This is a genomic window from Methylobacillus gramineus (genome assembly GCF_020532675.1).
Lineage (GTDB): Bacteria > Pseudomonadota > Gammaproteobacteria > Burkholderiales > Methylophilaceae > Methylobacillus > Methylobacillus gramineus.
In genome coordinates, this window is the sequence record NZ_JAJAVE010000002.1 from 173,015 (window position 1) to 229,122 (window position 56,108).

General features: G+C 51.6%; 61 protein-coding genes (1 of these 61 cut by a window edge). 43 read left to right on the forward strand and 18 right to left on the reverse strand.

What is annotated here, in order from left to right; genetic code table 11:
• Window positions 1-67 precede the first annotated feature (67 nt).
• Entirely contained in the window at window positions 68-1,051 is a 984-nt protein-coding gene (locus LG201_RS10255) for a hypothetical protein (RefSeq protein ID WP_226772106.1), read from the reverse strand.
• Between the two features lie 13 nt (window positions 1,052-1,064).
• Window positions 1,065-1,685, reverse strand: a complete 621-nt coding sequence (locus tag LG201_RS10260) for an HdaA/DnaA family protein (RefSeq protein WP_226772176.1) — start codon at window positions 1,683-1,685, stop codon at window positions 1,065-1,067.
• 164 nt (window positions 1,686-1,849) lie between these two features.
• Here LG201_RS10260 and purM point away from each other — a divergent pair, with 164 nt between their 5' ends.
• The 6 genes from purM (at window position 1,850) to azu (ending at window position 8,018) form a co-directional block, all read left to right on the forward strand.
• Entirely contained in the window at window positions 1,850-2,890 is a 1,041-nt protein-coding gene (gene purM / locus LG201_RS10265) for a phosphoribosylformylglycinamidine cyclo-ligase (protein ID WP_226772107.1), read from the forward strand.
• A gap of 76 nt (window positions 2,891-2,966) precedes the next feature.
• A complete protein-coding gene (locus LG201_RS10270) occupies window positions 2,967-3,668 on the forward strand; it encodes a DUF3108 domain-containing protein (protein ID WP_226772108.1) in 702 nt (233 codons plus the stop codon).
• A gap of 5 nt (window positions 3,669-3,673) precedes the next feature.
• Window positions 3,674-4,768 carry a DUF3108 domain-containing protein gene (locus LG201_RS10275; protein ID WP_226772109.1) on the forward strand — a complete coding sequence of 365 codons (1,095 nt, stop codon included), beginning with the start codon at window positions 3,674-3,676 and terminating at the stop codon, window positions 4,766-4,768.
• A gap of 4 nt (window positions 4,769-4,772) precedes the next feature.
• Complete coding sequence (locus LG201_RS10280) at window positions 4,773-6,041, forward strand: RsmB/NOP family class I SAM-dependent RNA methyltransferase (RefSeq protein ID WP_226772110.1); 1,269 nt, start codon at window positions 4,773-4,775, stop codon at window positions 6,039-6,041.
• A 12-nt stretch (window positions 6,042-6,053) separates the two neighbouring features.
• On the forward strand, window positions 6,054-7,313 hold the full coding sequence (locus LG201_RS10285; protein WP_226772111.1) for a dicarboxylate/amino acid:cation symporter: 1,260 nt from the start codon (window positions 6,054-6,056) through the stop codon (window positions 7,311-7,313).
• A gap of 255 nt (window positions 7,314-7,568) precedes the next feature.
• Window positions 7,569-8,018, forward strand: coding sequence for an azurin (gene azu / locus LG201_RS10290; protein ID WP_226772112.1), 450 nt, complete (start codon window positions 7,569-7,571; stop codon window positions 8,016-8,018).
• 94 nt (window positions 8,019-8,112) lie between these two features.
• Here azu and LG201_RS10295 read toward each other — a convergent pair whose 3' ends face one another.
• The 7 genes from LG201_RS10295 to LG201_RS10325 all read right to left on the reverse strand — a co-directional run bounded on the left by LG201_RS10295 (window position 8,113) and on the right by LG201_RS10325 (window position 17,868).
• Window positions 8,113-9,537, reverse strand: coding sequence for an OprO/OprP family phosphate-selective porin (locus LG201_RS10295; RefSeq protein ID WP_226772113.1), 1,425 nt, complete (start codon window positions 9,535-9,537; stop codon window positions 8,113-8,115).
• 246 nt (window positions 9,538-9,783) lie between these two features.
• On the reverse strand, window positions 9,784-12,876 hold the full coding sequence (locus LG201_RS10300) for an efflux RND transporter permease subunit (protein ID WP_226772114.1): 3,093 nt from the start codon (window positions 12,874-12,876) through the stop codon (window positions 9,784-9,786).
• A complete protein-coding gene (locus tag LG201_RS10305) occupies window positions 12,873-13,970 on the reverse strand; it encodes an efflux RND transporter periplasmic adaptor subunit (protein ID WP_226772115.1) in 1,098 nt (365 codons plus the stop codon). Before LG201_RS10305 ends, LG201_RS10300 begins: the two co-directional genes overlap by 4 nt.
• Before the next feature lie 131 nt (window positions 13,971-14,101).
• Window positions 14,102-14,662: a 1,6-anhydro-N-acetylmuramyl-L-alanine amidase AmpD gene (gene ampD / locus LG201_RS10310; RefSeq protein ID WP_226772116.1), complete on the reverse strand. Its 561-nt coding sequence runs from the start codon at window positions 14,660-14,662 to the stop codon at window positions 14,102-14,104.
• A gap of 29 nt (window positions 14,663-14,691) precedes the next feature.
• On the reverse strand, window positions 14,692-16,053 hold the full coding sequence (locus tag LG201_RS10315) for a sigma-54-dependent transcriptional regulator (RefSeq protein WP_226772117.1): 1,362 nt from the start codon (window positions 16,051-16,053) through the stop codon (window positions 14,692-14,694).
• Window positions 16,050-17,660, reverse strand: a complete 1,611-nt coding sequence (locus LG201_RS10320; RefSeq protein WP_226772118.1) for a sensor histidine kinase — start codon at window positions 17,658-17,660, stop codon at window positions 16,050-16,052. Before LG201_RS10320 ends, LG201_RS10315 begins: the two co-directional genes overlap by 4 nt.
• Window positions 17,647-17,868, reverse strand: a complete 222-nt coding sequence (locus LG201_RS10325) for a PP0621 family protein (protein WP_226772119.1) — start codon at window positions 17,866-17,868, stop codon at window positions 17,647-17,649. Before LG201_RS10325 ends, LG201_RS10320 begins: the two co-directional genes overlap by 14 nt.
• Window positions 17,869-18,032: 164 nt before the next feature.
• Between LG201_RS10325 and LG201_RS10330 the strand changes: the two genes are divergently transcribed.
• The 3 genes from LG201_RS10330 to LG201_RS10340 are packed head-to-tail and all read left to right on the forward strand — an operon-like array spanning window position 18,033 to window position 19,410.
• On the forward strand, window positions 18,033-18,623 hold the full coding sequence (locus tag LG201_RS10330; RefSeq protein WP_226772120.1) for an RNA polymerase sigma factor: 591 nt from the start codon (window positions 18,033-18,035) through the stop codon (window positions 18,621-18,623).
• A complete protein-coding gene (locus tag LG201_RS10335) occupies window positions 18,620-18,994 on the forward strand; it encodes a DUF3619 family protein (protein WP_226772121.1) in 375 nt (124 codons plus the stop codon). The genes LG201_RS10330 and LG201_RS10335 overlap by 4 nt, the downstream gene beginning before the upstream one ends.
• On the forward strand, window positions 18,976-19,410 hold the full coding sequence (locus LG201_RS10340; protein WP_226772122.1) for a DUF3106 domain-containing protein: 435 nt from the start codon (window positions 18,976-18,978) through the stop codon (window positions 19,408-19,410). The genes LG201_RS10335 and LG201_RS10340 overlap by 19 nt, the downstream gene beginning before the upstream one ends.
• 77 nt (window positions 19,411-19,487) lie before the next feature.
• On the opposite strand, the gene lptG is transcribed toward LG201_RS10340, so the two are convergent.
• Window positions 19,488-20,558, reverse strand: a complete 1,071-nt coding sequence (lptG, locus tag LG201_RS10345) for an LPS export ABC transporter permease LptG (RefSeq protein ID WP_226772123.1) — start codon at window positions 20,556-20,558, stop codon at window positions 19,488-19,490.
• Entirely contained in the window at window positions 20,558-21,652 is a 1,095-nt protein-coding gene (gene lptF / locus LG201_RS10350; protein ID WP_226772124.1) for an LPS export ABC transporter permease LptF, read from the reverse strand. Before lptF ends, lptG begins: the two co-directional genes overlap by 1 nt.
• 106 nt (window positions 21,653-21,758) lie before the next feature.
• Between lptF and LG201_RS10355 the strand changes: the two genes are divergently transcribed.
• Genes LG201_RS10355 through LG201_RS10365 form a run of 3 tightly spaced genes read left to right on the forward strand, consistent with a single transcriptional unit; the run spans window position 21,759 to window position 24,279 of the window.
• Entirely contained in the window at window positions 21,759-23,249 is a 1,491-nt protein-coding gene (locus tag LG201_RS10355) for a leucyl aminopeptidase (RefSeq protein ID WP_226772125.1), read from the forward strand.
• Window positions 23,250-23,255: 6 nt separating this feature from the next.
• Window positions 23,256-23,687, forward strand: a complete 432-nt coding sequence (locus tag LG201_RS10360; RefSeq protein WP_226772126.1) for a DNA polymerase III subunit chi — start codon at window positions 23,256-23,258, stop codon at window positions 23,685-23,687.
• A 13-nt stretch (window positions 23,688-23,700) separates the two neighbouring features.
• Window positions 23,701-24,279, forward strand: a complete 579-nt coding sequence (locus LG201_RS10365; RefSeq protein WP_226772127.1) for a hypothetical protein — start codon at window positions 23,701-23,703, stop codon at window positions 24,277-24,279.
• Here the strand turns inward: LG201_RS10365 and gcvH are convergent.
• Complete coding sequence (gene gcvH, locus LG201_RS10370; protein WP_226772128.1) at window positions 24,276-24,647, reverse strand: glycine cleavage system protein GcvH; 372 nt, start codon at window positions 24,645-24,647, stop codon at window positions 24,276-24,278. The two genes, LG201_RS10365 and gcvH, sit on opposite strands and share 4 nt — an antisense overlap.
• Window positions 24,648-24,824: 177 nt before the next feature.
• Here gcvH and pbpG point away from each other — a divergent pair, with 177 nt between their 5' ends.
• Complete coding sequence (gene pbpG / locus LG201_RS10375) at window positions 24,825-25,847, forward strand: D-alanyl-D-alanine endopeptidase (RefSeq protein ID WP_226772129.1); 1,023 nt, start codon at window positions 24,825-24,827, stop codon at window positions 25,845-25,847.
• Between the two features lie 62 nt (window positions 25,848-25,909).
• On the opposite strand, the gene topA is transcribed toward pbpG, so the two are convergent.
• From topA to LG201_RS10390, 3 genes are all read right to left on the reverse strand, one after another.
• Window positions 25,910-28,495, reverse strand: a complete 2,586-nt coding sequence (topA, locus tag LG201_RS10380) for a type I DNA topoisomerase (protein ID WP_226772130.1) — start codon at window positions 28,493-28,495, stop codon at window positions 25,910-25,912.
• A gap of 162 nt (window positions 28,496-28,657) precedes the next feature.
• A complete protein-coding gene (gene ttcA, locus LG201_RS10385; protein WP_226772131.1) occupies window positions 28,658-29,599 on the reverse strand; it encodes a tRNA 2-thiocytidine(32) synthetase TtcA in 942 nt (313 codons plus the stop codon).
• A gap of 12 nt (window positions 29,600-29,611) precedes the next feature.
• Entirely contained in the window at window positions 29,612-30,406 is a 795-nt protein-coding gene (locus LG201_RS10390) for a pteridine reductase (protein ID WP_264193336.1), read from the reverse strand.
• A 13-nt stretch (window positions 30,407-30,419) separates the two neighbouring features.
• Between LG201_RS10390 and LG201_RS10395 the strand changes: the two genes are divergently transcribed.
• Complete coding sequence (locus LG201_RS10395; protein ID WP_226772133.1) at window positions 30,420-31,583, forward strand: class I SAM-dependent methyltransferase; 1,164 nt, start codon at window positions 30,420-30,422, stop codon at window positions 31,581-31,583.
• Window positions 31,584-31,639: 56 nt separating this feature from the next.
• A complete protein-coding gene (trmB, locus tag LG201_RS10400; protein ID WP_404809733.1) occupies window positions 31,640-32,353 on the forward strand; it encodes a tRNA (guanosine(46)-N7)-methyltransferase TrmB in 714 nt (237 codons plus the stop codon).
• On the opposite strand, the gene yihA is transcribed toward trmB, so the two are convergent.
• Window positions 32,312-32,935: a ribosome biogenesis GTP-binding protein YihA/YsxC gene (yihA, locus tag LG201_RS10405; protein ID WP_226772135.1), complete on the reverse strand. Its 624-nt coding sequence runs from the start codon at window positions 32,933-32,935 to the stop codon at window positions 32,312-32,314. The two genes, trmB and yihA, sit on opposite strands and share 42 nt — an antisense overlap.
• 110 nt (window positions 32,936-33,045) lie before the next feature.
• Here yihA and LG201_RS10410 point away from each other — a divergent pair, with 110 nt between their 5' ends.
• The 3 genes from LG201_RS10410 (at window position 33,046) to ccsB (ending at window position 36,989) form a co-directional block, all read left to right on the forward strand.
• Window positions 33,046-33,678, forward strand: coding sequence for a c-type cytochrome (locus tag LG201_RS10410; protein WP_226772136.1), 633 nt, complete (start codon window positions 33,046-33,048; stop codon window positions 33,676-33,678).
• A 195-nt stretch (window positions 33,679-33,873) separates the two neighbouring features.
• Window positions 33,874-35,805: a cytochrome c biogenesis protein ResB gene (locus LG201_RS10415; RefSeq protein WP_226772137.1), complete on the forward strand. Its 1,932-nt coding sequence runs from the start codon at window positions 33,874-33,876 to the stop codon at window positions 35,803-35,805.
• A gap of 38 nt (window positions 35,806-35,843) precedes the next feature.
• Complete coding sequence (gene ccsB / locus LG201_RS10420; protein ID WP_226772177.1) at window positions 35,844-36,989, forward strand: c-type cytochrome biogenesis protein CcsB; 1,146 nt, start codon at window positions 35,844-35,846, stop codon at window positions 36,987-36,989.
• Window positions 36,990-37,057: 68 nt separating this feature from the next.
• Here the strand turns inward: ccsB and LG201_RS10425 are convergent, their stop codons facing one another.
• A complete protein-coding gene (locus LG201_RS10425) occupies window positions 37,058-38,764 on the reverse strand; it encodes a sensor histidine kinase (protein WP_226772138.1) in 1,707 nt (568 codons plus the stop codon).
• Window positions 38,765-38,999: 235 nt separating this feature from the next.
• Here LG201_RS10425 and LG201_RS10430 point away from each other — a divergent pair, with 235 nt between their 5' ends.
• The 25 genes from LG201_RS10430 (at window position 39,000) to tatC (ending at window position 55,643) form a co-directional block, all read left to right on the forward strand.
• Entirely contained in the window at window positions 39,000-39,647 is a 648-nt protein-coding gene (locus tag LG201_RS10430) for a prepilin-type N-terminal cleavage/methylation domain-containing protein (RefSeq protein ID WP_226772139.1), read from the forward strand.
• Window positions 39,648-39,758: 111 nt separating this feature from the next.
• Window positions 39,759-40,565, forward strand: coding sequence for an ABC transporter ATP-binding protein (locus tag LG201_RS10435; RefSeq protein WP_226772140.1), 807 nt, complete (start codon window positions 39,759-39,761; stop codon window positions 40,563-40,565).
• On the forward strand, window positions 40,558-41,349 hold the full coding sequence (gene mlaE, locus LG201_RS10440) for a lipid asymmetry maintenance ABC transporter permease subunit MlaE (protein WP_226772141.1): 792 nt from the start codon (window positions 40,558-40,560) through the stop codon (window positions 41,347-41,349). The genes LG201_RS10435 and mlaE overlap by 8 nt, the downstream gene beginning before the upstream one ends.
• Window positions 41,350-41,370: 21 nt before the next feature.
• A complete protein-coding gene (gene mlaD, locus LG201_RS10445; RefSeq protein ID WP_226757534.1) occupies window positions 41,371-41,850 on the forward strand; it encodes an outer membrane lipid asymmetry maintenance protein MlaD in 480 nt (159 codons plus the stop codon).
• 2 nt (window positions 41,851-41,852) lie between these two features.
• A complete protein-coding gene (locus LG201_RS10450) occupies window positions 41,853-42,464 on the forward strand; it encodes an MlaC/ttg2D family ABC transporter substrate-binding protein (protein ID WP_226772142.1) in 612 nt (203 codons plus the stop codon).
• A 17-nt stretch (window positions 42,465-42,481) separates the two neighbouring features.
• Window positions 42,482-42,775 carry an STAS domain-containing protein gene (locus LG201_RS10455; protein ID WP_226772143.1) on the forward strand — a complete coding sequence of 98 codons (294 nt, stop codon included), beginning with the start codon at window positions 42,482-42,484 and terminating at the stop codon, window positions 42,773-42,775.
• Between the two features lie 33 nt (window positions 42,776-42,808).
• Complete coding sequence (locus tag LG201_RS10460; RefSeq protein WP_226772144.1) at window positions 42,809-43,705, forward strand: ABC transporter ATP-binding protein; 897 nt, start codon at window positions 42,809-42,811, stop codon at window positions 43,703-43,705.
• Complete coding sequence (locus tag LG201_RS10465; RefSeq protein ID WP_226772145.1) at window positions 43,705-44,484, forward strand: ABC transporter permease; 780 nt, start codon at window positions 43,705-43,707, stop codon at window positions 44,482-44,484. Before LG201_RS10460 ends, LG201_RS10465 begins: the two co-directional genes overlap by 1 nt.
• A 2-nt stretch (window positions 44,485-44,486) precedes the next feature.
• Window positions 44,487-44,738, forward strand: a complete 252-nt coding sequence (locus tag LG201_RS10470) for a BolA family protein (RefSeq protein WP_226772146.1) — start codon at window positions 44,487-44,489, stop codon at window positions 44,736-44,738.
• A 49-nt stretch (window positions 44,739-44,787) separates the two neighbouring features.
• A complete protein-coding gene (grxD, locus tag LG201_RS10475; RefSeq protein ID WP_226772147.1) occupies window positions 44,788-45,105 on the forward strand; it encodes a Grx4 family monothiol glutaredoxin in 318 nt (105 codons plus the stop codon).
• Between the two features lie 3 nt (window positions 45,106-45,108).
• On the forward strand, window positions 45,109-46,380 hold the full coding sequence (gene murA / locus LG201_RS10480) for a UDP-N-acetylglucosamine 1-carboxyvinyltransferase (protein ID WP_226772148.1): 1,272 nt from the start codon (window positions 45,109-45,111) through the stop codon (window positions 46,378-46,380).
• A 40-nt stretch (window positions 46,381-46,420) separates the two neighbouring features.
• Entirely contained in the window at window positions 46,421-47,065 is a 645-nt protein-coding gene (hisG, locus tag LG201_RS10485) for an ATP phosphoribosyltransferase (protein WP_226772149.1), read from the forward strand.
• 14 nt (window positions 47,066-47,079) lie between these two features.
• A complete protein-coding gene (hisD, locus tag LG201_RS10490; RefSeq protein WP_226772150.1) occupies window positions 47,080-48,378 on the forward strand; it encodes a histidinol dehydrogenase in 1,299 nt (432 codons plus the stop codon).
• Window positions 48,379-48,380: 2 nt separating this feature from the next.
• On the forward strand, window positions 48,381-49,442 hold the full coding sequence (gene hisC / locus LG201_RS10495; protein ID WP_226772151.1) for a histidinol-phosphate transaminase: 1,062 nt from the start codon (window positions 48,381-48,383) through the stop codon (window positions 49,440-49,442).
• Window positions 49,443-49,631: 189 nt separating this feature from the next.
• On the forward strand, window positions 49,632-50,297 hold the full coding sequence (hxlA, locus tag LG201_RS10500; protein ID WP_226772178.1) for a 3-hexulose-6-phosphate synthase: 666 nt from the start codon (window positions 49,632-49,634) through the stop codon (window positions 50,295-50,297).
• A gap of 123 nt (window positions 50,298-50,420) precedes the next feature.
• Window positions 50,421-51,008, forward strand: coding sequence for an imidazoleglycerol-phosphate dehydratase HisB (hisB, locus tag LG201_RS10505; protein ID WP_226772152.1), 588 nt, complete (start codon window positions 50,421-50,423; stop codon window positions 51,006-51,008).
• Between the two features lie 28 nt (window positions 51,009-51,036).
• Window positions 51,037-51,681, forward strand: coding sequence for an imidazole glycerol phosphate synthase subunit HisH (gene hisH, locus LG201_RS10510; protein ID WP_226772153.1), 645 nt, complete (start codon window positions 51,037-51,039; stop codon window positions 51,679-51,681).
• 17 nt (window positions 51,682-51,698) lie between these two features.
• Window positions 51,699-52,442 carry a 1-(5-phosphoribosyl)-5-[(5-phosphoribosylamino)methylideneamino]imidazole-4-carboxamide isomerase gene (gene hisA, locus LG201_RS10515; RefSeq protein ID WP_226772154.1) on the forward strand — a complete coding sequence of 248 codons (744 nt, stop codon included), beginning with the start codon at window positions 51,699-51,701 and terminating at the stop codon, window positions 52,440-52,442.
• On the forward strand, window positions 52,439-53,197 hold the full coding sequence (gene hisF / locus LG201_RS10520; protein WP_226772155.1) for an imidazole glycerol phosphate synthase subunit HisF: 759 nt from the start codon (window positions 52,439-52,441) through the stop codon (window positions 53,195-53,197). The genes hisA and hisF overlap by 4 nt, the downstream gene beginning before the upstream one ends.
• Window positions 53,194-53,586: a phosphoribosyl-AMP cyclohydrolase gene (gene hisI, locus LG201_RS10525; protein WP_226772156.1), complete on the forward strand. Its 393-nt coding sequence runs from the start codon at window positions 53,194-53,196 to the stop codon at window positions 53,584-53,586. Before hisF ends, hisI begins: the two co-directional genes overlap by 4 nt.
• Complete coding sequence (locus LG201_RS10530; RefSeq protein WP_226772157.1) at window positions 53,579-53,899, forward strand: phosphoribosyl-ATP diphosphatase; 321 nt, start codon at window positions 53,579-53,581, stop codon at window positions 53,897-53,899. The genes hisI and LG201_RS10530 overlap by 8 nt, the downstream gene beginning before the upstream one ends.
• Window positions 53,900-53,955: 56 nt before the next feature.
• Complete coding sequence (locus LG201_RS10535; protein ID WP_226772158.1) at window positions 53,956-54,294, forward strand: histidine triad nucleotide-binding protein; 339 nt, start codon at window positions 53,956-53,958, stop codon at window positions 54,292-54,294.
• Between the two features lie 19 nt (window positions 54,295-54,313).
• A complete protein-coding gene (tatA, locus tag LG201_RS10540; protein WP_226772159.1) occupies window positions 54,314-54,529 on the forward strand; it encodes a Sec-independent protein translocase subunit TatA in 216 nt (71 codons plus the stop codon).
• A gap of 17 nt (window positions 54,530-54,546) precedes the next feature.
• Window positions 54,547-54,918 carry a Sec-independent protein translocase protein TatB gene (gene tatB, locus LG201_RS10545; RefSeq protein ID WP_226772160.1) on the forward strand — a complete coding sequence of 124 codons (372 nt, stop codon included), beginning with the start codon at window positions 54,547-54,549 and terminating at the stop codon, window positions 54,916-54,918.
• The gene (gene tatC / locus LG201_RS10550; protein ID WP_226772161.1) at window positions 54,915-55,643 is read left to right on the forward strand and encodes a twin-arginine translocase subunit TatC; all 729 of its coding nucleotides are present in this window, start codon (window positions 54,915-54,917) and stop codon (window positions 55,641-55,643) included. The genes tatB and tatC overlap by 4 nt, the downstream gene beginning before the upstream one ends.
• Window positions 55,644-55,663: 20 nt before the next feature.
• Here the strand turns inward: tatC and LG201_RS10555 are convergent, their stop codons facing one another.
• A protein-coding gene (locus LG201_RS10555) for a S1C family serine protease (RefSeq protein ID WP_226772162.1) crosses the window boundary here: on the reverse strand, window positions 55,664-56,108 show its 3' portion. It continues 722 nt past the right edge of the window; 445 of the gene's 1,167 nt are visible here — the last part of the coding sequence; the start codon falls outside the window, past its right edge — the gene reads right to left on this strand; its stop codon occupies window positions 55,664-55,666.

Here is a 56,108-nt window from a genome sequence, read left to right on the forward strand (position 1 = left end):
TTTGTTTAGGGGGTATTGGTTCATGGTAACAAAATTCCACCGGCATGCATGGCTTGGATCAGCGGTTTTATAGCCTGTGCAAGTATGTCAGTAAGGACTTTTCATTGACGAAGGTCAGGTCGTACATGCTGCTCAGCCCCTGGGCATGCTCGTCGGACAAGTCTGCCACGCAAAGAATGAACTGGGATTTTTGTAGTCCCAGACTCTTCTTGAGCAGGCGATATTTTTCGATGGAGGATTTGTAATCGCCAGTTTTACACTCAATGCAGATGGGCGTTTTATTATCCATCAGCAAAAACACGTCCAGCTCGTGCATGTCCGCATTCGGGAGCGTGATGACCACATTGCGTGCGCAGGAAAAGGGCAGGTTGCGTTGTTGCACATAGGTCAGTGCCTGCATCATGGCAAACCATTCCAGCCATATGCCATTGAAAAACTGGCGGATGACAGGTGTCGGTTGCAGGATCAGGCGCAGGGTTTTTTCTGTCTTCTGCTGCACCAGCTTGCCAATGAGAGCATAGTCATACAGCTGTTTGCAGAACGTGGTCAGTAGTCTGATTTCATCAGGATTGCGATTGGCAAGATTGATGGTGGTGCCGTTGTAATTCTCTTTGTAGGCATGAGATATCTGGCCGAGGATGGGCTTCAGGCTAGTGTAGTGCTGGCCGATTTCCGTGGCGATCTCATCAAAGAACCCCGTAGTATCTACCGCTTTGGGGTTGATCACGACCTCGATGTTTTTCTGCTTGAACCATTGGAGTATGGGTTGGTGCTGTGCCGGACTGGAGAGCATTTCCGTATTACTGAAGTCCGTACTAGCTGCGATATCCTGCACAGATTCTGTCGCTGAATCTTCTTCTGGCAGTTCGCTTTGCATGCGTTTGTGCGAGACCTGCAGTGCAAAGTATTTTTCCAGCAGTTTGGAGACAAAGAATGGTGTATCCCAGACCTTGTTCTGGTGCTGGCACTTCGGGCATGGCACATCCTGGCCGATGAAGCGGGGTTCAAGCTCCCTGATGAAGTTGCAATGACTACAGCGGGAAATGGCCATGGGTATCCTTTGATCAGCTAGGGGATAATTGCAGCAGTTGTTTGAGTAAGGGCAGGGTGACAGCCCGCTTGTCAGTAAGTGACCACTCATCGAGTGCATCAATGGTGGCAATGAGGTTGGGCATGTCTCGACGCAAATGGCGCAAGCAGTAATCCAGGACTTCATCGGGTAATTTCATGCCACGGTCCTCGGCATGGATTTTCAGTGCCTGGGCTTTTTCTTCATCACTGAGGGGATGCAACTGGTAGGCGAGTCCCCATGCCAGCCGCGTGGCCAGGTCATCACGCAAGCCCATTTGCCCTGGTGCTGCCTGTCCGCTGGCAATCAGGCTGCCACCAGATTCCCGCAGCTGGTTGTAGATATCAAACAGGGAGATTTGTTCTTCGTCTGACAGCAAATGCACGTCATCTACGCAGATCATATTGAGGCCGTGCTGGCTGGCTAAGGCATTGCAGGCAGTGATCAAATGGCTTTTACCACAGCCATCTGCCCCCCAGAGATAGATGAATCTGGCATTGCCATCTCGTTGGACAGTGTCCTTGAGCTGGAACAATGCCTCTGCATTGCGGCCAACCACAAAGTTCTCCAGGGTGGGCGCTGCCGGTGGCTGAATGTCGAGTAATAATTGTTTCAAAGTGGATCGCTTGCGAGCTGGTTGGTGGTCTGCATGAAGGCGCCAGCGCTTGTATTGTGCTGTTTCCTGCATGTTGACGCGGTCTTTTTGTCGATTACCGGGCCATTTAAGGTAAAATTATGCCCTAAATTTCTAATTTATCTTGTGGAAAGCGAGAACTCAACTTGAATTCTGAAAAAACCTCGATTAGCTATCGCGATGCCGGTGTGGATATTGAGGCCGGGGATGCCCTGGTTGAGCAGATCAAGCCATTCGCAAAACGTACCATGCGTCCTGAGGTTCTGGGCGGTATTGGAGGTTTCGGTTCCCTGTTCGAGGTGCCGAAAAAATTCAAGAATCCGGTACTGGTTTCGGGTACCGATGGCGTAGGCACCAAGCTCAAGCTGGCCTTCCAGTTGAACAAGCATGATACCGTGGGTATCGACCTGGTGGCCATGAGTGTCAATGATATCCTGGTGCAGGGTGCTGAGCCCTTGTTCTTCCTGGACTACTTTGCCTGTGGCAAGCTGGAAGTGGGTGTGGCTGCGCAGGTGATCAAGGGCATTGCCGCAGGATGCGAGCAATCCGGCTGTGCCTTGGTGGGTGGTGAAACTGCTGAAATGCCGGGCATGTACCCCGCTGGTGAGTATGATCTTGCAGGTTTTGTGGTTGGCGCTGCAGACAAGGAAGCGCTGATTGACGGCACCACCATTGCCGAAGGCGATGTAGTGCTGGGCCTGGCATCAAGTGGCGCGCATTCCAATGGCTATTCGTTGATTCGCAAGCTGATTGATTTGTCCGGTGTGGATCTGGATAGTGATTTTTATGGCAGGCCATTCCGCGATGTGGTGATGGAGCCTACCCGTATTTACGTCAAGCCCCTGCTGAAGTTGCTGGAGACAGTCAAGGTCAAGGGCATGGCACATATCACAGGTGGTGGCATTACCGAGAATGTACCCCGTGTGTTGCCTGAAGGCCTGACGGCTGAAGTGCGTCAGGGTAGCTGGACCATGCCGCCACTGTTTTCCTGGTTGCAGGAGCAGGGCAATGTGACAGATGGGGAAATGTACAAGACCTTTAATTGCGGCATAGGGATGGTGGTGATTGTGTCCAAGGCTGATGCAGAGGCTGCCAAGCGCTTATTGGCAGCTGAAGGCGAGCAAGTCTGGGATATTGGTCACATCCGCCAACAGCAAGCTGGTGAGGCTCCCACCATCGTCGTCTGAAGAACTTGTGCGTCATTCAGTTGCCAACTGGATGACGCGTTTGCACCTTGAGTGCCCATATTCTTCAGGAGGTCTTATGTCACAAGCAATAGTCCGAATTCTCAGTGTTGCCTTGCTGTTTTTGAGCGGCTTGGCAATTGCCGCTCCCAAACAGGTGACCTTGGTGTACGAAGCTACGCGCAATGGTCAGGCTTTTGCCACAGTGAACGAGACCTATCGCCAAGAAGGAAACCGGTACCGGATTGAAAGCGTGACCAAGGGTGTCGGGGTTTATGCTTTGTTTGGCGAACGCCGGTTGACGAGTGAGGGTGAAGTGACTGCTAACGGCCTCAAGCCCGGCCATTTTGAATTGCATCAGGGCGATAATGAAAAGCGCTCGCTCTATACCGATTTTGACTGGGCCGCCAATCAGCTCAACATGAAAGTCAAAGGTAAGTTGAATACGGTGCCACTGGAGGCCGGGACTCAGGATTTAAGCAGCTTTGTGTACCAGTTTATGTTTAGCCCGCCTGCTGGTACTGAGCTGGTCTTGCCCGTGACCACAGGCAAGAAATTGCGCCAGTACCATTACAACATTGTGTCCAAGGATGAGGCGCTGGAATTACCCGCAGGCAAGTTCAAGGTCATGCACCTGGCTGATGCGGACAAGGATGCTGCAGAGGATGGTAAGGAATTCTGGTTGAGCGCTGATCACCACTTCCTGCCAGTCAAACTGGTGATGCTGGATGACAAAGGCTACAAGATTGAACAGGTACTCACTAGCATCCATGTTGAGTAGCGTTTTTGAATAGGTTTGCCAGGGCAAAAACCATACTGAGCCGCCTGCCTTATGGCGGCTTTGTTCTTGCTCTGGTGTTGTCATTGCTGGTGCATCTGCTGTTTTTCAGCGGCGAGTATTGGCAGCTGCCCAGCCTGGATTTTGCCAAGGAGCAGTCTGAGCGGCAGTGGGTGCACTTGCAGGCGATTGCGCCATCCAAACCGGTATCGAGCAGCAAGCAGCCAAGCAAGCCCAAGCCTGCGCCAGCAGCCAAAACACAGCCAGCGCCTTTGCCCCAGCCCGAGACGCCAGTTGAGACAACAGCGCCAGCCGTCACCGAGCCGACAGAGCCGGTGGCTGCGGTGAATGAAACCCAGCCAATAGAGGATCAGCAGCCAGAGGCCGAGACTGCGGTGGCGATGGAGGCAGACAATGCCTCGGATGAAGCCGGGCTGGCGCATGATGTCCCTGCATTCAGCTATGTTGATACCGAGTTTGAGGTATTGCGCGGGATTGATGGCAGCAAGGTTGGCGTGACCCATATCAGCTACAAGGTGCTGGATGGTCAGCGCTATGTATTAACGAGTATTACCGAGCCCAAGGGGCTCGCATCATTGGTGGTTGCGGGAAAGTTACTTCAGATCAGCGAAGGAGCTGTGACGGAACAAGGCCTGCAGCCGGATCATTTTTCCTATCAATTTGGCAAGAGCGCCAGTAAGCTGCAAGAAGCTAGGTTTGACTGGGTAAATGCCAAACTGAGCCTGGCAACTGCCAAAGGCGTGAAGGTGGTGGATTTGCCGCCTGCCACTCAAGATCTGCTGAGCTTTATGTACCAGTTTGTGTTTGTCCCGCCTTTGGAGCAGTTACAGCTGAATGTGACTAACGGCAAGAAGCTGAGCATGTATGTGTATAGCTTTGATGGTGAGGAAACGCTGAAAACCGAGGCCGGTATGATCAACACCTTGCATCTGGTGAAGACCGGCCAGGAAGGCAGCGAGAAGACAGAATTATGGCTGGCAGTGGATTATCACTACCTGCCGGTTAAAATGCGTAAGACTGAAGAGGATGGCAGCGTGATTGAGCAGCTGGTTGTCCGTATATCGACCGATTTATTGAAGTGAGTGTATGAATCAAAACTTGTTAAGACTGGCCGGCGTGGTGTTGGCTGATGTATTGGGTACTAGCGGACCGGCAGATGCCAAGCTGGGTAGCTTGTTCCGTGAGCATCGTGATTTGGGCACCAAGGACCGCGCTTTGATAGCCGAGTCGGTGTATGGGGTGCTGCGACGCAAGGCTTTTCTGGCTTATGTGGCAGATAGTGAAGACCCGCGCCGTTTATTGGTGGCATGGATTGTGCGTGTTCAAGGTACCAGCCTGAGAGAGCTGGACGAAGTGTTGAATAAGCAGCAGAAAGAGTGGGCGCAGGAGATCAAGGCCAAGTCTACAGAAGATATGCCCTTGTCCATACAGGCTGATCTGCCAGAATGGTTGTGGGAGCGTTTGCAGCAAGAGTATGGGCAGGAAGAGGCCCTGGCGATTGCCCGCAGCATGCACAAGCCAGCCAGCCTGGATTTGCGCGTTAATCTGGTCAAGAGTAATCGGGAGGAAGTATTGGCACGTTTTTCCGGTGAAAAAACTGATGCCGCAATCACGCCTTACTCCCCCACTGGCATTCGTATGCCGCAACGTATGTCGATCAATCGCCATCCATTCTTTATGGATGGCAAGATTGAGGTACAGGATGAAGGTAGCCAGCTACTGGCCCAGCTGGTGGCCCCCAGACGCGGTGAAATGATCGCGGATTTCTGTGCAGGTGCAGGCGGCAAGACCTTGGCATTGGGCGCACTGATGCGCAATACCGGCAGACTGTATGCATTTGATGTATCGGAAAGACGGTTGCAGAATCTGGGGCAGCGCCTGAAACGTTCGGGCTTGTCCAATTTGCATAGCCAGCTGATTAGTAGTGAGAAGGACCCCAAACTCAAACGCCTGAATGGCAAGTTTGATCGTGTGCTGGTTGATGCGCCTTGTAGTGGTCTGGGTACCTTGCGTCGCAATCCTGACCTGAAATGGAAACAGACGGAGCAGGATGTGGCGGAGTTGACTGCCAAGCAGGCGGCGATATTGGCGCGTGCTGCCAAGCTGGTCAAGGCGGGTGGCAAGCTGGTTTATGCCACATGCAGTTTGTTGCAGGAAGAAAACGAACAGCTGGCCGAAGCATTTCTGGCTGCGCATCCGCAATTCACGCTGGTGGATGCCAGTGAAATCCTCGCCCAGCAGCAGATTGATCTTAACACCGGGAAGTACCTGAAACTATTGCCGCATCTGCACCAGACCGATGGTTTTTTTGCTGCCGTGTTTGAGCATGTTGCCGTCGATGCCCCTGCTAGCTAAGGATCTATAACGATGAAACTCCCCAGCCTGAATACCCAAATATTGCTTGGTGCCTTGTTTGGTGTATTGCTGGGGTTGTTATTGGGCAGCCTGGAGGCAGGTTCCAGCGTGCGAGAAGCCGGGTTCTATGCAAGCACCATTGCTGGCGGCGTATTTGTTGGCCTGCTGAAAATGGTGCTGGTTCCTTTGTTGTTTACTTCGATTGTGGTCGGTGTTGCCAACCTGCAAGAACACAAGCAGATGCACAAAGTCTGGGTGTCTACGTTGGTGTTCTTCAGTATTTCCATGGCGATTGCTGTGCTGTTGGGGCTGGTGGCGACCAATATCTTCAGCCCTGGTGCGGGTATGCATCTGGGTATGTTTGCCGATGCAATGAAGGAGTTTCAGACTGAAAAACTAACCGTCGGTGAGTTCTTCTCTCATTTCATTCTTGGCCTGTTCCAGAACCCTTTTACCTCGTTGGCACAAAGCAATGTACTGGCAGTGGTCATCTTTGCGCTGTTCGTCGGTATTGCGCTGGTGATTGGCGGTAGCCGTTACCGTAATTTTCTGGTGCTGATACAGGAAGCGTTTGATCTGGTGATGATGATTGTCGGCTGGATCATGCGTCTGGCACCGTTTGGTATCATGGCGCTACTCACCAAGCTGGTAGCGACGCAGGATGTCACGCTGTTTGCCAGCATGGGCAAGTTCATGGCTGTGGTCATCGGCATTACGCTGGTGCATGGCGTGATTGTTCTGCCCAGCATGTTGTATATGATCACGCGAGTAACACCCTGGCAGTTCTGGAAAGGCGCACGTGAGGCACTGGTGACTGCATTTGCCACCAGCTCCAGTTCTGCGACCTTGCCAGTGACTCTGCGTTGCACCGAGCAGCATCTGCATGTGCGCCGTGAGATCGCGGGTTTTGTGGTGCCATTGGGGGCAACCATCAATATGGATGGGACTGCGCTGTATGAAGCTTCTGCTGCGCTGTTTATCGCGAATCTGGTAGGGGTGGAACTTAATCTGGCTCAGCAACTCATAGTGTTTTTCATGGCGATGATTGCCTCGGTCGGTGCGCCAGGTATTCCGAGTGCCGGCATGGTGACCATGGTCATGGTGTTGCAGTCCGTGGGTTTGCCAGCAGAAGCAATCGCCATTTTGTTGCCTATAGACCGTTTGCTGGATACCTTACGCACCACGGTGAATGTGGAAGGCGACATGATAGGCAGCTTGATTGTGCAGGAAATTGTAAAAACTTCTGCGCCAGGAGCTGTTTCCGGCAGGTGATTGTGTATAAAATTAGCGCCTGCTGTCATCCACTCCGGTAAAGATGCGTTAATGATCATGTAGGTGCTACTGGAAAAGAAGATGAATTTAATTGATAATGTTTCTCAATTATAATTTGGGATAATAAGCAATGTTCCTGTGCAGCCCTGATGCATAGGCGCATAAAAGACCAAAAGCGGTAGTTTGTGTAGTAGTAATGAAAAGAGAAGTTCTATAACACAGGCAATATTGCCTAATTAGATGAGGGAAGTAATTATGAAATCCAGCAAAATCGTAGCTCTGTTGTTTGCTTCATTATTCTCAGGTTCTGTACTAGCAGCAGGCTGCTCTGTTGATGTTGAAGCCAACGATGCGATGCAGTACAACACCAAGAACATTGACATTGAAAAGAGCTGTAAAGACTTCACAATCAATTTGAAGCACACAGGTTCCTTGCCTAAGAACGTCATGGGTCACAACCTGGTGATCACCAAGACTGCCGATTTCAAGGCTGCAATGAACGACGGTGTAGCTGCTGGTGAAGCAGGCAACTTCGTTAAGGCTGGTGATGCTCGCGTTGTTGCTCACACCAAGCTGGTTGGCGGCGGTGAGAAAGACAGCGTTAAGGTTGACGTAAGCAAACTGGCTGCAGGCGAGAAGTACACATTCTTCTGTTCCTTCCCTGGCCACGCTACCATGATGCGCGGAACTGTGACGGTTAAATAAATCAATGACAGCTTGGCTGTCGATTGAAGTCACATAAAAAAGGGCAGCTTACGCTGCCCTTTTTGTTTGCCTGATGAGGTTATGCTCAGCAGCGTTAAAAGTCGAACTGGGCACGCGCAGTCAAGGCTTTCTCCTCATCCGCACTGCCAGTGAGCCCAGTGTTGGATTTGATGTAAGTCGCTTCACCGCCCTTGAATTTGGTATCGACGAAATCCAGCATGACACGCGTATTGGGATTCAGAATCCACTGCACACCGGCAGTCCATGCGTGGGCGCCAGTGGGCGATCCGGCGGCTACATTGCCTGAACCAGCAGGACCTGAGTCCGCTGCAAAATCACTGCCATCAAAGTCGGAGTAGCGCAGACTGAGTAATACAGCCCCGGTGCCGGGGGTATTCCAGTCAAAGTTGCTCTTGGGATTGATCCGGCCAAATACGCCTGCGCTGGTATAGGCATCGGCAAAACTTTCTCCGGTCACCAACCAGCTCGCTGCGGCATACCATGACTTGATATTCTTGTCGTAAGCCTGGTGCAGGTTGGTTTTGCCATCGTAGTTGTGTTTCATCCACTCGGATTGAATCTTGAATGAGCCTTGTGCAACAGCTGCCTCAATACCGTAACGGGTGCGCCTTAATTCATCATCCTGGTCGAAGGTGAATTTGGTTGGTGTGAAGAAGGTTATGCCCCTGGCCTCTGTCCTGCCGCTAGCTGCATTGACCTGTACGGGGGAAATATCTCCACGGGAGAAATCTGCTCCCAGGTGGTAAACCGCATTTTTGCTCCCCATCAACTCGGCAAGGTTAACAGTAGCCCGCCCGATAATATCCAGTCCCTCAGCAGAGTTATCCGTGTTGCTATTATTCTTGCCCCGGCCTGTAGAGGCCGCGAGGCCATAAGAAACGCCCTTGGCAGGATTGCCGAAGACCATGGCACCACGCTCCTTGCCTGGAGTGAGTGAGTCCAGCAGGGCCCGTTCCTGGAATTCCGTGAAGATGTCGCTGGTATCCTGTTCCAGGCCAAACGGCATCTTGAACTGGCCCACGCGGAAGCGGGCCTGGTTCCACCAGTTAATGCCAAAATAGGCTTCATCCAGCGCACTGCCTCCGCCTGCCTGGCCAAAATCTGCTGTGATATTGAAATCGTAGTATTTGTAAAACTTGCCTTGCATGGTCATGAAGGCACGGCGGATATCGAAGGTATCTGCGCTTTGGGCTTCGTGCTTGTCAAAATGCCGGTAATCGGCCTGGATACGCCCATCAAAACTGACAAACTGTGTCTTGTCCGCTGACTCAAAACGGATGCCATCCTTGAACACTGGCCTGATATCGGATTTATGTTCCTCTTCACTCACCAGATTTTCATTTTTTCGCCGCTGCGTGATTTGTGCACCTTCGTCCTTGGTGAGCACCCCTTTTGAGATCAGCATTTCAAGAATATCGTCAGTTGAGTCTGCCATGGCTGGGCCAGCGGTGATCAAGAATGATCCCAACACCAAAGGGTAAAAATAACGCAATTCCATTATTGAATCTCCAGTTGAGAGCATGCCCGTGAACGGGGATGCAATGAGCCGGAATTATTGCGATCATTTATGACAGTTACGTGGCAGAAAGGGCCGGTTTTGGCTAAATAGGACTATAAAAAGCCTATTTTTACAGTGATTTACAAATACAAAAAATACACATTAAATCAAGATCAAGGTTGCAAGTGGCTTATTGCCGGGGAGAGCGAGACGTCAATTCGGTATGACGCCTCGCTTGCAGGTGGGTTAACGGGGCGGTAGGTATTTACTGACACCATGCATGATGAGTGAATAGGCGGCAGGCACCACCACCAAGGTGAGCAGCGTGGAGGAGATCATGCCGCCAATCACGGCGACCGATAATGGCCCATTGGTTTCGGCACCCGCGCCCAGACCAAAGGCTGCTGGCAGCAAGGCCAGAATGATGGTGAGCGAAGTCATCAGCACCGGGCGAAGCCGGACCGGGCAGGCCTCACGCAAGGCCTGATCAATATCCTTCCCCTGTTCCCGTAGCTGATTGGTCAGGTCGATAAGCAGGATGGAGTTCTTGGCGACCAGGCCGATCAGCAATACCAGGCCTATCATGGAGAAAATATTGAGCGAGTTGCCTGTTAACCAGAGCGCGAACACACCTCCAATGATAGCCAATGGTTGGGCCAGCATGATGATCAGGGGCTGCAGGAAGGAATTGAACTGACTGGCCAGCACCATATAGAGCAGGACCAGCGCCAGGGAAAAGGCAAAAATCATGTTCTTGATGGTTTTCTGCATTTCCTCGGCCTGGCCGAGCAGGTTCAGTTTATAGCCGGGTGGCAGCATGTCCTCGCTGTAGCTTTTGACTAGGTCCACCGCATTCCCCAAGGGCATGATCGGGTTGGAATACAGGCTGGCAGAATACTGCAGGTCAAAACGACTGATCACGGCGGCCCCAAGCTCTTGCTTGAAGGTGGCAACGCTATCAAGTCGCACCAGCTCTCCTGTACCACTACGTAGATAAATTTTCTTCAGGTCGTCCGGATGTAACAGGCTGCCCTCTTTGGCCTTGAGGCGGATGTCATAACGCTGACCATCACCTGGTTCATCATTAAAGCTGGCAACATCAATACCTCCGGTATACAGATTGAGGGCGGTGGCAATATCCAGGGCAGAGAGTCCGAGGCTGGCGGCGCGAACCCGATCTACCTTCATGGAAAGTTGTGGCAAGTCCAGGTCCATATCCAGATCCACCTTGCCCATGCCCGGGGTATTGGCCAGTTTGCGTTGCAGGGCTTGTCCGAGTTCGCTGACCTGGATCAGGTTGGGGCCGGTCACATTAAACTGCAGTTTCTCTGAGCGCTGACCGCCTATGAGCGCCACTGGGACTGGAAATGCACGGATACCGGGGATCTCGTCCAGTTCTTCGCGCATTTTCTTGATCAGCGTTTGCTGACTCATGCTGCGCTCATATCTTTCTTTAAGCCTGATGCTGGTGGTTCCCTTATTTACCTGTCCTTGAGCGCCTACGCCGATAGTCGTGAAGTAACTGGCGATCTCAGACTCATGGCGTTGCAACATCTCTTCAATTTTCTGCAAACGGTCATTGGTGTATTCCAGGCTTGAGCCTAGAGGTGTGCGGAACGAGATCAGGAAGCGACTTTCGTCCGAGTCCGGAATAAACTCCTTTTGCACCTTGCCGAAGAAAATGGTGCTGGCAGCGACTACCAGTAAGGTCAGCAGCATGACTTTCCAGCGATGCCGCAGTGTCCAGCCTAGCCAGCGTGAATAGGTGTTATCCATACTGAGGAAGATGGCCTGCAGCCAGCGATAGAAGCGGCCTTGTGATGCATGCTCATGTGCCTGCAAGTAGCGTGAGCAGAGCATGGGCGTCAGGGTCAGTGACACCATGAGGGAAACCAGTACCCCAAACGTGACGACAACGGCAAAGGATTTGAAGAATTTGCCGATGATGCCATCCATGAAAATCACCGGTGCAAAAATACAAACCAGCGAGAATGTCGCCGCAATCACGGCAAAAGCCACTTCGCGGCTGCCCGCAATGGCAGCAGCTCTGGACAGCTCACGATAGTTGGTGGTGCTGCCTGCTTCTGCGGTTTTCATGCTCAGGTGGCGATGTATGTTTTCCAGCACCACAATGGCGTCATCCACTACCACCCCGATCAGCAGCAGCAAGGCAAGCAAGGTCATGGTATTGAAGGTGAAGCCGGAGAAATACATGACGGCTACCGAGCCCAGCAGTGACACCGGGATTGCCGTGGCAATGATGAGTGTGGAGCGGATGGAACGCAGGAACAGCCAGACGATGAAGGCCGCCAGCAGCGTGCCTTCAAGCAAGTGCTCTTGCAGGGCGTGTACGATTTCCTGGATGAACAAGGCATCGTTGGTGGAAATATCCAGTGTCATGCCGGGCGGCAGATTAGGACGGATATCGCTATCCAGCCTGCGCATGACTTCGTCAATAATGGCAACGGTATTGGCATTGGAGACTTTGACGATACCCAGTCCGACCGCGGGTTTGCCCATGTAACGACCCAGCTGGCGGTAATCTGCAATGCCATCTTCTATCTCTGCCACATCCTGCAGCTTGATGGCTGCCCCATCGCGATAAGCCACCACCATGCTGGCAAGATCGCGGGCATTATGGAATTCAAGATCCAGCTTCATCAGGTATTCAGATTTATCGCCCACCAGAAAGCCACCGGGCAATTGCACATGCTCGCGGTTGAAGGCGCCTATGAGATCAGTGGCAGCCAGGTTGTAAGCAGCCATGCGCTCGGGCAGGACATTGACGCGTATGGTGCGGTCACGACGACCGCCCAGGCGTACCTCGCCAATCCCGTTGATGGTTTCTAGTTTCTTTTTCAGTACGTTAAAACCATACATATTGATCTGCTGCGTGGTGCGGTCCCCGCGCAATGCCAGCCACATGATGGGCTGTGCATTGGTTTCCACCTTTTGTACCTGCGGCGGATCGGTATCATCAGGCAGGCGACGTAACACCTGATTGACCTTGGATTGCACTTCGTTATAGGCAACGTCGATATTTTTTTCCAGGTCAAAAGTGATGGTGATGACCGAAACACCAGGGGAAGAGGAGGACTGTATGTGCTCAATTCCCGGCGTGGTGTTGACCGAGGATTCGATAATGCTGGTAATGCTGGCGTCGACGATGTCAGGGTTGGCGCCCTTGAAGGTGGTCGTGATGGAAATAATCGGGAATTCAATATAAGGCAGCCGGTCAACGCCGATGCGCTGATAGCTGATGATGCCCAGTAACACCAGTAGCCCGGAGACCATCCACGCCAGTACGTGGCGCTTGATTGAGATTTCAGGCAAGGTCATGGCGTGGCCCGCTGAGGCTGCACAGATACCTTGGCCTGGTCGGTCAGAAAGGCTGCGCCATCCACCGCAACGGTTTCACCAGCACTCAGGCCACTGGTGATCTGGATCTTGCCATCCTGGAACAAGCCAGTTTTGACGATGCGCTGTTGTGCCATATCATTCTCAATCACATACACCACCTCACCCGCCGGGCGCAGCACCACACTTTGCTCAGGCACTACCACAGCATCCGGGAATTCACCGAGAATGATGTTGCCCGTCACACTGGCACCAGATTGCCAGCCAGGCTGGTCTTCAATGTCGACCAGCACATCCACCGCACGGTTGTTGGACGCGATCACCGGCTTGAATTCACGCAGGACACCGTTGACCTCCTCATCCGAGGTTGGGGTCTTCAGGCGTACCTTTAGTCCAGGTTTGAACTTGGATGCCAGGCTTTCCGGAAACGGCAGGTGAGCGCGCAAACGCTGGTTGCTGATCACTTGCAGCAAGGGATCGCCAACCTTGACGTAATCACCAGGGGACACAATTTGTTTTTCCACTTTGCCATCGATCGGAGAGATCAGCCTGGTCTTGCTGCTGTTGTGCTCTATGCTGGCCAATCTTGAACGTGCGCCTTCGAGCTGTCTCTTGAGGGCAATCTGCTGGGTTTGTATGTCATCCAGGGCGTTTTGCGAAATGAAGTTTTTCTCAACCAGTTTTTCGTTGCGTTCTACATTGCGTTGTTGATTCAGCAACAACGCACTCAGCCGGGCAACTTCACTTTCTGCTTCCACTTTCTGCAAGTTGTAGTCTTGTGGGTCAAGTAAGGCAATCACTTCGCCTTTTTTCACTATCTGGCCAGGGCGGGCCATGATGCGCACCACGCGCGCAGGGACTTCAGCCGCAATGGTCGGATCCATCAACCCTTCCAGGGTGCCTATGGACTGTTCGCGGATTTCCAGCCTCAGCACTTGCGCTTGGGTGACGCTGACCAGTGGCACTGGCGCCTTCTTGGCGTTTTCTTCTGGCTTGCTACAGCCGCTGACTAGCGTGATGAATGAAGCCAGCAGTATGGTGCTGTTAATTAAACGAGTCCCCGAAATCAATTCCATTTTCCTAATCAGTGTGGGTGGGCCAGGCTATTGCAATGGCATAAATTCACGTGCAGTTGCATGCTGTATGCGGCTGATAAAGTGAACAATTCTGCTTGCCAGAACAGTGCTAAGCGATGAGTCTATATTTTTTACGGGATTTTGCCAGCCTGCTGTGGCGTTGATTGCACTTTATTCCAGTCGAAATAAGGCCCGGGGTCTGTTTTGCGGCCTGGGGCAATCTCCGAATGCCCCACGATATCGCTGATGGGGTAATGCGTCTGCAACAGGTGGATTAATGCATTGAGCGTGGTGTATTGTGCGGCCTTGAACGCGTCAACATCACTCCCTTCCAGTTCTATGCCGATAGAGAAATCATTGCAGCGATCACGCCCCTGCCAGTGGGATACCCCAGCATGCCAGGCACGCTGACTGCCAGCAACAAACTGGATCAGTTGCCCATCGCGGCGTATCAGGAAGTGACTGGACACCCTAAGCTGGTGGATGCCAGCATAGTAGGGATGGTCGTCTGCCCTGAGGCTGTTGGTGAACAGTTGCACGATACCCGGGCCACCGTACTCTCCTGGCGGCAGGCTGATGTTATGGATCACGATCATGGTGATCGCCGTGCCATCAGGACGTGGATCATGATTGGGGGAAGCAATGAACTGCCCGTCTACGATAACGCCATCCTGATTGAGTGCATACTGCATGATTGTATTGTCCGGATCTGCCAACAGGTTTACTCTTCCGCATCCTTATCCACAGGATCCTTGCTGAGTCCTAGCTTGGAGAGGCGATAACGGAAAGTCCTGAAACTGACGCCAAGCAGTTTGGCGGCCGCAGTTTTGTTCTGGTTGGATTTCTCCAGCGCATTGAGGATGGCTTTTTTCTCTATGGTTTCCAGATAATCAGGCAAGGCCAGACCTTCATCATTGTCAGGGGTGCTGATGGTGCCTGCATTGCTATCCAGTAATAAATCATCAGGTGTGATGATCTGTCCATCGCACAGTGCGAGCGCGCGCTCCAGCACATTTTCCAGCTCCCGTATATTGCCGGGAAAACTATGCCTGAGTAGCATTTGCCGGGCTTGGGTGGAGAGCTCAGGGATGGCGCTAGCTTGTTCACGACACTGCTTTTGCAGCAAAGTATCCACCAGCAAGGGAATATCCTGCTGCATGTCGCGCAGAGCCGGCATTTTCAGTTCAATCACGTTCAGGCGGTAGTAAAGATCCTGGCGGAACTCCCCACGCTCCATCATGACGCCCAGGTTCTTGTGAGTCGCGCTGATGATACGCACATCCACGCTTTCTTCCTGGGTGCTACCCACCATACGTACTTTTTTCTCCTGGATGGCGCGCAATAGCTTGACCTGCATTGCCAAGGGCAAGTCGGCAACCTCATCCAGGAATAAGGTGCCTCCCTTGGCTGCATGGAACATGCCATCCTTGTCCTGCGTGGCACCGGTGAATGCACCTTTCTTGTGACCGAAGAACTCGCTTTCCATGAGGTTTTCCGGGATGGCACCACAGTTCACCGCAATAAAAGGCTCATCACGACGTGAGCTATTGCGGTGGATCAACCGGGCGGCAAGTTCCTTGCCGCTACCTGACTCACCACTGATGTAGACGGGTGCCTGGCTACGCGAGAGTTTTTCTATCATGGTGCGTACCTGCTGAATAGGCGCGCTAGTTCCTATCATGGTCAGGGTGTCGCTATCAGGGGTATCGGGCGAGGAAAGCTTGAGCGCTGATTGCACCAATGGGCGCAATTGTTTTAGTGAAATGGGCTTGGTCAGGTAGTCGAATGCGCCCGCTTTAAGGGCGGATACCGCATTCTCGGCACTTCCATAGGCAGTAATCACGGCCACTGGCAGGCCGGCGTGGAATTGGGCGATAAATTTCACCAGATCCAGGCCGCTGCCATCTGGCAGCCGCATGTCTGTCAAGCACAGGGAATAACTACGTTGCTCCAGTAATTGTTTGGCCTCGGCCAGGCTGCCAGCACTGTCGGCCTTGATATCCATGCGCTCCAGGGTCAGTACGACTAATTCTCGGATATCGGTTTCGTCATCAATGACTAGGCAAGTGGGCGTGATGCTCATGCAGTGTCAGTTTTCTTCATGTGAATGATAAACAGGCAGCCGTGATCAGCGCTGACATGTTCAATGGTGGCACCATTAGCTTCGCACAGTTCTCGGGCAATATAAAGTCCAAGCCCGGTGCCTGTGCTTTCCGTGGTAAAGAATGGTTCAAATAAATGCGGTAATGCCTCTGGTGCAATGCCGTTGCCATCATCCTGGATTTCAATCTGCAGGTTGCGGTTCTGCTGATCGCTACGCAGGGTCAAGGTCAGGCTGCCCTGACCTTGCCGGCTGTGGCGCCAGCCATTGCGGCACAGATTCCACAGGATCTGGTGCAGGTGTCTATGGTCAAACCGGATGGTGGGCTCGCTTTCGGCGGTATCCAGTACAAAGCCTTGAGCGGGAATTTTCTCCACCTGATAAAACTGGTCATGGAACTCACGGAGGAAATCGGTCAGCAGGATATCCTGTTGCCGTGTTCTGTCGCGTCGGTTCAATTCCAGTACATCCTTGATCATCTGATCCATGCGTTGCACGTTATCGCTGATGATCTGCAGCATGCGCTGTGAAGAAGGATCGTGTGATTCATCCTCCTGCAGTAACTGCGTGGCATGGCTGATGGCGCTGAGCGGATTACGGATTTCGTGGGCAATATTGGCGGTCAGGCGTCCAAGTGCTGCCAGTTTGAGCTGTTGGGCCTGGGTCTGTAGTTGACTCCAGTCCTCAATGAAAATCACAGTGCCCTGGTGATGATCATCGCCTACCGGCATCAGTTTCAGGCGCAAGGCGCGTTGTTCTATATTGAGTTTAATCGCGCCGGAATTTTTTCCACGTCGATTATCCAGCCAGTGACGCAACAGATTGGCCAGCTCGGGGGCATATTCGGCGATGGGCTGGTTGCTGCGGAAACGGTCTTGTGCATTGAGCAGGAGGTCAGCCTGTCGATTGCGGTGGCGCAATATGAACGCAGGATCGACAACGAGTACGCCATCTCCCATTTCCTCCGTGATTAATTGGTTCACCTGTGCCAGGTTTTCCAGATCAATCCCACGTTGCGAGGCGAGAATTTCATTCTCGCTGGCACGCTTGCTGAAGCTATGGGCAAGCCATGCTGTGGCAAAACAACTCAGGCTGAGCATGACGGCATGGGAATAATCGCCGAAATCTTCATTCCACATCAACATCTGGTAGGACTGCTCAAGTAACAGCCCAATGCTCGCAACAGCCGCATAGAAGAGCGCCAGCCTGCCCTGGCTGATCAGGCTGGCCGCAGCAATGGTAACGATCAGGAGCAGGCCCAGTCCGCTCTTGATACCGCCGCTGGCATACATCAGCACAATAATAAACCCGATATCGGCCAGACTTTGAAAAGACAGCTGTACCCGGAAGCTGGGTGTACGTAGCACGATCAGGCCGATAGCCAGAAGGCTGAACGCCAGATAGGCCGAGGTGGTACTTAAATAGAGGGTGTCATTGTAGTTAACCCACACCCTGTTTTCGCGTAACAGTAAGTAGGAAACGATGAAAATGCCGCACAGTATGATGCGGTATCCACCGAACAATGCCATTGGCCGCCAGAAACGGCGGTCTGGCTGCTCGGGGCTATAGCCCAGCTTAGGTATTTTCATGCGCTTTACGATGGGCTTCGCAACAGTATTGTGTCTGGTGATGGGTGATACTCTCGCTTCTCGGCAGGTGTACCTGGCAATAGGCACATTGCACCATATCTTCTGCCGCGGGTGGTTTGTCTGCCTGCTTGTTCATGTTGGAGCGGTAGCGTTTTAGTATGGTCAGCAGTAACCAGAACACGATTGCGATTAGCAGAAGTTTTGCCATGATGCCTTGTCAGCGAAATATAGAGGATGGAGAAGCTTGAATTATCTATGATTGTAGCCAAAAGCCGCAGATGGAACAAAAAACAAACCTGTTATACTCGAAAAAACGTCACTTTTATCATTTCCTTACCGCACTAAATATCAACATCGGCGTCGAACTTCGACATGGCAAGCACCCAGGAACTTTCAGATTTTCTCAAGCAGGTAGAACGTCGCGCATTCAAGCAGACGGTTTATGCTGTGCGCGATGATCATGCCGCCATGGATATCGTGCAGGATTCAATGTTGAAGCTGACTGAGAAATATAGTGATCGTCCTGTCACTGAATATCCGATGTTGTTTCAGCGCATATTGCAAAATACAATGAAGGATTATTGGCGACGCCAGAAAATTCGCGGCATATGGACCACGTTGCTGTCATCGCTGGGGGTAGGCCATGATGACGATGAAGAGCATGATCCGCTGGAAAACATGGTAGCGGATAATGCCGAAGATGAGCCAGAAGTGCAGTATGAGCGACAGCAAACCATAGGCATTATTGAGGCTGCCATAAAAAATCTGCCAGCCCGTCAACGAGAAGCATTTATCATGCGTTACTGGGAAGATATGGATGTAGCTGAAACGGCTGCTGCCATGGGATGTTCCGAGGGGAGCGTCAAGACACATTGTTCGCGTGCTGTTCACGCATTAGCAGCCTCCCTCGAAAAATATGGATTGAGTAAACAGGTGCTCGAGAAAGCGGGGGTCGAGCGATGAATCAAGAACAGAAAATAGCGAAAGACATTGTCGAACTGCTGAATGCAAGTGTCGACCAACTTGAACCAGCGGTCATATCCAGGCTGGCAGAAGCACGTCAATTGGCGGTCCAGGCCATGCGTGAAAGCACACGAACGACCAACAGCAATGGCGGTGGTTTGCTGGCCTACTTTGGCGGCTATGTACGCCATCATCAACGTTTATTATCATTGGCAGCGCTTGGAAGTGCAGTCTTCTTTGCTTTCCTGCTGACGCAACAATTTACCGGACATGGCATGGCAGAACATGGTGATGCGTTTCTGCTTGCTTCCGAACTTCCCCCCGAGGCATATCTTGATAAAGGTTTTTACTCATGGTTAGAGCAGCAATAGTTGCAAGTCTGCTGTTGCTTGCCCTTAATGCTCAAGCTGAAACTGCCCCCAAAGAACCGGATTGGGCACAATTAACGGATAGTCAGCGCAAAGTGCTGGCTCCCCTGGCAGGTGAGTGGGATATATTGCGACCCTGGCAGCGCGAGAAGATGCTGGATATTGCACGTGATTATCCCAAGATGACGCCAGACCAGCAAAGCCGCGTACAGCGTCGACTGAATCATTGGAGCCGCATGACGCCATATGAGCGGGAAAATGCGCGCAAGAAATACCAGGAGTTCAATGCATTGTCAGCCGAGAAAAAAGCTGAAATTCGCAAGAAGTGGCAGCAATATCAAAGCCTGCCGGAATCCAAAAGAGAAGCCCTGAGACGTGAAAACCCTGATATCGATGGGTTGGATGACCTGGATAACTGAGGTAATTTGATTAGTAGCAGTCGTTGCTGCTGCTAATACGTTTTAAAATTGGGGCAGCGCTTTATTGACGCCGTTCTTTAACGGCGCTCCACCCAGTAGAGCATGAATATCCCCGCCATCATAAATAGCAGGGTTGGCACGACGGCACTGAATAAAGGTGACCAGTCGTTCAACAGCCCCAGATGGACAAACACGCGATTCAATACCTGATAGACAATGCCCAGCATGATGCCAGCAAATATCTTGGTACTGGCGGTGCCAGAGCGCTGCTGTAGAAAACCGAACGGCAATGCCAGTACCACCATCACTAGGCAGGCTAGCGGATAAATCATCTTGGACCATAGTGCAATCTGGTGGCGCGAGGTTTTCTGTTTGTTGCTCGTTAAATGGTTGATGTAAAAATACAGGTTCCAGGCAGACATTTTTTCTGGCACGACCAGTAATACGTTGAGCAACTCAGGCCGTATCAATGATTGCCAGGTTGCATCGGGGAAAAAGCTGGTACGGATTTTCTTGTCTTCAAAATGGGTCTGCGTCACATTGCCCAGATTCCAGTTCTTGCCATCAAAGCGGCCATCCTTGGCGTTACTGATGGTGCGCAGGCGGAATTCATTATCAAACTCGTAAATATGGATGTTCATGAGCCCACTGTCCGGCAACACGTCCTGCACGTTGACGAAGCTGTTGCCATCCTTGACCCAAAGCCCGGAACGGAAGTCCTGGGCCACAACAGAGTCGGTTGCCTGGATGCGAATGCGCTGTGCGGCTTTTTCGCTGAGAGGCGCGATCAATTCACCTACCAGGAAGGTCAGCAGGGCGAAGATTAATCCAACCTTGAGCAGTGAAACGGCAATCTTGCGGATGGAAACCCCGCTGACGCGCAGAATGATCAACTCTGAATAGCGCGAGAATTGGCCCAATGCATACATGGTGCCTACCAGCACTGCCACGGGTACCACTTCGTAGACATGCCCGGGAGCGCTCAGCAACACAAACAGCAACACTTTGCTGATGCCGTAGCTACCCTTGCCTATGCTTTCCAGCTCCTGGATCAGGTCGAAGAAGGAGAACATGGCGAGCAAAGCCAGCATGATCAGCATGATGCTGGAGATGATTTCCTGTGAAAGGTAGCGATTCAGCAGTTTCATTATCTATTCCTGCGTCCCAGTCTGGGGAAGAAGGGCAACTGGAACAGTCTGCGGTAGAACATGTAAAACGTCAGCAGCAGGAAAAATGCATGTACAGGCCACAGTCCCACCATGGGGGAAATCTTGCCCTGGGCCAGCCAAGCCTGCATGATGCTGAGCAGGTTGTTGTACACAATGTAAATCAGCAGTGCCAGCATGAGGTTGGCTGAGCGCCCTGAGCGTGGATCAACAAAGCTCAGGGGGATTGCCAGCAGGATGAGGACAAAGGCTGAAATAGGAATGGCGAGACGCCATTGTAGTTCGGCATTGTTATCCGGGCTGTTCTCGGCCAATAGTTCCAGGCTGTCTTTTGATTGGGTGTTCGGCGGTTGCTGCTGTTGTACCTCGGCAGGTTCAATGCGGATGGCGTAACGCTCAAACTCGGTAATAGAGTATTCGGCGGTATTGGGTGTTCCTTCATAGCGCCGACCATTTTGCATGACCAGGAAGTTGTCATTATTCTCAGCGGTTTCTCTATGGCCGCGCGCAGCGACGATGATCCCCAGTTTTTGGTGCTGCATGGACTGGACAAAGATATTCTTGACGATGTTGCCCAGCTCATCAAAGCTTTCCACGAAAAATACCCGGTCAGACTGGCGGGATTCCTTGAATACACCGGGACTGATGGAAGCCAGTTCATCACGACTTTTGAGCTGGTCACGGAATTCAGCACCCTTGTTGGTGGCCCAGGGACTGACGAACAGGCTGAGGAATGCGATCACCAGGATGACAGGCAAACCAAAAGTCATGACGGGGCGTATCCAGCTTGATAAACCCTGGCCGGAGCTGAACCAGACCACCATTTCGCTATCTCGGTGCCAGCGCGCTAACGTCAGCAGCACGGCAAGGAACAAGGTGAGCGATAGCATCATGGGCAGAAACTTCAGCATGCTGAAGCCCAGCAAGGTATTGATGGCGTCGCTAGCCAGGCTGCCTTTGGCTGCAATGCCAATGTAGTAGGCAACGCGTTGGGCAATCACGATGCCGAACAGCACCAGAAAGCCGCCGATGGCTGTGCTGACTAGCTCTTGCAGTAATGAGCGTTTGAAGAGCATATTAGAGGGCTAGAGATGGTTGTATTCCGCAATTGAGGTTGATTTAGAGCGAAAACGCAGGATAATTCAAACAGCTTGGTCATTTAATCATGAAGGATATTCAGGAATGGAATTTAGCATAAAAAGCGGTAATCCGGAAAAACAGCGCAAAGATTGTGTGGTGGTCGGTGTTTATGAAGCGCGTAAATTGAGCGAAGCGGCCGCTTCTCTGGACCGGGTATCTGATGGTTATCTGAGTACGATTCTTCGTGGTGGTGATATAGACGGCAAGGTGGGATCTATATTGTTGTTGCATGGCGTTCCAGGCGTGGCGGCTGAACGTGTGCTGCTGGTAGGGCTGGGGAAAGAGCGTGAGTTGAATGAGCGCAGTTACAGGCAGGCCGTGCGTGCTTCGATCAAGGCGCTGGCCGGGCTGTCCTCAGGTGATGTGGCGACGTTCATCGCTGAAGTCGTGGTGCAAAAGCAGGATGTGAGCTGGCGTGTCAGTCAGTTGGTAGAAGTGGCGGTGGATAGTGTTTACCGCTTTGACCGTTTCAAGAGCAAGCCTGCAGATAGCAAAAAAGGCATAGCAAAATTACAGGTGCATGTATCTCAACGTGCGGATGTGGCAGCAGGTGAGGTCGGGCTGAAACAAGGACAGGCGCTGGCTTCAGGCGTGAGCTTTACCAAAGACCTGGGTAATCTGGCGCCTAATTATTGCACCCCCACTTATCTGGCTGAACAGGCCAAGGCCCTGGGCAAGAGTCATGGCTTGCAGGTGGAAGTGCTGGAGCAGGGTGATATTGAGAAGCTGGGCATGGGCTCGTTCCTGGGAGTGGCCCAGGGCAGTGTGCAGCCGCCCAAGTTGATTGTGCTGCATCACAAAAAAGGCAAGAAAAACCAGAAGCCAGTGGTGCTGGTGGGCAAGGGCATTACCTTTGATACTGGTGGGATCTCGCTCAAGCCGGGTGCCGACATGGATGAAATGAAGTATGACATGTGTGGCGCAGCCAGCGTGTTGGGTACTTTCAAGGCCATTGCCGAGCTCGGCCTGCCATTGAATGTGGTGGGGATTATTCCTACTTGCGAAAACATGCCGGACGCCAATGCCATGCGCCCGGGGGATATCTTGACCAGCATGTCCGGTCAGACCATTGAAGTATTGAATACGGACGCTGAAGGCCGCTTGATCCTGTGTGATGCTTTGACTTATGCAGAGCGCTTTGAGCCACAAGCGGTGGTGGATATTGCTACCCTGACCGGCGCTTGTGTCATCGCACTTGGGCACCATGCCAGTGGTTTGTTCAGCAACAAGGACAGTCTGGCCCAAGAACTGCTGCAAGCGGGTACTGCTGCACAAGACCGGGCATGGCACATGCCATTGTGGGATGACTACCAGGGTCAGCTGGACAGTAATTTTGCCGATATGGGCAATATCGGTGGTCGTGCGGGTGGCAGCATTACTGCAGCCTGCTTTCTTTCACGTTTTGCCAAGAAATATGACTGGGCGCATCTGGATATTGCCGGTACCGCCTGGAAATCAGGTAAGGAAAAAGGCGCAACGGGCCGTCCTGTGCCATTGCTGACCGAATTCCTCAAGCAGCGTGTCGGGAAGTAAGGCAGCATGACCAGGGTAGAATTTTTCTTCAATGTAGAGAACAAGGCACTACAAGTCGCCGACCTTGGCAGCCGTGCTGTCGGCAAGGGTAGGCGGCTGATGGTCTATATGGGATCGCAGCAGGCAGCTGAACAGTTGGGGAATTTTCTCTGGAGCAATCCGCCTATAGGCTTTCTGCCCCATTGCCATGCAACGCATCCGCGTGCCGCTGAGACGCCGCTGATTATTGACTGGCGCAGTGAGTCTTTGCCGCATGATGACATCCTGATTAACCTGCAGAGTCAACATCCGCCATTCTTCAGCCGCTTCCGGCGGCTGATTGAGATTGTGGGGCTGGACGAAACTGACAAGGCGGAGGCGCGAGAACGCTACCGCTTTTATCGCGATCGCGGGTATGAGATCAGGACATTTGATGCCAACGGAGCTGCCTTGTCATGAAAGGAATCAACCCATGAGTGAGCAGAGCAGAACGAGTGATGAACTGGCGCTGGTGTTAAGCCGAATTAACGCGCTGACCACGTCCGGGATTGAAGCGAGGACTGAGGCTGCATCGATTGACGCGACAGCTTTGGCGCCGGATATCCCGGTATTGACCGAGATTTATGATGGCCAGGATGCGCTGAGTCCTTTGGAGATTGAGCGTTTGTTTGCCCCGTTTTATCAGGATCAGGCCAACCAGTCTACGCTTGAAGATACGCAAGCGCCTGTATCAGCCACCACCTTGGCAGAAGCATCGGATGAGGGCATGGCCTCGCCGATTAAATTCCTGCCAGTCGAGGACAATCAGCAGGATGGCAGCGAAGAGCTTTGGGCAGAGCCGGAAGTGTCAGCAAGCCCAGCCTTATTGTTGGCCAGGGGCGAGCTGGTAGAAACCATCCTGACCGATATGTGGCCTCTTGTTCAGCAAGCAGTCAAGCAGGCAGTGCAGCAGGAGCTGCAACATGTCACTCTGGAGCTGGAAGCGCGACTGGAGCAAGAGTTGACGACCAGCTTGCGAGCCAGGATCCAGCAGGCGCTTGACGCGTCCTAACCGAGCAGTGCGCGGTATTGCTCTGCGTTCAGCAGGTTGTCAGGCAGCGCGCTACTGGTAAAGGAAAAAATCCAGGCATCGTAAGGCTTGTCATTGATATCTTCAGGGGTGCTTTGCAGGGCTTCATTGATGGCAAGCACGCTGCCACTGGCCGGCGCATGCAGGTCTGAGCCGGTTTTGACCGACTCGACCAGCCCGCATGGTGTGCCTGCCGTGATAGCAGTACCAACTGCCGGCGCTTCAACATAGACGATGTCACCCAGCAGGTCCTGAGCATAATCGGTAATGCCAGCCAGCCAGCTACCGTCATCCTGTTGACGTATCCATAAATGCTCGGCGGTATATTGCAGGTTCTCGGGGATTTTCATGTGATGGTAGTCTCGTCGGTCTTGTTGGCGTATTTTCTCATAAACTGAGCGTATCGTTGGGCTAAAGAATATTTTGTGATGACTATTAAGAAAGTTTGTAAAGATCCGATGCTATGTTAATGACAAATCAAACTTTTTTAGATAATATTCCTGTCGACTGTTGTACGAGGTGGGGCCATGATTCGTAAATTTACACTGCTATTGACCATGCTGGCGTTGTGCATGCCGCCTCTGCTTGCTTATGCGGCGGAGAAAAAACCGCAGAAAACGGCCTCGAGTAAAACCAAATCCAGTCAAAAAGTCGTCGCCAAGAAAAAACCCAAGACCACGATTGCCAAGAAAAATGAAGCGAGTGGTCGCATCATCAGCACCATTCGTTCCAACAGCAAAGTCACCAAATCCAGCCCTAATCCCAGTGTGTTCAAGGATGAAATTGGCAACCTCCAGCTTGCCTCGACCAAGGCATTGATCGTCAATCAGAATAGTGGGGAGGTGCTCTATGCCAAGAGCACAGACCTAGCGACGCCGATTGCTTCGGTGACCAAGCTCATGACTGCCATGGTGATGCTGGACGCCAAGCTCGATATGGATGAAAAGCTGCTGATCACGCGTGATGATGTGGATACGCTCAAGGGCACCAGTTCACGCATGACCATAGGCACTGCGCTATCGCGTGCCGAGTTATTGCAGCTGGCCCTGATGGCTTCAGAAAATCGCGCTGCCTCAGCACTGGGCCGCAATTATCCTGGCGGTCTGGGCGCTTTTGTCGCAGCAATGAATGTGAAGGCTTTGCAACTGGGCATGATGCATTCGCATTTTGCTGACCCAACCGGTCTGAACAGCTCCAACGTTTCAACAGCAGAAGACTTGGTGAAGATGGTTCGTGCTGCTTACCAGTATCCGGAAATTCGCCATGTATCGACCTCCTCCGCGTATTCCGTGCCAGTACACGGCATGCGTAATCCGCTGAATTATGTGAACAGCAATGTATTGGTGCGCAATAGCGACTGGGTGATTGGTTTGTCCAAAACTGGCTATATCAATGAAGCAGGGCGTTGCCTGGTGATGCAGGCCGAAATTGCGGGCCAGCCGCTAATCATTGTATTGCTCGACTCTTTCAGCAAGAGTTCGCGGATAGGTGATGCACAGCGCATACGCAAGTGGATAGAGAGTAGCAACAGCTTGCGTCATATGAGCTAAGAGCTATTCTTCTAACAATAAAAAAGCGGCCCAGGCCGCTTTTTTATTGAGGAACGCCCGGGCTATTCGCTGCTGGCTTTCTTGGCCGCGGTTTTTCTCACGGCCGGTTTCTTGGCTGGTGCTTTTTTGGCAGGCGCTGCCGTGGTGGTTTTAGTTGCGCTGGTCTTTTTAGCGGCAGGCTTCTTCGCAGGCGCTTTCTTGGCTTTTGCCGGTGCTTCCTTGGCGGCCTTGGCTGCAAGCAGTTCTAGTGCTTCCTCCATGGTAACGCTTTCAGGTTCCTGGCTCTTGGACAAGGTCGCGCGGATTTTGCCGTGCTGGACATAAGGGCCATAGCGGCCTGAATAAATGGCAATGGTGCCGTCAGCACTTGGATGGGCGCCTAGTTCGCGGATCGGTGCAGGCCCGGAGTGAGCCTGTGCCAGCAGCTCGACAGCGCGTGTCATGTCGATATCAAACACGCTATCATTCTTGGGAATAGACTTGAACTTGCCATCATGGTTGACGTAAGGGCCAAAGCGCCCAATGTTGGCCACGACTTTCTTATCTGTTTCCGGGTGCTTGCCCAGATCGCGTGGCAAGGCAATCAGCTTGCGTGCAATTTCCAGGTCTACATTCGCCAGCGGGATTTCCTTGGGAATGCTGACGCGCTTGGGTTTTTTCTTACTGTCTTCCTCAGGCAGGCCAATTTGCAGGTAAGGGCCATACGGGCCGCTCAGCAAGAGGATATCTTTGCCGCTTTCAGTGTCCTGCCCGATCACCACGGGCTCTGCGCTTGGGGCTGCTGTGCTTGATGTGTTGCGGATGTAATCGCATTCCGGGTAGCCGGAGCAGCCAATAAACATGCCGAAACGTCCCAGTCTTGAGTGCAGTGGTTTGCCGCACTTGGGACAGGCTTCTTCCAGCACTTCTACGCCCGGGCGTTCTACATCCGCTTTTTCGAGGATCTGGTTATTAAAGCCCTGCCAGAATTCATTGAGGACTGGTATCCACTCGCGTGCCCCTTCAGCGATATCATCCAGCTCGTTTTCGAGGTTGGCAGTAAAGCTGTAATCGACATAGCGGGTGAAATGCTCGGTCAGAAATTTATTCACCACACGCCCGACATCGGTAGGCGTGAAGCGTTTTTTGTCCAGCAGCACGTATTCGCGATCCTGCAAGGTCGAAATAATGCTCGCGTAAGTAGAAGGGCGCCCTATGCCGTATTCTTCCAGTGCTTTCACTAGGCTGGCTTCGGAGTAGCGTGGTGGTGGCTCGGTAAAGTGCTGGTCGCCAAAGATTTTTTGTACGGTCAGTACTTCGCCGGTTTCCAGATGAGGAAGCTTGCTTTCCCCTTCCTCTTCTTCGTCATCAACGCCTTCCATATACACGGCGATAAAGCCGGGGAATACCATGGTTTGGCCTGTCGCGCGGAACAGGTTGGCCTCGCTGCCGATGGCAAGATCTACACTGACACCGTCAAATTTGGCTTGTGTCATCTGGCAGGCAAGAGCACGTTTCCAGATCATTTCGTAAAGCGTGAACTGTTCTGGCGTGAGGAACGCACGTACGCTGGCAGGGGTGCGTGAAATATCGGTAGGGCGGATCGCCTCATGCGCTTCCTGGGCGTTCTTGGCCTTGGTCTTGTACATGATGGGCGACTTGGGCAAGTAGTCGGCCGCAAAGTTTTTCTTGATGTAGTCACGGATTTGCATCACGGCTTCGGCCGCCATGCTGAAACTATCCGTACGCATGTAGGTGATCAAGCCAGTAGTACCACTACCGACATCAATCCCTTCATACAGCTGCTGCGCCACACGCATGGTGCGGCTTGTGGTGAAGCCCAGCTTGCGCACAGACTCCTGCTGCAGGGTCGATGTAGTGAAAGGCGCGGCGGGACTGCGGCTGCGCTGCTTTTTCTCTACTCTGGTGACCGTGGTCTTGCCCGCACTGGCCAGCAATAGCTTGCCGACGACTTCCTGTTGTTGCTCATGATTGGTGATGGTGAACTGCTCTACCTTTTGGCCATCAAGCTGGATCAACCGTGCATCAAAAGCATGCTGGTGTTTGAGCGAGTCGAGGTGGATGGTCCAGTATTCCTGGCTCTTGAATGCCTCGATCTCCAGCTCGCGCTCTACAATCAGGCGCAGCGCCGGGCTTTGTACACGGCCGGCAGAGAGGCCACGGCGAATTTTTTTCCATAGCAATGGGGACAGGTTGAAACCTACCAGGTAATCCAGCGCACGCCGGGCTTGCTGGGCATTGACCAATGGCATCGAGATATCGCGTGGTTCGTCGATGGCATGCTGCACCGCTGTCTTGGTGATTTCATGAAACACCACACGCTTCAGCAGCTTGTCCTTGATCAGTTTTTTGCTCTTGAGAATCTCGGCGATGTGCCAGGAGATGGCTTCGCCTTCGCGGTCTGGATCGGTTGCGAGATATATCGCATCTGCGTTCTTGACTGCCTTGGCAATTGCATCCACATGCTTGGAGTTACGATCGATGATTTCATATTTCATCGCAAAGTTGTTCTCGGTATCGACAGCCCCGGTTTTTGGGATAAGGTCGCGCACGTGTCCATAAGAGGCTAGAACCTCAAAATCCTTGCCCAGATATTTCTTCAGGGTCTTGGCTTTGGATGGCGATTCAACGATCAGCAGTTTTGACATGGACACACAATTGTGGGATGCGGAGCGGCAGATGATAAGAGTAAATTGCGCGCTACACAAGAAAGCACTGTAAATTTAGGTGCTTGCTGTATCGTGTTTTAGGGCAATCCTCAGGGGAAAACAGCATCCATATTCCCCGGATTCTGGCGTTGCTATTGCCAATCAGCCCAATTCAGTGGCAGGTTCTGTTGGTACAGCAATATTCCGTTTGAACTCGATGCGGGTGCCTTCGCTGGCGGCCAGGGACAGTGCAGGGTTATTCTCTTTATCTATATCGCCAAATAAAGGGTCCTCGTCTTCCACGCGGGTTTGGCTCATGTTCCTGAAGTCGTATAAATCGGTATCGGCCAGATGGGAAGGCTCTACATTGGTGATCGCGCGGAAAATATTATTGACGCGGCCAGGCTGCTCGCGCTCCCAGGCATGCAGCATGTCTTTCACTTTCTGCCGTTGTAAATTCTCCTGTGAGCCACAGAGGTCGCAAGGAATGATAGGGAACTCCATGCTACGGGCATAGCTGGCAATATCCTTTTCTGCACAGTATGCCAGCGGTCGGATCACCTTAAACTCGCCCTTGTTGGTGGCCAGCTTGGGTGGCATCGCTTTCATTTTTGCGCCAAAGAACATATTAAGGAATAGTGTTTCCACGATGTCGTCCCTATGGTGACCCAGGGCGATCTTGTTGGCACCGAGTTCCTGGGCGGTGCGGTAGATGATGCCTCGACGCAGTCGGGAGCAGAGTGAGCAGGTGGTTTTACCTTCAGGGATCTTTTCCTTGACAATGGAGTAGGTGTCGGCTTCTACAATCCGGTATTCCACACCTAACTTTTCTAGATATGCGGGCAGAATGTGCGCGGGGAATCCTGGCTGCTTCTGATCCAGATTCATGGCAATCAGCTTGAAATTGATCGGTGCACGTTCCTGTAAGGCAAGCAGGACCATCAGCATGGTGTAGGAGTCCTTGCCGCCACTCATGCAGACGAGCACCGTATCGCCTTCTTCTATCATGTTGTAGTCGCCTATGGCTTTGCCGGTGGCGCTGATAAGGCTGTTGCGTAACTTAAGAAAACTGTTTGAGGCGTTGTCTGGGTAATGTTTAATCATGATCGGTAATTCTTAAAGATTAAGTGAACGTCCACCATCAACGGCAATGACATGGCCGGTAATGAAGGGGGCATCCTGTAGCAGGAAACGTACAGCCTTGGCAACATCATCGCCTTCGCCTATGCGCTTGAGTAGGGTTTGTGAAATCACACGTTGACGATACACCTCGTCAAATTGCGGATTGTCTTCCGGCCATAGCACCGGGCCTGGGGCCACCGCATTGACGCGTACATCGGGAGCAAGCTCGTGGGCCAGGGATTTGGTCAGTGTGACCAGGCCAGCCTTGGCGACGCTGTAGACAATGTAGCTCTTCTTCGGGCGCTCTACGTGCATATCGGTAATGTTGATGATACTGCCGCGATTCTTTTTTAGTTCCGGGGCGGCTGCCTGGGAAAGAAATAACGGTGCCTTGAGGTTGGGGCCTATCAGGTCTTCCCATTCGTTGGCACTGATGTTGCCAAGTTCAGTTGGGTAGTAACTGGATGCATTGTTGATCAGTGCATCCAATCGGCCGAAATGGGTTATCGTTTCCTGCACCAGTGTTGGTAATACGCTGAGCTTCAGCAGGTCGCCCTGAATAATCGCCACTGAATTGGGCCGTTTCAGGTTGAGTTCAGACTGCAAAGCCCGTGCTTCGCCCTTGGAGCTGCGATAATGAATCATCAAATTGGCACCACTGGCATGCAGCAGGCGGCAGATGGCCGCGCCAACGCGCTTGGCACCACCGGTAATCAATATGACCTTGTTTTCCAGAGTGGAATCCACGTTTGTCCTAAAGAGTCTGAAGCTTGCAGAATAACGAAGCATTATAATCCAATCCATGGACATCACTTCATTACCTGTACCAGAACAGGATGCTTTGGCCCACAGCCAAGAACTCTCAGAATATATTCGTCACCAAATCCATGCGGCAGGGGGCTGGCTGGATTTTGCCAGTTACATGAATCTTGTGCTCTACAGCCCAGGGCTGGGGTACTACAGTGGCGGCGCAAAGAAATTCGGGGCTGCAGGCGACTTTGTCACCGCGCCCGAGATTTCGCCCTTGTTTGCCCAGACTCTGGCGCAACAAGTCATACAGATACTGAAGGAGACCGAGGGCGCTATATTGGAACTGGGGGCAGGAAGTGGTCGGCTGGCCGCTGCGCTATTGCAGGAGCTAGCTGATGCAAAGACACTGCCTGCGCAGTATTTGATACTGGAAGTCAGTGCCCATTTGCGCGAAGTCCAGAAGCAGTACCTCGGCATGGTATTGCCCAAAGCTATCTTTCAATGTGTGCAATGGCTGGATGCCTTGCCCGAACATTTCACAGGCGTAGTGCTGGGGAATGAGGTGCTGGATGCCTTGCCTGTCAATCTTGTACAGCATATGGACGGAGAGCTGCAGGAGCTGGGCGTGGCGGCAAGTGCCGAGCATGGATTGCACTTTGCATCCCACCCTCTTGTGGCAGGCAGGGTGCGTGACCTTGTGGAGAGCTTGGCCTTGCCAGAAGGCTATCAAACCGAGGTTTGTCCTGCGGCGACCGCCTTGATTGGCAGTCTTTCCCTGATGTTACAGCGCGGGGTCCTGTTGTTTATTGATTATGGGTTCTCGCGGGCCGAGTATTATCATCCGCAGCGCAACCAGGGTACTTTGATGTGCCATTATCGGCATTACGCACATCAGGATCCCTTTCTTTATCCCGGGCTGCAGGATGTGACAGCCCATGTTGATTTTACCCTGATTGCAGAAGCTGCCATTGCCAATGGCCTGAAGCTCCATGGCTATTGCGGACAGGCCCAGTTCCTCATCAATTGCGGGATCACGCAGATACTGATGCGGGTATCACCAGAGGATGTGGTGCGCTATGTACCGCTGGCAGGTCAGGCGCAAAAACTAATGTCTCCCGCGGAAATGGGTGAGTTGTTCAAGGTGATTGCCTTGGGTAAGGGCATGGGCGGCAGTTTATTGGGATTTACCCAGGGCAATCGGGCACATACCTTATGAAATTTGCCGGATGGCATAGTCTATAATCCCGTTTTTCGAGTGATTGAATGCAAAGTATGAATGAACAGCGTGTGCGAAACGAGGGTGATAAAGAAGAGCTGGCAAAGCGGCCAATCAGGAGCTATGTCCTCAGACAGGGCCGCTTGACCGATGGTCAGCAGCGCGCACTTGAAACCCTCAAGCCGGTCTTCGGGATTGAGTATAGGCCTGAATTGCTTGATATCAATGCGGCTTTTGCTCGTGTCGATAGCCTGAAAATTCTTGAAATTGGCTTTGGTATGGGAGAAAGCACGGCACAGATTGCCCAAGGTCAGCCAGAGCGTGATTTTATTGGGGTGGAAGTGCATACCCCGGGCGTGGGGAGTTTACTGAAACAGATAGGGGAGTTGGATCTCAAGAATCTACGCATTATTCAACATGATGCGGTCGAAGTGCTCAACCACATGATTGCAGATGCTAGCCTGGATGGCGTGCATATTTTCTTTCCCGACCCTTGGCACAAGAAGCGCCACCACAAGCGTCGCCTGATTCAAGCTGGTTTCATCAAGCTATTGTGCAGCAAGTTGAAAGCGGGCGCTTACATTCATGTGGCCACGGACTGGCAGGAGTATGCCGAATGGGTACTGGAGATATTGCAAAATGAACCCTTGCTGGAAAATACAGCAAAGGATTATGCCCCTAAACCTGATTATCGTCCGCTGACCAAGTTTGAAAATCGGGGCATCAAGCTAGGCCACGGTGTCTGGGATCTCCTCTTCAGGCGCAAATAGCCATTGACCAATCACGCCTTCCGCTTCCTCCACGCCCTGCTTCTTCAGGCTGGAGAATAGCTGGATGGTGCAGTTGCCCCAGTTCTCATTGAGTTCTTTTCTGACGGTTTGTAGTGTCTGGTTGGCTGCCTGACGGGAAAGCTTGTCTGATTTTGTCAGTAATACGTGGATAGGCCTGCCGCTTGGGCCGAACCAGTCCAGCATTTGCCGGTCCAGAGGTGTCAGTGGATGGCGGCAATCCATTACTAACACTAAACCTGTAATGGTGGAACGATGACTCAGGTAGTTAGCCAAGGTCATTTGCCAATGCTTGCGCATGGCTTCAGGGACTTTTGCATAGCCATAGCCTGGAAGATCGACCAGGAAGCGGTCGTTGCCCAGGCTGAAGAAGTTGATCAGTTGTGTGCGGCCAGGTTGCTTACTCACATAGGCGAGCCGATTATGGTTTGCCAATGTGTTCAGTGCGCTGGATTTTCCGGCATTGGAACGCCCTGCGAATGCTACTTCAACCCCCGCTGGTGGGGGCAGGTCGCTGAGGTTGTGCGCCGAAATATAAAAAGTGGCATTTTGAAACAAGGGCATGGAGTTATACGACCATAATTGGAAAAGGGAAAAATACTACCACGAAGTAGGGTTTTTATATAAAATGCGACCCTACGTTTTGACGTAGTATGCATGAACTAGGAGTCTTTATGGGTTTGCGTAAATTTGCGGTGCTGGTAGTTGGCGCTATGGTAATGGTAATGGGTGCAACTTCCTATGCGGAAGATGAGGCTGATGCCGCAGAAGCGGTCAATAAAGCACCAGCTTCAGCGCAGATCTGTGGCAGTTGTCACGGTGCAGATGGCAACAGTATGGTGCCCATGTTCCCCAAGATTGCCGGACAACACCCTGAATATCTGGAAAAACAACTGAAGAACATCAAGTCTAATGTACGCATCAGCCCTGTGATGATGGGGATTGTAGCGACATTGGCCGATGAAGATGTCACCATTCTTTCCAAGTATTTCTCACAACAGACGCCCAAGCCAGGAAATTCGGCGAGCAACGGGGCAGGATCAGTTGGTGAGAAGATTTATCTGGGTGGCATTCCTGGTGCTGGTGTGCCTGCCTGTGCGTCATGCCATGGGATCAATGGCAATGGCCTGGCTGCAGGGTTTCCGCGCCTGGCTGGTCAGCATGCGGCCTATACCGTGACACAGGTGAAAGCCTTCCGCGATGGTCAGCGCAAGAATGATGCTGCAAAAATGATGCGTATGGTCTCCGCCAAGATGACGGATGATGATATTGCTGCAGTTGCCGATTATATTCAGGGCTTGAAGTAGAAATTAGTCGGGCCTGACAACCAAACTCAGACATGAAGCGTTAAGGGTGGCACTGATGCCGCCCTTAACTTTTTGTATTGCAGGGTGGTGTGCAACCAACTTCAGGTGACATTGTCCTATCACAAATTTTCGAATGGCCTCGTTTTGAAACCCGTCCAGTCCAGCAGTCAAAGGCTTTATGAGCTGTTAAGCTCCATGCGCTTCGCGGTAAGTGTGCTTGTCGTATTGGGTATTGCGTCCATCATTGGCACCGTTCTCAAGCAGAATGAGCCTTATACCAACTACATTGTGCAATTTGGCCAGTTCTGGTTCGAGTTTTTTGAGTTTATCGGCCTGTACGATGTGTATCACAGTGCCTGGTTCCTGGTGATCCTGATCTTCCTGGTGCTGTCTACTTCACTCTGTATCTATCGTAACTCGCCTATCATGCTGCGTGAGCTTCGTGCCTTCCGTGAGAATGTCAAAGAAGCCTCATTGCGCAGTTTCAGCCATCAACATGAGTATCATGCGCCTTACTCCACTGAGGAAACCCAGTCCCGCCTGGCACAGTTCCTGACTGTGCACAGTTTTCGTTTCAGGACGGTGGAGCAGGAGGATGGCAGCCGCTTGTTTGCTGCCAAGGCCGGTAGCTATCAACGCCTAGGCTATATCTTGACCCATGCTGCGATTGTCATGATCTGTATCGGCGGTCTGATTGATGGCAATGTGCCGTTGAAGCTGCAGGAGTTGCTGGGCTATACCAAAATCGAGACACGGGATATTGCCGAGAAAGCAGTGCCGCCGGAAAGCCGCTTATCCCCCTCCAATCTCTCATTCCGTGCCAATATGACCTTGCCGGAAGGTGCGGGTGCCAATGCCGCTTTTATGCGGGTCAGGGATGGGTATCTGGTGCAGGAGTTGCCATTCAGTATTGCGCTGAAAACTTTCCGTATCCAGCATTATGATACCGGGCAGCCGAAATCATTCGAAAGCGACATCATGATTATCGATCCTGAAGTCAAGGATCCGATCACGGCGACGATCAAGGTCAATCACCCGCTGATCTATAAAGGCATTGCGATTTATCAGTCAGACTTTGGCGATGGTGGTTCCCGGCTTGATTTTAAGGTGTGGAATATCTTTGGCAGCCATGCCGATGCCATTCCTTTCGATGGCAATATTTTCAACAAATATACCGTTAGCGGTGGCGATAGCCCGTTAAGTGTAGAGCTGATGGATTTCAGGTTGTTTAATATCCTGAATCTGTCGGTCGATGGCAAGGGTAAGCCGCGCAACGTTGGCCCCAATGTGACATTCAAGGTGCGGGATGCGCAAGGGCAGGCGCATGAGTATGTGAACTACCTCAATCCCCTGTTGCTGGATGGCCGCCGTTACTTTATGTCGGGTGTGCGTGCCATGCAGCAGGATACGTACCGATATCTCCGTATTCCGGCGGATGAGGATGACAACATAGAGGGTTACATGAACTTCCGTGCCGCGATGTTTGACCAATCGTTGTATCCGGAAATTGTGCGCAGGGTTTCCAAAGTTGCCCTGTCTGGTCATGGCGATGTAGATGCGGATATGCGTAGTAAGTTTGAAGCCAGTCTCATGCAGTTGTTGCAGGCATTTAGCCAGGGTGGGTTCGGCAAGGTGGCCGAGATGATTGATGCTGCCGTGCCTGAAGCTCAGAGGGCGGGCGCTGCACAGGCTTATCTCAAAGTAGTCACTTCTGCGGCTTTTGAGGCTTATGCCATCAGTCGCGAGCGTGCGGGATTGCCGCCAGCGACCATGAACGAGGCTTTGCAGCCTTTTGTTGAAGATAGCCTGCATGCCATGAGCGATACTTTTCATTATGGCGCGCCGCTTTACCTGCAGCCGGTTGGGTTTGACCACAGGCAATCCAGCGGCCTGCAACTGACACGCTCACCTGGCAAGACGCTGGTTTACTCAGGCTCGGTGCTATTGGTGCTGGGTATCTTCTCCATGCTTTATATTCGTGAACGTCGTATCTGGTTGCTGGTCAAGCCTGATACCCATCGTGTTTTATTTGCCATGACGGCTAATCGCAAGAATCGGGATTTTGACATCGAATTCTCGACCTATCGTGAGAAGCTGGCGCGGTTGCTGGAAAATCAGCATCTTTAAGACGTACTGTAATTAACCAAAAGTAATCGAGGTCAATGATGAAGATTGCCTATATGGATGATATCCCGGCGCCATTATTAAAGCGCTTGAGCCTGCAAGACTGGCTGTATGCCTTGCTATTGCTGGTGGGGGCTGTATTTGCATTTCAGCAATACGGTAGCTTTATGGACGGCTATGAAGTGGGGTTCCTGTTTGGTGCCGTTGCACTGTTCAGCTGGCTGGGCTGGCAATGGAAGCCTATGCGTCCCTTGTTGTTGGCTATCACGCTGATCAGTCTATTTTCCATTTATCTGTATAACGGCGAACAAGCCAGTGTGAATCAGGTGTTTCTGCTTAAATACCTGATTTCCAGTCAGTCTGCCGTGATGTGGATGAATGTGCTGTTCGTACTGGCGATGCTGACGTATTGGCTGGCCTTGTTTTCGCGCTCGATCTTTGCCGGCAAAGTGGCATCCAGCCTTGTCTGGTCTGCAGTGGTCATGGGCTTTGTCGGCCTCATGGTACGCTGGTATGAGTCCTATCTGATTGCGCCGGATGTGGGACATATCCCAATCAGCAACCTCTATGAAGTGTTTATTCTGTTCTGCCTGATTACTGCGCTGGCGTATCTATACTATGAAGGCCGCTATGCAACCAAGCAGCTGGGCGGGTTTGTGCTGTTGGTGATCAATGCGGCAGTGGGTTTTATCCTCTGGTATACCTTTGATCGTCAGGCCTATGAAATCCAGCCCCTGGTGCCTGCACTACAGTCTTACTGGATGAAGATCCATGTACCGGCGAATTTTATTGGGTATGGCACATTTTCGCTGGCGGCCATGGTAGGGGCGGCTTACCTGCTGGCAGATCGTGGCATCCTGGCTTCCCGCCTGCCCAGTCTTGAGATCCTGGATGATCTGATGTACAAGGCCATTTCTGTCGGATTTGCCTTTTTTACCATTGCCACCATCCTGGGTGCCATGTGGGCCGCTGAAGCCTGGGGTGGCTACTGGTCTTGGGACCCCAAAGAAACCTGGGCGCTGATAGTCTGGCTTAATTATGCGGCATGGCTGCATCTGCGATTGGTCAAAGGATTGCGCGGCCCAATTCTGGCCTGGTGGGCACTAGTGGGACTGATCGTGACGACATTTGCTTTCCTTGGCGTCAACATGTTCCTGTCAGGACTGCACTCTTACGGCGAGCTGTAAGCGGGCGCAATGGGGCTGTGAGGGTGTAAAAGAGGGCGGTGAAAACCGCCCTTTTGCTTGTGGTGCCCCTACTCTTTACGTGCCAGCCGGAAGCGGACATTGCCGTGGCTGTTATGCGTGAGCGCTAGTTGATAACCGGCTTGCTGTGCCTGGCGTCCCGCTTGGTAAAGACCGATGCCCAATCCGCCTTCTGAGCGGATGCGTTTGCGGAACAGGCTATCTGCAATGGCTTGTGGCATAGGGGTGCCGCTGTCGTAAATCTCTACGTATGCCAATGGCGTACCTGCCAGCTGGGCATGAATGCTGATCTCTGGCTCATGCTGCGCCTTGGCAATGGCATTCTGTAACAGATTATCGACCACGCTGTCCCAGACTTCGCTATCAATTTCCACCTCTTCGATATCCTGATCCGCATAAAACGACACGCGGGTTTCCGCATAGCGTTGCTGCATGTTCTCCCACCATGCACTTAGTGGCAGCATGCGGGTTTTTTCATTGCGCGGTGCGCCTAGTTTGTCTAGGGTGAGTGCCAGGCGTTGATTGAGTAAGGGGAGCTGGCGGCGGATAAGGGCGACCAGTCGCTCGTTGTCTTCGTCGCTGGTTTGTTCTGCGGCACTGCAGAGGGCACTCATGGACTGCACAATATTCTTCATGTCATGTGTCAGGCGTGCGCCAGTTTCATAAATCGCTTGCATATAGGTGTTTTGCAACAGGGCTTCTTCGCGGCGTTTGGCTTCGTGGAATTCACCCAGAATCTGGGTTAGCAGCTTGATGTGCATGGTCAGTGCCGGAGTGAGCGGCCAGCGGCTATAGAGCGTGAGGTGGAAGTCATGAAAATCCAGGTCGGCTTTATAGGCTGCTGCGATGCCAAACTCGCCCTGGTCTTCTGCTGTTTCCCATTTGCCCCCGGCTACCCAGGGCAAGGTCTCCACCTCGGTCATGGCGGCCTGCATGAATTCCTTGGGGCTGGTTTCCCGTTCTGCGAGCTCGGCAATGTTTTTGATCCAGCGCTCAAATGGCAGTCCAACACTCAGTAGATACCTGGATAGCAGCTGGCCGATACCGCTGAAGCCTGCACGCGGATTCCATAACCAGCTTGCAATTAGCAATGTGGCCGCCAGGCCAAAGACGACCTGCAGGACTACATTGGCGTAATCTACTTCGCTGGATCGTTCAATCGTGAAGATGCTCAGAATCAAGGTGACCGAGAGCAGGAACAGCAGCAGGGTGTAGAAGAAATCCAGGATAGGCGCATGCTGGTGGGTTTCTTGTTTGACTCGCAGAAAAAGAATGGCTAAAGGCAATATGGGTAACAGGTACTGCATGAGGAACTCGGCCACCACAAGGTCGGCAGAGGCATCGAGCAAGCGGGGAATCACCCAGAGCAATAACACGGAAAGCAGATAGGTGGCCGCAAGCAGGTAGCTCATGCGCGATGCACGGGCGGTGGTGGAGAAAATGCGGCCACCGAGCAAGCCGAACATGGCAGACAGCCAGAATGCAATCAGCCACCAATTGATGAACAGCGTCAGTAAAAGCCCGCCTGCAACAAACAGGATGATGGCCTGGGGGGAGAGTTTTTCCTTGGTCTGCCAGATAGGCTGCCAGATCAGAAACAAGCCGTAATGGCTGAGTAACAAGGCCTGTTGCAACGGGTCGTCAAACCCCCAGAGCAATACCCCGTGAAATGACAGCAACATGAGCCCCAACATCCATTGTTGCAGGGTGGATTGGCTGGGGCGGTAATGGGAAAGTTGACTGCTGAGGCTGGCCATGTAAGCTCAAAAATCCAATAAGATATGTCGTAATCTTGTCATTTTAGATGAAATCTCAACATCAGCCGGAATATTGGATGTGGGGTGAGATTGCTGAAAATCTGCTACAAAGCCCCGCTGTTGCTGGTTTTGCTCACAATTCCTTGCTCAGGTGACTTGGCATGAGAGTTGCATATCTTGTACCAACCTATTATGTGAAGGCGCGTTTCAGCGTCTTCCGCGCAAGGATAACATAATGAAAAAACAATCCGGCTTCACCCTCATCGAGCTTGCCATCGTGCTGGTGATTATCGGCTTGCTGCTTGGTGGTGTGTTGAAGGGGCAGGAGCTGATTAATAGTGCCAAGGCAAAAAATATAGCTAATGATTTCAAGAATACCCAAATTTTACTATATGGATATCAGGATAAATTCAGGGCGTTGCCAGGAGATGATGCTAGTGCAGCCGCTCATGTTACAAATGCCACTACAGCAACAACACCAGCAAATCGTATTGGTAATGGGCAGATTAATGGCAATTGGGATTCTGTAACTGTTAGTGATGAGTCTTATTTATTTTGGCAGCATGTCAGGTTGGCAGGTTTAGCAACTGGTTCAACTGTTACAGGAACGCCAGAATATATTCCGCGTAATGCCGATGGAGGTCGGTTGGGTATCCAAAGTACAGCGGGATTTTTAACTATTGTTGATGCAAATCCTATGGTGGGTACATTTGTTGTTTGCTCGTCGGGTATCACAGGACGTTTGGCAAAACAGATTGATGTTCAAATGGATGATGGGATAACAAACAGTGGGTCGGTGCGGGTTGTTGAAAATCCTGGCCCATCACTTGCCAATGCAGCTGTGCTTGATGGAGATACATTTACTGTTTGTATGTCTTTCTAAATATTAGGTGTGTTGCGTAAAAGCCCGTTCTTTGCGGGCTTTTACTTTTTCAGGTTATGCCTTCTTGCGCTTTTGCTTTAAAATAGCCCGCTGATCAGAAAAGCGGTGATTATGAGCGACAACATCGTCGAAATTGACAATCTATCCTTTGGTTATAAAAATCGATTGCTACACAAGGGCATCAATATGGTGTTCCCGCGTGGCAAGGTGGTGGCCATTATGGGCGGGAGCGGCAGTGGCAAGACCACGCTGTTGCGCTTGATTGGTGGTCAACTCAAGCCCGTATCCGGACAGGTGAAGGTTGCCGGGAAAGTAGTGCATGAGCAGGATCGTTCAGGCTTGCAGGCATTGCGCCGCAAGATGGGCATGCTATTCCAGCAAGGTGCTTTATTTACTGATCTTTCTGTATATGAGAATGTGGCTTTCCCCATGCGGGAACACACGGATTTGCCTGAATCCATGATCCGCGATCTGGTGATGATGAAGCTGAATGCGGTGGGTTTGCGTGGTGCTCGCAATTTGAAGGCTACTGAACTTTCGGGCGGGATGGCGCGACGAGTGGCGTTGGCACGTGCGGTGGCATTGGACCCTTCCATTATTATGTATGACGAGCCTTTTGCCGGGCTGGACCCGATTTCAATGGCCGTGATCTGTAATCTGATCCGTAACCTCAATGATGCACTGGGTGCGACTTCCATCATCGTGACGCACGATGTGCAGGAAGTGTTCTCGATAGCAGATTACGTTTATTTCGTTGCCAACGGGGTGGTGGCTGCTGAAGGTTCGCCGGAAGATTTGCGCAAATCTGAATTGCCGTTTGTGCATCAGTTTGTGCATGGCGAAGTGGATGGTCCGGTGCCATTCCATTATGCCGCTCCTGATTACAGGCAGGATATTTTGAGGAGTCGCAATGTTTAGTGCCTTGGCTGGGATGTTTGGTGGGATAGGCCATCGCATTATTGATCGCTTGTGGCGCTTCGGTTCAGGCCTACGTTTTTTTGCTTACATCCTGATTTACTCCGGTGAGAGTTTTCGCCGCCTGCATTTGACCATACGCGAGATTTATTTCACTGGCGTACTGTCGCTGATTATTATGCTGGTCTCTGCGTTTTTTGTCGGTATGGTGCTGGCTTTGCAAGGCTATAACACCTTGCAGCGCTATGGTTCTTCAGAAGCCATAGGTGTGCTGGTGGCCTTGTCTCTAGTGCGTGAGCTGGGGCCTGTGGTGACAGCGTTGCTGTTTGCCGGACGTGCTGGCACCGCGATTACTGCGGAAATTGGCTTGATGAAGGCGACCGAACAGTTATCTGCCATGGAAATGATGGCGGTGAGTCCAATTGCACGTGTAGTGGCGCCGCGATTCTGGGCTGGTGTCTTGTCCATGCCTCTATTGGCAGCGCTGTTTTCCATGGTGGGTGTGCTGGGAGGCTACATGGTAGCGGTGCCCTTGATAGGCGTGGACTCTGGTGCTTTCTGGTCGCAGATGCAGGCCAGTGTGGATTTCAAGGAAGATATTCTTAATGGGATCATCAAGAGTGTTGTATTTGGTGTGGCTTGTACCTTGATTGCCCTGTTTGAAGGTTTTGATGCCCCGCCGACTGCGGAAGGTGTCAGTCGGGCCACAACGCGGACAGTAGTGAATTCTTCACTGGCTGTGTTGGGCCTGGATTTTGTAATGACTTCGTTCATGATTGTTGCGTAAGCGCAACACACTGGAGAAAAGATGGAACGCACAACAATTGATCTGTGGGTAGGCGTGTTTGCAGCGGCAGGTGCGGCTGCATTGTTTGGCCTAGCCTTGAAAGTCGGTAATTTCAATAGCGCTACTTTAGGTGAAACTTATAGTGTTACGGGAGCTTTTGAGAATATTGGCAGTCTGAAGCCACGTGCGCCTGTTAAAAGTGCGGGTGTGGTGGTGGGCCGTGTAGATAACATCAAGTTCGATACCAACACGTATGAAGCACTGGTGACCGTCAAGGTGGATAAGCGATATCCTTTTCCCAAGGATACATTTGCCAATATCTATACTGCGGGTTTGCTAGGTGAGCAGTACATTGGCCTTGAAGCCGGTGGTGATGACAAGATGTTGCAGGATGGCGATAAGTTCAGCAAGACGCAGGATGCAGTGGTGCTGGAGAAAATGATCAGTCAGTTTCTCTATAGCAAGGCATCGGAAACTAACGATACTAAAGAGGCGGAATAAGCATGAACAGAATTTGGAACTGGTTGGCAGCGCTTACCCTGGTGGCAGGCTTTGCTACTGTTGCTGTTGCAGAAGTAGCCCCTGATGCGCTGGTGAAAAGCACGGCAGAAGATGTGCTGGCGGTGGTGAAAACCGATAAGGATATCCAGGCTGGTAACCAGAGCAAGATTTTTGCGCTGGCTGAAGAAAAAATCCTGCCTAACTTCAACTTTGATCGCGTATCACGCTTGGTGCTGGGTAAGGCATGGTCAAAGGCAAGTCCTGAACAGAAGGAAGCGTTTCAGCAAGAGTTTCGTAGCCTGTTGCTCCGTACTTATGCAACCGCATTATCTAAATACCGCAACCAGACGATTGAATACAAGCCGTTTCGTGCCCAGCCTGATGAAACTGACGTCAAGGTGAAGACGCAGATTCTGCAGCAAGGCGGACAGCCGGTCGCTGTGGATTACAGTCTGGAAAAGAGCGGTGATAGCTGGAAAGTCTATGACATCACGATTGAAGGTGTGAGCCTGGTGACCAACTATCGTGGCCAGTTCAATACCGAAATCCGCCAAGGTGGCTTGGATGGCCTGATTCAGAAGCTGGCTGCCAAGAACCGCGATTCAAACAAATAAGCAAAGCGCAGATTAAGTTGGCTCAAATTCAACAACAAGGTGACCGCTGGCTAGTCAGCGGTGACATGACTATCGCCCAGGTCGATGCCCTGCTTGCTGAAAGCCGGGCATTAAACATGTCTGGCGCGCTTGAGATCGATCTGGCGCAGGTGCAGGAAGTCGATACCGTGGCGCTCAGCCTGATTTTTGAATGGCTGAGGCACGCAGAAGCGGGTAAGGCCACTCTGACGATATCCAGCCTGCCTGCCAATCTCGCCAGTCTGGCAACAATGTATGGGGTGCTTGACCTGATTCCTCAGGCCAGTCATTGAATTTCTGGGGATTTCCCCCACCTTAAAAACCCTATGATCCCCGCCATTAATATCCAGCAGGTCCATCAGCATTTTGGCGATTTACACGCGCTGAAAGGGATAGATCTGCGTATAGAGCAGGGAGAGTTCTTTGCCTTGCTGGGGCCTAATGGGGCGGGTAAGTCTACCCTGATCAACTTGTTGGCGGGTTTGTTGCGCCCATCTAGCGGCACTCTGGAAGTGATGGGTTTTGACGTCAATGCCCAATATTCTCAAGCACGTCATGCATTGGGCGTGGTGCCGCAAGAGCTGGTATTTGATCCATTTTTTAATGTGCGCGAGATGCTGCGTTTCCAGGCGGGTTATTTTGGGCATGGACGGGAAAATGATGCCTGGGTGGATGAAGTGATTGAGTCACTGGGCCTCACGGACAAGGCGCATACGAATATGCGTCGTCTATCCGGTGGCATGAAGCGACGGGCACTGATCGCACAAGCGCTTGCACACAAGCCGCCGGTAATTGTATTGGATGAGCCAACGGCCGGTGTCGATGTTGAACTGCGTCAGACCATGTGGGATTTTATCCGCAGGTTGAATCGCGAAGGCCACACCATCATTCTGACCACGCATTATCTGGAAGAGGCAGAGAAGCTCTGTAGCCGCATTGCCATGATGAAGCTGGGGCAGATCGTGGCATTGGATAGTACACAAAACCTGCTTAACCGCCTTCCGGGCAAAAAATTGCAGTTGAAGCTGAGTGCTGCCTTGCCCTTCAGTCTGCAGGGCCTGGTTCGCGAGCAGAATGATGATGGATATACCTTGGCGTTGTCAGCGCCCGCGCAGCTTGAGTCTATTCTGGCTGAGCTGAGGGTGGCCAATGTGGCCATTGAGGATATGCAGCTCATAGAGGTAGATCTCGAGGATGTGTTTGTGGACTTGGTGGGGCAGTGATGGGCAGGTTCATCACTAGCCGTATGCGCGGCCCCTGGACCTTGTTCAAGAAGGAATTGCTGCGTTTCTGGCGCGTAGGTTTTCAAACCGTGGCGGCCCCCGTCATGACTGCGCTACTGTATTTGCTGATTTTCTCGCACGTGCTTGAAGATAAAGTGCAGGTGTATCCTGGTGTGGGGTATACGGCTTTCCTGATTCCCGGCCTGATCATGATGTCTCTGCTGCAAAACGCGTTTGCCAACAGTTCATCCAGCCTGATTCAGTCCAAGGTCATGGGCAATATCATTTTTGTGATGTTGACGCCGATTTCCTATCTGCAGTTTTTCCTGGCTTTTCTCGCTGCCGCAATCATCCGCGGCATGGTGGTGGGAGCATGTATCTATCTGGTTGCGATGTTCTTTGTGGATTTGCCGCTTGCACATCCGGGCTGGATTCTGACATTTGCCCTGCTGGGGAGTGCCTTGCTTGGTACTTTTGGCATTATTGCTGGCATATGGGCTGAGAAGTTTGACCAGATGGCCGTGTTCCAGAATTTTGTCATTATGCCGCTGTCGTTTCTTTCAGGGGTGTTTTACTCTATACACTCGCTACCGCCCTTCTGGCAGCAGGTGTCACACCTCAATCCGTTTTTTTACATGATAGACGGATTCCGCTACGGTTTTTTCGGTACTGGCGATATTTCTCCATACATCAGCCTTGGCGTTGTTGTGACATGCTTTTTTGCCCTATCATTGTTGACTTTACGGATGCTTAAATCCGGCTATAAATTACGAGGTTAATCTTGGTCAGCGCTCAGGACTTAAAAAACTATATAACGCAAGGCTTGGCCTGTGAACACGTGCAGGTGCTGGGTGATGACGGTCAGCATTTTGAGGCGATTGTGGTGAGCCAGTTGTTTGTAGGTAAAAACATGGTGCAGCAGCATCAGTTGGTTTACCAGGCTTTAGGCGATCGTATGCGAGAGGAAGTGCATGCCTTATCGATGCGCACCTTCACGCCAGAAGCGTGGGGCAAGCTGAATAGCATGCTTTAGTATATTGAATATTTAATCAAAGCATTAACATAGATCAAAGGATATATCGATGGATACCCAGGAACTTATCAAGAGCCAAGTCACAAGCAATCCGGTGGTTTTATATATGAAGGGCAGCCCAAAATTTCCGCAGTGCGGTTTTTCTGGCCTGGCGGTGCAGCTTCTGCAAGGTAGCGGCATCAATGACTTTACTGCGATTGATGTGCTGGCGGACCCAGCCATCCGTGACGGTATCAAGACTTACGCCAACTGGCCCACTATTCCCCAGTTATATATCAAGGGGGAATTCATCGGTGGTGCCGATATCATGCGTGATCTTTATCAGCAGGGTGAGTTGCAGAAATTATTGCAGGAAGCTGTGGCTTAACACGTGGATAAATTAGTCATTCAGGGCGGAATCCCTTTAAACGGTGAGGTACGCATTTCTGGTGCCAAGAATGCGGCATTGCCCATACTGTGTGCTGGCCTTTTGACTGAGGCTCCATTAAAACTGGGCAATGTGCCTGATCTGCATGATATTGCGACCATGCTCAAACTACTTGAGCATATGGGAATCAAGGTGAGTCGGGACGGGCAAAATCAGCTAACACTCGATGCCAGCGATATCCATACGCATGAAGCACCTTACGACATGGTAAAGACCATGCGGGCTTCGATACTGGTGTTGGGGCCTTTGTTGGCGCGTTTTGGTCATGCTCGTGTTTCCTTGCCTGGAGGCTGTGCCATCGGTTCACGGCCTGTTGACCTGCACATCAAGGGCTTGCAGGCCATGGGCGCGGAAATTCATATCGAGCATGGCTATATTGAAGCCAAGGTAGACAAGCTCAAGGGTGCGCGTATCTTCATGGATCTGGTGACGGTTACCGGCACAGAGAACCTCATGATGGCGGCCACTCTGGCTGAAGGCACTACCATACTGGAAAACGCCGCCAAGGAGCCGGAAGTGGTGGATCTGGCGGAATGCCTGATCAAAATGGGGGCGCAGATTGAAGGTGCGGGCTCGGATGTGATCACAATCAAGGGGGTCTCCAGCCTGGGAGCTGCTCAGCATGATGTGGTGTGTGACCGCATAGAAGCGGGTACTTACTTGGTAGCTGCGGCCATGACAGGTGGCAATATACGGTTGCAGCATGTGCGTGCTGAACTGCTGGATGCCGTGATCGACAAACTACGTGAAACGGGCGCAACGGTGACCCATGATGACAACAGTATTTCCGTCAGCAGTGTTGGTGTGCTGCAGGGTAAGGGGAATTTGAGGTCGGTCAGTGTACGCACTGCCCCGCATCCGGCTTTTCCTACCGATATGCAGGCACAGTTCATGGCATTGAATACCGTGGCTGATGCGGTGGCTACCGTGACTGAAACCATCTTTGAAAATCGTTTCATGCATGTGCAGGAAATGCAGCGCCTGGGCGCCAATATTGAGGTGGAAGGTAATACGGCGATTATTCGCGGTACCGAGTTTCTTGAGGGTGCCACGGTGATGGCAACTGACCTGCGTGCTTCAGCCAGCTTGGTGCTGGCAGCGCTAGTGGCAAGAGGTGAGACCGTGATTGAACGGATTTACCACCTGGATCGCGGTTATGAACGCCTGGAAGATAAACTGACCCAATTGGGTGCGCGCATTCAGCGTGTGAAATAATGTGCGGCTTCAGTTGTACTGAATCGCAAGAAAGACAGCAATGATTACAATTGCCCTCTCCAAGGGTCGCATCTTTGAAGAAACCACGCCGCTGCTGGCTGCTGCTGGCATTACTGCGCTTGAAGACCCAGAAGCCTCACGCAAGCTGATATTGCCGACCAATCGCCCTGATGTGCGCTTGATTATTGTGCGAGCGACCGATGTGCCGACCTATGTGCAATATGGCGCTGCTGATCTGGGCATAGCTGGCAAGGATGTGCTGGATGAACATGGAGGCGAAGGCCTTTACCAGCCGCTGGATCTCAAGATTGCGCGTTGCCGCATGATGGTGGCCGTGCGCGAGGATTTTGACTATTTTGGCTCTATTCGCCGCGGTGCACGGCTCAAAGTGGTGACCAAGTATGTGAAGACGGCACGCGAACACTTCGCTGCCAAGGGTATGCATGTGGACTTGATCAAGCTTTACGGCTCCATGGAGCTGGGTCCATTGGTGGGTCTGGCGGATGTGATTGTTGATCTTGTCAGCACTGGTGGCACCCTGCGCGCCAACAACCTCAAAGCGGTTGAAGAAATTACCGATATCAGCTCGCGATTGGTCGTGAATCAGGCCTCTCTCAAACTCAAGCGTGACACCTTGCAGCCGATAATGGATGCATTTGCGCAAGTGGTGGCTGCCAACAATTAATTTGGGTTGAAATCATGAATATCAGACGTTTTTCTACAAGTGATGCGAGTTTTGATCAGAATTTAAAGGATTTGCTCGCATTCGAAACCGCGCAGGATGATCAGATCGACAGCGTGGTAGCCGATATATTGCGTAATGTAAAACAGCGTGGCGATGCTGCTGTGTTGGAGTACACCGCACGGTTTGACCGCCTTGATGTAGGTGCGTTATCCGAACTTGAAATTGGGCATGCTGAACTCAACGCAGCGCTTGCAGGCCTGCCTGAAGTTCAGCGTGAGGCCTTGCAGCAGGCAGCGCAACGCGTACGGGATTATCACGAAAAGCAGCTGATGTCTTCCTGGTCCTATACAGAGGCGGATGGCACATTACTTGGTCAGCAAGTGACGGCATTGGATCGCGTGGGCTTATATGTCCCGGGCGGCAAGGCAGCCTATCCATCCTCAGTGTTGATGAATGCGATTCCAGCCAAGGTGGCGGGCGTCGCCGAGCTGATTATGGTAGTGCCGACTCCTGGCGGCGAGAAGAACCAGTTGGTGTTGGCCGCTGCAGCTGTCTGTGGTGTTGATCGTGTGTTCTGTATTGGCGGTGCACAGGCTGTAGGTGCGCTGGCTTATGGTACCCAGACAGTGCCGCAGGTGGATAAAATTGTCGGCCCAGGGAATGCTTATGTGGCTGCTGCCAAGCGCCGGGTATTTGGCGTGGTGGGTATCGATATGGTGGCAGGCCCATCTGAGATTCTGGTGATTTGCGATGGCAAGACCAACCCTGACTGGGTGGCGATGGATTTGTTCTCCCAGGCAGAGCACGATGAATTGGCGCAAGCCATTCTGCTATCACCGGATGCTGCTTTCCTGGATGCGGTTAAGGCCAGCATAGATCGCCTAGTGGAAGAGATGCCGCGCAAGGACATTATCACCACATCGTTACAAAATCGCGGCGCATTGATCAAGGTCAACGATTTGGAGCAGGCTGCCGAGATTGCCAATTACATAGCGCCCGAGCATTTGGAGTTATCAGTTGAGGATCCATTGGCATATAGCAAGAAAATCCGGCATGCCGGTGCCATTTTTATGGGTAGGGATACTTGCGAAGCCCTGGGTGATTATTGCGCCGGCCCTAATCATGTGTTGCCGACTTCACGTACCGCCCGCTTTTCCTCACCGCTTGGTGTCTATGATTTCCAGAAGCGTTCCAGTCTGATCATGGTGTCAGCGGAAGGTGCGCAGACATTGGGCCGTATTGCAGCTACCCTTGCCTATGGTGAAGGCTTGCAGGCACATGCCCGCTCGGCTGAATTCCGCTTGAAAGGCTGATCTTGAGCAAATTCTGGAGCCCTATTGTTCATGAGTTGACGCCTTATGTGCCGGGTGAGCAGCCCAAGATCAGCAATCTGATCAAGCTCAATACTAACGAAAATCCGTATGGCCCTAGCCCCAAGGTGTTGCAGGCCTTGCAGGCGGAAGCCGCGGACAGCTTGCGTTTGTATCCTGATCCCAGCTCTGACCGTTTGCGCCACGCCGTGGCTGAGTTTTATGGGGTTGAGTCGGCGCAGGTGTTTGTGGGTAATGGCTCAGACGAGGTCTTGGCGCACGCCTTTCATGCATTGCTCAAGCATGACCAGCCTATCCTGTTTCCCGATATCACCTATAGTTTTTATCCGGTCTACTGCGGGCTATATGAAATTGCCTATGAGACTATCCCTTTGAATGCAGCATTCGAAATCCAGGTCGATGATTACCTGCGACCGAACGGCGGTATCATTTTCCCTAATCCCAATGCGCCTACTGGCAGTTTGTTGCCGCTGAGCGAAATTGAGCGTCTGCTCCAGGCCAATACTGAATCAGTGGTGGTGGTTGATGAGGCCTATGTGGATTTTGGAGGTGAGTCGGCGGTTGGTCTGGTAGAGCGCTATCCTAATCTCCTGGTCACCCATACTTTATCCAAGGCCAGGTCTCTGGCCGGATTGCGGGTAGGGTATGCGATTGGACATATCGCCTTGATTGAGGCACTCAATAGAGTGAAGGATAGCTTTAACTCTTATCCACTCGATAGGTTCGCCATCAGCGGTGCAGTAGCAGCCATTGAAGATAAAGCCTATTTTGAAGAAACCTGTCGCAAGGTCATTGCCACGCGGGACAAGCTGGTGGCTGAATTGCAGGCATTAAATTTTGAGGTGTTGCCTTCCGCTGCCAATTTCATCTTTGCACGGCATACAACGTATGGTGGCACAGTGTTATCGAGTCAATTGCGTGAACGCAATATCATTGTCAGACATTTCAGCAAGCCGGCGCGGATATCACCATTTCTGCGTATCACCATCGGTACTGATGAACAAAGCATGGCCTTGATTCGGGCCTTGGCAGAGATTCTAAAATAAGTTTACGTCTGGAAAACCTCGTAATCTCACCGCATTTTTGTCTTCTATTGTATTGATTTTCCAGAAAATTGAGAGAATAGTCCGTGATGACTTCCCTTAAGGCTTGGAAAAAATGTATTATAGCGCGGTTAGTACATCATAATTCTGTAATTAAGCGGAGGAAGCATCGTGGCAAAACCATTAGTTCAAATGGCATTAGATTCATTGGATTTCGATCAAACAGTAGCACTTGCTACGACTGTTGCACCACACGTTGATATTCTTGAAATTGGTACGCCATGCATCAAGTACAACGGAATCAAACTGCTGGAAACTCTGCGTGCAAAGTTCCCGAACAACAAAATCCTGGTTGATCTGAAGACCATGGATGCTGGCTTCTACGAAGCTGAACCATTCTATAAGGCCGGTGCTGACATCGTGACCGTTCTGGGTACTGCCGATATCGGTACTATCAAGGGCGTGATTGACGTTGCCAACAAATACGGCAAAAAAGCTCAAGTTGACTTGATCAACGTACAAGACAAAGCTAAGCGTACACAAGAAGTAGCTAAGCTGGGCGCTCACATCATTGGCGTACATACAGGTCTGGATCAACAAGCTGCTGGTCAAACTCCATTTGCTGACTTGGGTCTGGTATCCGGTCTGAATCTGGGTGTTGATATCTCTGTAGCTGGTGGTGTTAAAGCGACTACAGCGAAGCAAGTAGTGGATGCTGGTGCTACTATTGTAGTGGCTGGTGCTGCTATCTACGGCGCTGCTGATCCTGCTGCTGCTGCTGCTGAAATCAGCAACGCTGCCAAGGGTACTCAAAGCAGTGGTGGTGTGTTCGGTTGGCTGAAGAAGCTGTTCAGCTAATCTAGCTGTACACTGACGGCATCACTTGGTGATGTCGTGATTTACTCGCAAACCGCTGCAAGACCTGTTAACAGTTTTGCAGCGGTTTTGATTTTCTTAATCTAGAAGATTTAAACTATTGCCATGCGTAACGCCGAAGTCAGTCGTAATACTCTGGAAACCAAGATCGCTGTCTCCATCAATCTGGATGGTACTGGTGTATCCAAGTTAAGTAGCGGGGTTGGATTTTTCGACCATATGCTAGACCAGATCGCACGCCATGGCATGATGGATATCATGGTCGAGTGTCAGGGTGACCTGCATATTGATGCACACCACACCGTAGAGGATGTGGGAATTGCACTCGGTCAAGCCTTCAGCAAGGCATTGGGTGACAAAAAGGGCATACGCCGTTATGCCCATGCCTACGTGCCTTTGGATGAAGCCTTGTCTCGTGTGGTGCTGGATATCTCTGGTCGTCCTGGGTTGGATTTTAATGTTGAATTTACACGGGCTCGCATTGGCGAATTTGATGTTGATCTAGTGCGTGAGTTTTTCCAGGGTTTCGTTAACCATGCTGATATCACATTGCATATTGATAACCTGCGTGGAAAAAATGCTCACCATCAGGCTGAGACGATTTTCAAGGCATTTGGCCGCGCTTTGCGCGCTGCAGTTGAACTTGACCCCCGTATGGTGGGTATAATGCCTTCTACTAAAGGTAGTTTATAGACTTTCCCCAGTCTTCCTAATCGTAACCATGACACATATAGCTGTTGTTGATTATGGCATGGGCAATTTACGCTCTGTGTCCAAAGCCCTGGAGCATGTAGCTCCAAACCAGAAAGTCATTGTGACCAGTGACCCAGCCCAAATTGCTGCCGCTGATCGAGTGGTATTTCCGGGGCAGGGAGCAATGCCGGATTGTGTGCGCGAGCTTGATGCACGTGGTTTGCGTGACGCGGTGGTGGCTGCTGCCGCTGAAAAACCGTTTCTCGGTATCTGTATTGGCTTGCAATTGCTGTTTGAACACAGTGAAGAAGGTGATGCTGCTGGCCTTGGCATCTTTAAAGGTAAGGTAAAACGTTTTGCCCCTGCCGATATGCATGATGCCGATGGGGCCAAGCTCAAAGTGCCGCATATGGGCTGGAATCAGGTATACCAGAGCCAGTCGCATCCTCTCTGGCATGGCATAGAGGATGGCGAGCGCTTTTATTACGTGCATAGTTATTATGTGGCACCTGAAGATGCTAGTCTGGATGCAGGCTTTAGCGAATATCCTGCGCGATTTACAAGTTGTATTGCGCGCGGCAATCTGTTTGCTGCGCAATTCCATCCGGAGAAAAGCCACAATGCTGGCCTTAAACTCCTTTCAAACTTCGTCCAGTGGGACGGGGGTAATTAAAACTTAGTCTAAACATCATGCTCATTATTCCAGCTATCGACCTGAAAGACGGTCATTGTGTACGTTTGAAACAAGGATTGATGGAAGATGCCACCGTATTTTCCGAAGATCCAGGCGCCATGGCGCGTCACTGGGTAGACCAGGGCGGCAAGCGCCTGCATTTGGTCGATTTGAATGGTGCATTTGCTGGTAAACCAGTCAATGAAGATGCCATCAAGGCCATTGTCAGCGCGGTGGGCAATGATATTCCCATCCAGCTTGGTGGCGGTATCCGTGATCTAGAAACCATAGAGCGCTATCTGGATAATGGTATTAGCTACGTTATCATCGGTACGGCGGCGGTGAAAAACCCGGGCTTCCTGCACGAGGCATGTTATGCCTTCCCTGGGCAGATTATGGTGGGCCTGGATGCCAAGGATGGCAAGGTGGCTGTGGATGGCTGGTCCAAGTTGACAGGACACGATGTGATTGACCTGGCCAAGAAATTTGAGGATTACGGTGTCGAGGCTATTGTCTATACGGATATTGGTCGGGACGGCATGTTGACTGGTGTCAATATTGAAGCCACGGTGGCGCTTGCACAAGCTTTGACCATTCCTGTGATTGCCAGTGGTGGTGTCACCAATCTGGAGGATGTGCGTCGCTTGTCTGCCGTAGCAGATGAGGGTGTGATCGGTGCGATCACCGGGCGTGCCATTTATGAAGGCACATTGAATTTTGCCGAGGCACAGGCCCTGGCAGATGAATTGGCGGGTGGATGAGTTTAGCCAAGCGTATTATTCCTTGCCTGGACGTGACCAATGGTCGCGTGGTCAAAGGCGTCAATTTTCTGGAGTTACGCGATGCTGGTGATCCAGTGGAGATTGCACGTCGCTACGATGAGCAGGGTGCTGATGAGTTAACGTTCCTGGACATCACAGCGAGTTCGGATAATCGTGGCCTCATTCTCAATATCATTGAGCAGGTTGCTTCGCAGGTGTTTATACCCTTGACGGTGGGCGGCGGAGTACGCGCGGTGGAAGATGTGCGCCGGTTGCTCAATGCAGGGGCTGATAAAGTTAGTATTAATACGTCTGCTGTGACTAATCCACAACTGGTAGCCGATGCCGCTTCGCGCTTTGGTTCCCAGTGCATAGTCGTCGCGATTGATGCCAAGCAAGTGGGCGATCATTGGGAAGTATTTACTCATGGAGGTCGGCAGGCGACAGGCATTGACGCAATTGAGTGGGCCAGAAAAATGGTGGCATTGGGTGCCGGTGAGTTGCTGGTCACCAGCATGGACAGGGATGGTACCAAGATAGGCTTTAATCTGCCGTTGAACCGCGCAATCAGTGACGCAGTGGATGTGCCTATCATTGCTTCTGGCGGCGTAGGTAATCTGACTCACCTGGTTGAGGGTGTGAAAGAGGGTGGTGCGGATGCTGTATTGGCTGCCAGTATTTTCCATTATGGGGAATACACAGTGCGCGAAGCCAAGGAATACATGCGCGACTATGGCATAGAGGTACGGTTGTGAGTAACCTATGGCTGGATAAAGTCAGTTGGACTACAGATGGCTTGGTGCCGGTGATTGCCCAGGAATTTGGTACCAACAAGGTGTTGATGTTTGCCTGGATGAATCGCGAGGCATTGCGCCTGACGGCAGAAACCAGGCAGGCCGTCTATTGGTCGCGTTCTCGCAATCGCCTTTGGCATAAGGGCGAAGAGTCTGGGCATGTGCAAAAAGTGCATGATATCAGGCTGGACTGTGACGAGGATGTGGTGCTGATTCTGGTTGAACAGGTGGGAGGCATTGCCTGTCATACTGGCAGGCATAACTGTTTTTTCCAGAAACTGGAACACAATGATTGGATAGTAGATCAGCCGGTCGTGAAAAATCCTGAGGATATCTACCACCATGAGTGATGTGTTGAACAGGCTGGCCGAACTGTTGGAACAGCGTAAACTGGCAGATCCTCAATCTTCTTATGTGGCAAAGCTGTATGCCAAGGGCACAGATACCATACTTAAGAAGATAGGCGAGGAAGCGGCAGAAACGATTATTGCCGCCAAGGATGGAGATGCTGAGAAAATTGTCTATGAAACTGCGGATCTCTGGTTTCATTGCATGGTAATGCTGGCACATGCCGGGCTTGGCCCCCAGGATGTCTTGAATGAGCTGGCCAGGCGCGAGGGTTTGTCGGGTATTGATGAAAAGGCCTCCCGTCCAGCGGATTGATCAACGAGGACTGGGATGTCGTACCCAGCTTTTGCGAAATAGACAGGAATATCTTGATGAATGCTGATTGTATTTTTTGTAAGATAGTAAGTAATGATATTCCTTCCAATACATTCTATGAGGATGAGGATGTCGTTGTATTTCATGACATTCATCCTATTGCACCGGTACACTTTTTAATAGTGCCCAAGTTACACGTTGAAAGCTTGGCAAGCTGTGATGAAACGCATCACGGATTGCTCGGCAAAATGCTTTTATTAGCACCCAAACTTGCTACCCAGCTAGGTCTGAAAGGATTTCGCACCATGATCAATACTGGGCGTGAAGGTGGACAGGAAGTGTTTCATATACACATACATGTATTTGGTGGCGGTGAAACGCTACCAAAGATCTGACATATCAGGAGGGCGAGCAATGGGTTCATTTAGTATTTGGCACTGGCTGATCGTACTGGCGATTGTGGTATTGATTTTTGGCACCAAGAAGCTGCGTAATATCGGTAGCGATGTTGGTGGCGCTGTTAAGAACTTCAAGGAAGCTGTGAATGACGGTAAGTCGACCCCCATTCTGGAAGACGAGGCGCAAGGTAATACCATCGATAATGAGATCAGGCAAAAGCAGAAACAATAGGCTGGAGAGTATCCCCATTGTTTGATATTGCCTTCTCTGAGCTGGTCGTTATTTGCGTTGTTGCGCTGATTGTGATCGGCCCGGAAAAACTGCCCAAGGTCGCACGTACGGTGGGCTTGCTGGTGGGGCGCGTGCAGCGTTATGTGAATGGTGTTAAATCCGATATCAGTCGTGAACTCCGGTTTGAGGAGCTGCAACGCTTGCAGGATCAGGTACGAGAAGGCATCAATCAGGCCGAGTCGGCAGTGAACCGTGAGGTGAACCAGATTGGAGACATTGGCAAGAGTCTGGCCAATGATATAAAGCCAGAGACGGACAACCCCGTTGATGCCAGCTCCGCGTTATCGGAGCACAATATTAACGATAGTAAAACTGGTAAGCCGGATTGAACCCCTCTGACACCTTTATATCGCATCTGATAGAGCTGCGTGATCGATTGTTACGTATTGTGGTTGGGCTAGTCCTGATCATGATTGCATTGTTTCCGTTTGCGAATGACATCTATACTTTTCTGGCCCAGCCTTTATTGAAAAGTCTACCTGTTGGTGGGCAGATGATAGCTACCGATGTCACCACACCATTTTTTGTGCCGATGAAAGTGGTCATGCTGACGGCATTTATGATTGCCTTGCCGCATACGCTTTACCAAATCTGGGCATTTGTGGCACCTGGTTTATATACCCATGAACGCCGTTTGATTGGCCCGCTCGTATTTGCCAGTACCGTGTTATTTCTGTGTGGCATGGCGTTTGCCTATTTCCTGGTGTTTCCCGTGGTATTTGGCTTTATTGCCGGTACTGCACCGACAGGGGTGGCCGTCATGACGGATATAGGTAAATACCTGGATTTTGCCATCACGCTATTCATGGCGTTCGGTTTGGCATTTGAAGTGCCAGTCGCTGTCGTGTTGTTAGTGAGTGCCGGTGTGGTGAATGTGCAGACGCTACGCGAAGCCAGGTCTTATGTGATTGTAGGTGCCTTTGTCCTGGGGGCTATCTTTACACCCCCGGATGTCATTTCACAAATTATGCTGGCCGTGCCTTTATGGCTGCTCTATGAGGTGGGCATTCTTGTGGCCAGCCTGATGCAGAAAAAGGCCAGGCAACTTAGTTAAGTTGGTCGTTTCAGACTGCCTTACTCTTCGTTGCGAGCTACTTCCGGCTTCGGCCGCTTGCCGATTACAATCGAAACCGTCATTTCTTTCTGGTTGCGTGCGATCTTCACCGTGACTTTTTTCTCTGGCTTCAAGCTTGAAATGACATTAAGCATTGTGGAGCTGTCTATTACTTCACGGCTGTCGATCTCCAGCAGAATATCACCGGGACGCAAGCCTGCATTGTCTGCAGGCCCGCCACGCAACACGCCAGCAATAAGTGAGCCGCGAATTTGCTTGAGATGAAAGGATTCCGCCAGCTCAGGTGTAATGTCTTGCGCTTCTATGCCGATCCATCCACGTGTTACGCTACCCTGGCGTATGATTTGTTCCATTACTTGTTTGACTAGGCTTACCGGGATTGCAAAGCCTATGCCCATGGAGCCACCACTGCGTGAGTAAATGGCACTGTTGATGCCGACCAGA

Excerpts from the sequence above, each read along its gene's own strand:
- lptF (WP_226772124.1), bottom strand. The coding sequence starts at position 21,652 with ATGCTCTTCAAACGCTCATTACTGCAAGAGCTAGTCAGCACAGCCATC.
- LG201_RS10355 (WP_226772125.1), top strand. The coding sequence starts at position 21,759 with ATGGAATTTAGCATAAAAAGCGGTAATCCGGAAAAACAGCGCAAAGAT.
- LG201_RS10535 (WP_226772158.1), top strand. The coding sequence starts at position 53,956 with ATGAATGCTGATTGTATTTTTTGTAAGATAGTAAGTAATGATATTCCT.
- pbpG (WP_226772129.1), top strand. The coding sequence starts at position 24,825 with ATGATTCGTAAATTTACACTGCTATTGACCATGCTGGCGTTGTGCATG.
- LG201_RS10450 (WP_226772142.1), top strand. The coding sequence starts at position 41,853 with ATGAACAGAATTTGGAACTGGTTGGCAGCGCTTACCCTGGTGGCAGGC.
- tatA (WP_226772159.1), top strand. The coding sequence starts at position 54,314 with ATGGGTTCATTTAGTATTTGGCACTGGCTGATCGTACTGGCGATTGTG.
- LG201_RS10280 (WP_226772110.1), top strand. The coding sequence starts at position 4,773 with ATGAATCAAAACTTGTTAAGACTGGCCGGCGTGGTGTTGGCTGATGTA.
- LG201_RS10360 (WP_226772126.1), top strand. The coding sequence starts at position 23,256 with ATGACCAGGGTAGAATTTTTCTTCAATGTAGAGAACAAGGCACTACAA.
- LG201_RS10340 (WP_226772122.1), top strand. The coding sequence starts at position 18,976 with ATGGTTAGAGCAGCAATAGTTGCAAGTCTGCTGTTGCTTGCCCTTAAT.
- LG201_RS10255 (WP_226772106.1), bottom strand. The coding sequence starts at position 1,051 with ATGGCCATTTCCCGCTGTAGTCATTGCAACTTCATCAGGGAGCTTGAA.
- hisG (WP_226772149.1), top strand. The coding sequence starts at position 46,421 with ATGATTACAATTGCCCTCTCCAAGGGTCGCATCTTTGAAGAAACCACG.
- LG201_RS10460 (WP_226772144.1), top strand. The coding sequence starts at position 42,809 with ATGATCCCCGCCATTAATATCCAGCAGGTCCATCAGCATTTTGGCGAT.
- ampD (WP_226772116.1), bottom strand. The coding sequence starts at position 14,662 with ATGCAGTATGCACTCAATCAGGATGGCGTTATCGTAGACGGGCAGTTC.
- LG201_RS10285 (WP_226772111.1), top strand. The coding sequence starts at position 6,054 with ATGAAACTCCCCAGCCTGAATACCCAAATATTGCTTGGTGCCTTGTTT.
- hisB (WP_226772152.1), top strand. The coding sequence starts at position 50,421 with ATGCGTAACGCCGAAGTCAGTCGTAATACTCTGGAAACCAAGATCGCT.
- ttcA (WP_226772131.1), bottom strand. The coding sequence starts at position 29,599 with ATGATTAAACATTACCCAGACAACGCCTCAAACAGTTTTCTTAAGTTA.
- azu (WP_226772112.1), top strand. The coding sequence starts at position 7,569 with ATGAAATCCAGCAAAATCGTAGCTCTGTTGTTTGCTTCATTATTCTCA.
- LG201_RS10305 (WP_226772115.1), bottom strand. The coding sequence starts at position 13,970 with ATGGAATTGATTTCGGGGACTCGTTTAATTAACAGCACCATACTGCTG.
- lptG (WP_226772123.1), bottom strand. The coding sequence starts at position 20,558 with ATGAAACTGCTGAATCGCTACCTTTCACAGGAAATCATCTCCAGCATC.
- LG201_RS10315 (WP_226772117.1), bottom strand. The coding sequence starts at position 16,053 with ATGAGCATCACGCCCACTTGCCTAGTCATTGATGACGAAACCGATATC.
- hisA (WP_226772154.1), top strand. The coding sequence starts at position 51,699 with ATGCTCATTATTCCAGCTATCGACCTGAAAGACGGTCATTGTGTACGT.
- hisD (WP_226772150.1), top strand. The coding sequence starts at position 47,080 with ATGAATATCAGACGTTTTTCTACAAGTGATGCGAGTTTTGATCAGAAT.
- LG201_RS10270 (WP_226772108.1), top strand. The coding sequence starts at position 2,967 with ATGTCACAAGCAATAGTCCGAATTCTCAGTGTTGCCTTGCTGTTTTTG.
- hisF (WP_226772155.1), top strand. The coding sequence starts at position 52,439 with ATGAGTTTAGCCAAGCGTATTATTCCTTGCCTGGACGTGACCAATGGT.
- mlaD (WP_226757534.1), top strand. The coding sequence starts at position 41,371 with ATGGAACGCACAACAATTGATCTGTGGGTAGGCGTGTTTGCAGCGGCA.
- LG201_RS10300 (WP_226772114.1), bottom strand. The coding sequence starts at position 12,876 with ATGACCTTGCCTGAAATCTCAATCAAGCGCCACGTACTGGCGTGGATG.
- gcvH (WP_226772128.1), bottom strand. The coding sequence starts at position 24,647 with ATGAAAATCCCCGAGAACCTGCAATATACCGCCGAGCATTTATGGATA.
- LG201_RS10335 (WP_226772121.1), top strand. The coding sequence starts at position 18,620 with ATGAATCAAGAACAGAAAATAGCGAAAGACATTGTCGAACTGCTGAAT.
- grxD (WP_226772147.1), top strand. The coding sequence starts at position 44,788 with ATGGATACCCAGGAACTTATCAAGAGCCAAGTCACAAGCAATCCGGTG.
- LG201_RS10320 (WP_226772118.1), bottom strand. The coding sequence starts at position 17,660 with ATGAAAATACCTAAGCTGGGCTATAGCCCCGAGCAGCCAGACCGCCGT.
- LG201_RS10415 (WP_226772137.1), top strand. The coding sequence starts at position 33,874 with ATGCGCTTCGCGGTAAGTGTGCTTGTCGTATTGGGTATTGCGTCCATC.
- hisH (WP_226772153.1), top strand. The coding sequence starts at position 51,037 with ATGACACATATAGCTGTTGTTGATTATGGCATGGGCAATTTACGCTCT.
- LG201_RS10465 (WP_226772145.1), top strand. The coding sequence starts at position 43,705 with ATGGGCAGGTTCATCACTAGCCGTATGCGCGGCCCCTGGACCTTGTTC.
- LG201_RS10425 (WP_226772138.1), bottom strand. The coding sequence starts at position 38,764 with ATGGCCAGCCTCAGCAGTCAACTTTCCCATTACCGCCCCAGCCAATCC.
- LG201_RS10430 (WP_226772139.1), top strand. The coding sequence starts at position 39,000 with ATGAAAAAACAATCCGGCTTCACCCTCATCGAGCTTGCCATCGTGCTG.
- yihA (WP_226772135.1), bottom strand. The coding sequence starts at position 32,935 with ATGCCCTTGTTTCAAAATGCCACTTTTTATATTTCGGCGCACAACCTC.
- mlaE (WP_226772141.1), top strand. The coding sequence starts at position 40,558 with ATGTTTAGTGCCTTGGCTGGGATGTTTGGTGGGATAGGCCATCGCATT.
- LG201_RS10530 (WP_226772157.1), top strand. The coding sequence starts at position 53,579 with ATGAGTGATGTGTTGAACAGGCTGGCCGAACTGTTGGAACAGCGTAAA.
- LG201_RS10330 (WP_226772120.1), top strand. The coding sequence starts at position 18,033 with ATGGCAAGCACCCAGGAACTTTCAGATTTTCTCAAGCAGGTAGAACGT.
- topA (WP_226772130.1), bottom strand. The coding sequence starts at position 28,495 with ATGTCAAAACTGCTGATCGTTGAATCGCCATCCAAAGCCAAGACCCTG.
- LG201_RS10410 (WP_226772136.1), top strand. The coding sequence starts at position 33,046 with ATGGGTTTGCGTAAATTTGCGGTGCTGGTAGTTGGCGCTATGGTAATG.
- LG201_RS10365 (WP_226772127.1), top strand. The coding sequence starts at position 23,701 with ATGAGTGAGCAGAGCAGAACGAGTGATGAACTGGCGCTGGTGTTAAGC.
- LG201_RS10325 (WP_226772119.1), bottom strand. The coding sequence starts at position 17,868 with ATGGCAAAACTTCTGCTAATCGCAATCGTGTTCTGGTTACTGCTGACC.
- trmB (WP_404809733.1), top strand. The coding sequence starts at position 31,640 with ATGAATGAACAGCGTGTGCGAAACGAGGGTGATAAAGAAGAGCTGGCA.
- LG201_RS10390 (WP_264193336.1), bottom strand. The coding sequence starts at position 30,406 with ATGCTTCGTTATTCTGCAAGCTTCAGACTCTTTAGGACAAACGTGGAT.
- LG201_RS10435 (WP_226772140.1), top strand. The coding sequence starts at position 39,759 with ATGAGCGACAACATCGTCGAAATTGACAATCTATCCTTTGGTTATAAA.
- hxlA (WP_226772178.1), top strand. The coding sequence starts at position 49,632 with ATGGCATTAGATTCATTGGATTTCGATCAAACAGTAGCACTTGCTACG.
- LG201_RS10395 (WP_226772133.1), top strand. The coding sequence starts at position 30,420 with ATGGACATCACTTCATTACCTGTACCAGAACAGGATGCTTTGGCCCAC.
- LG201_RS10295 (WP_226772113.1), bottom strand. The coding sequence starts at position 9,537 with ATGGAATTGCGTTATTTTTACCCTTTGGTGTTGGGATCATTCTTGATC.
- ccsB (WP_226772177.1), top strand. The coding sequence starts at position 35,844 with ATGAAGATTGCCTATATGGATGATATCCCGGCGCCATTATTAAAGCGC.